This window comes from Micromonospora sp. NPDC048170, from assembly GCF_040652795.1.
Lineage (GTDB): Bacteria > Actinomycetota > Actinomycetes > Mycobacteriales > Micromonosporaceae > Micromonospora.
The window spans coordinates 1-47444 of the sequence record NZ_JBEZMR010000041.1 but is presented as its reverse complement, the minus strand read 5'-3'; the positions used below and the strand labels follow the sequence as shown (position 1 = coordinate 47444).

Annotated in this window: 36 protein-coding genes; 19 read left to right on the top strand and 17 right to left on the bottom strand. The window is 73.5% G+C overall.

Annotated features, from left to right (window positions below; genetic code table 11):
• The coding region (locus AB0D32_RS30280) for a 6-phosphofructokinase (RefSeq protein WP_357097524.1) at positions 1-1082 on the bottom strand (1082 nt) is incomplete at its 3' end.
• Positions 1083-1314: 232 nt separating this feature from the next.
• Positions 1315-1812: a polyadenylate-specific 3'-exoribonuclease AS gene (locus AB0D32_RS30275; protein WP_357097532.1), complete on the bottom strand. Its 498-nt coding sequence runs from the start codon at positions 1810-1812 to the stop codon at positions 1315-1317.
• Between the two features lie 373 nt (positions 1813-2185).
• Between AB0D32_RS30275 and AB0D32_RS30270 the strand changes: the two genes are divergently transcribed.
• Positions 2186-2878 carry a Crp/Fnr family transcriptional regulator gene (locus AB0D32_RS30270; RefSeq protein ID WP_357097522.1) on the top strand — a complete coding sequence of 231 codons (693 nt, stop codon included), beginning with the start codon at positions 2186-2188 and terminating at the stop codon, positions 2876-2878.
• A gap of 54 nt (positions 2879-2932) precedes the next feature.
• Here AB0D32_RS30270 and AB0D32_RS30265 read toward each other — a convergent pair whose 3' ends face one another.
• Positions 2933-3145, bottom strand: coding sequence for a hypothetical protein (locus AB0D32_RS30265; RefSeq protein WP_357097520.1), 213 nt, complete (start codon positions 3143-3145; stop codon positions 2933-2935).
• 164 nt (positions 3146-3309) lie between these two features.
• On the opposite strand from AB0D32_RS30265, the gene AB0D32_RS30260 reads away from it, so the two are divergent.
• Positions 3310-6873: an adenylate/guanylate cyclase domain-containing protein gene (locus AB0D32_RS30260; RefSeq protein ID WP_357097518.1), complete on the top strand. Its 3564-nt coding sequence runs from the start codon at positions 3310-3312 to the stop codon at positions 6871-6873.
• Between the two features lie 202 nt (positions 6874-7075).
• On the opposite strand, the gene AB0D32_RS30255 is transcribed toward AB0D32_RS30260, so the two are convergent.
• The 3 genes from AB0D32_RS30255 to AB0D32_RS30245 form a co-directional block, all read right to left on the bottom strand.
• Positions 7076-7777 carry a lysophospholipid acyltransferase family protein gene (locus AB0D32_RS30255; RefSeq protein WP_357097516.1) on the bottom strand — a complete coding sequence of 234 codons (702 nt, stop codon included), beginning with the start codon at positions 7775-7777 and terminating at the stop codon, positions 7076-7078.
• Between the two features lie 229 nt (positions 7778-8006).
• Positions 8007-8189 carry a hypothetical protein gene (locus AB0D32_RS30250; protein WP_357097512.1) on the bottom strand — a complete coding sequence of 61 codons (183 nt, stop codon included), beginning with the start codon at positions 8187-8189 and terminating at the stop codon, positions 8007-8009.
• A 32-nt stretch (positions 8190-8221) separates the two neighbouring features.
• Positions 8222-15730 carry a LamG-like jellyroll fold domain-containing protein gene (locus AB0D32_RS30245; protein WP_357097510.1) on the bottom strand — a complete coding sequence of 2503 codons (7509 nt, stop codon included), beginning with the start codon at positions 15728-15730 and terminating at the stop codon, positions 8222-8224.
• Between the two features lie 425 nt (positions 15731-16155).
• On the opposite strand from AB0D32_RS30245, the gene AB0D32_RS30240 reads away from it, so the two are divergent.
• From AB0D32_RS30240 to AB0D32_RS30230, 3 genes are all read left to right on the top strand, one after another.
• Positions 16156-17532, top strand: a complete 1377-nt coding sequence (locus AB0D32_RS30240) for a serine hydrolase domain-containing protein (protein WP_357097508.1) — start codon at positions 16156-16158, stop codon at positions 17530-17532.
• Between the two features lie 260 nt (positions 17533-17792).
• Positions 17793-18641, top strand: coding sequence for a DUF308 domain-containing protein (locus AB0D32_RS30235; protein ID WP_357097506.1), 849 nt, complete (start codon positions 17793-17795; stop codon positions 18639-18641).
• Between the two features lie 184 nt (positions 18642-18825).
• A complete protein-coding gene (locus AB0D32_RS30230; protein ID WP_357097504.1) occupies positions 18826-20244 on the top strand; it encodes a trehalose-6-phosphate synthase in 1419 nt (472 codons plus the stop codon).
• A gap of 12 nt (positions 20245-20256) precedes the next feature.
• Here the strand turns inward: AB0D32_RS30230 and AB0D32_RS30225 are convergent, their stop codons facing one another.
• The 6 genes from AB0D32_RS30225 to AB0D32_RS30200 all read right to left on the bottom strand — a co-directional run bounded on the left by AB0D32_RS30225 (position 20257) and on the right by AB0D32_RS30200 (position 25624).
• Positions 20257-21060 carry an alpha/beta fold hydrolase gene (locus AB0D32_RS30225; RefSeq protein ID WP_357097502.1) on the bottom strand — a complete coding sequence of 268 codons (804 nt, stop codon included), beginning with the start codon at positions 21058-21060 and terminating at the stop codon, positions 20257-20259.
• 191 nt (positions 21061-21251) lie between these two features.
• Entirely contained in the window at positions 21252-22661 is a 1410-nt protein-coding gene (locus AB0D32_RS30220; RefSeq protein ID WP_357097500.1) for an NAD(P)-binding domain-containing protein, read from the bottom strand.
• Positions 22662-22751: 90 nt separating this feature from the next.
• Positions 22752-23459: an endonuclease/exonuclease/phosphatase family protein gene (locus AB0D32_RS30215; RefSeq protein WP_357097498.1), complete on the bottom strand. Its 708-nt coding sequence runs from the start codon at positions 23457-23459 to the stop codon at positions 22752-22754.
• A gap of 10 nt (positions 23460-23469) precedes the next feature.
• Entirely contained in the window at positions 23470-24417 is a 948-nt protein-coding gene (locus tag AB0D32_RS30210) for an ROK family glucokinase (protein WP_357097496.1), read from the bottom strand.
• Between the two features lie 77 nt (positions 24418-24494).
• Positions 24495-25139 (bottom strand): hypothetical protein, encoded by a 645-nt coding sequence (locus AB0D32_RS30205; protein ID WP_357097493.1) that lies wholly within the window; start codon positions 25137-25139, stop codon positions 24495-24497.
• 11 nt (positions 25140-25150) lie between these two features.
• On the bottom strand, positions 25151-25624 hold the full coding sequence (locus tag AB0D32_RS30200; RefSeq protein ID WP_357097491.1) for an SRPBCC family protein: 474 nt from the start codon (positions 25622-25624) through the stop codon (positions 25151-25153).
• A gap of 193 nt (positions 25625-25817) precedes the next feature.
• Between AB0D32_RS30200 and AB0D32_RS30195 the strand changes: the two genes are divergently transcribed.
• The 5 genes from AB0D32_RS30195 (at position 25818) to AB0D32_RS30175 (ending at position 32780) form a co-directional block, all read left to right on the top strand.
• Positions 25818-27620 carry a long-chain fatty acid--CoA ligase gene (locus AB0D32_RS30195; RefSeq protein ID WP_357097489.1) on the top strand — a complete coding sequence of 601 codons (1803 nt, stop codon included), beginning with the start codon at positions 25818-25820 and terminating at the stop codon, positions 27618-27620.
• Positions 27621-27634: 14 nt separating this feature from the next.
• Positions 27635-29329: a GAF domain-containing sensor histidine kinase gene (locus AB0D32_RS30190; protein ID WP_357097487.1), complete on the top strand. Its 1695-nt coding sequence runs from the start codon at positions 27635-27637 to the stop codon at positions 29327-29329.
• A 7-nt stretch (positions 29330-29336) separates the two neighbouring features.
• Positions 29337-30005 carry a response regulator transcription factor gene (locus AB0D32_RS30185; RefSeq protein WP_007072219.1) on the top strand — a complete coding sequence of 223 codons (669 nt, stop codon included), beginning with the start codon at positions 29337-29339 and terminating at the stop codon, positions 30003-30005.
• A 194-nt stretch (positions 30006-30199) separates the two neighbouring features.
• Positions 30200-31009 carry an SAM-dependent methyltransferase gene (locus AB0D32_RS30180; protein WP_357097485.1) on the top strand — a complete coding sequence of 270 codons (810 nt, stop codon included), beginning with the start codon at positions 30200-30202 and terminating at the stop codon, positions 31007-31009.
• Between the two features lie 115 nt (positions 31010-31124).
• Positions 31125-32780, top strand: coding sequence for a bifunctional diguanylate cyclase/phosphodiesterase (locus tag AB0D32_RS30175; protein ID WP_357097530.1), 1656 nt, complete (start codon positions 31125-31127; stop codon positions 32778-32780).
• A gap of 32 nt (positions 32781-32812) precedes the next feature.
• Here the strand turns inward: AB0D32_RS30175 and AB0D32_RS30170 are convergent, their stop codons facing one another.
• Together AB0D32_RS30170 and AB0D32_RS30165 are read right to left on the bottom strand one after the other, a co-directional pair.
• The gene (locus AB0D32_RS30170) at positions 32813-33937 is read right to left on the bottom strand and encodes a glycosyltransferase family 4 protein (protein WP_357097483.1); all 1125 of its coding nucleotides are present in this window, start codon (positions 33935-33937) and stop codon (positions 32813-32815) included.
• A complete protein-coding gene (locus AB0D32_RS30165; protein ID WP_357097481.1) occupies positions 33934-35193 on the bottom strand; it encodes a M48 family metallopeptidase in 1260 nt (419 codons plus the stop codon). Before AB0D32_RS30165 ends, AB0D32_RS30170 begins: the two co-directional genes overlap by 4 nt.
• A gap of 444 nt (positions 35194-35637) precedes the next feature.
• Here AB0D32_RS30165 and AB0D32_RS30160 point away from each other — a divergent pair, with 444 nt between their 5' ends.
• From AB0D32_RS30160 to AB0D32_RS30145, 4 genes are all read left to right on the top strand, one after another.
• A complete protein-coding gene (locus tag AB0D32_RS30160; protein WP_357097479.1) occupies positions 35638-36147 on the top strand; it encodes a hypothetical protein in 510 nt (169 codons plus the stop codon).
• Positions 36148-36227: 80 nt separating this feature from the next.
• Positions 36228-37073, top strand: a complete 846-nt coding sequence (locus AB0D32_RS30155) for a DUF4097 family beta strand repeat-containing protein (protein WP_357097477.1) — start codon at positions 36228-36230, stop codon at positions 37071-37073.
• Between the two features lie 51 nt (positions 37074-37124).
• The gene (locus AB0D32_RS30150) at positions 37125-38084 is read left to right on the top strand and encodes an ATP-binding cassette domain-containing protein (RefSeq protein ID WP_357097475.1); all 960 of its coding nucleotides are present in this window, start codon (positions 37125-37127) and stop codon (positions 38082-38084) included.
• Positions 38081-38872 (top strand): ABC transporter permease, encoded by a 792-nt coding sequence (locus AB0D32_RS30145; RefSeq protein ID WP_357097473.1) that lies wholly within the window; start codon positions 38081-38083, stop codon positions 38870-38872. The genes AB0D32_RS30150 and AB0D32_RS30145 overlap by 4 nt, the downstream gene beginning before the upstream one ends.
• A gap of 35 nt (positions 38873-38907) precedes the next feature.
• On the opposite strand, the gene AB0D32_RS30140 is transcribed toward AB0D32_RS30145, so the two are convergent.
• Complete coding sequence (locus AB0D32_RS30140) at positions 38908-39120, bottom strand: hypothetical protein (RefSeq protein WP_357097471.1); 213 nt, start codon at positions 39118-39120, stop codon at positions 38908-38910.
• A gap of 143 nt (positions 39121-39263) precedes the next feature.
• Positions 39264-40694 carry an NYN domain-containing protein gene (locus tag AB0D32_RS30135; RefSeq protein ID WP_357097469.1) on the bottom strand — a complete coding sequence of 477 codons (1431 nt, stop codon included), beginning with the start codon at positions 40692-40694 and terminating at the stop codon, positions 39264-39266.
• 127 nt (positions 40695-40821) lie between these two features.
• Between AB0D32_RS30135 and AB0D32_RS30130 the strand changes: the two genes are divergently transcribed.
• The 5 genes from AB0D32_RS30130 to AB0D32_RS30110 all read left to right on the top strand — a co-directional run bounded on the left by AB0D32_RS30130 (position 40822) and on the right by AB0D32_RS30110 (position 46437).
• Complete coding sequence (locus tag AB0D32_RS30130) at positions 40822-42576, top strand: DEDD exonuclease domain-containing protein (RefSeq protein ID WP_357097467.1); 1755 nt, start codon at positions 40822-40824, stop codon at positions 42574-42576.
• 129 nt (positions 42577-42705) lie between these two features.
• On the top strand, positions 42706-44520 hold the full coding sequence (locus tag AB0D32_RS30125; RefSeq protein ID WP_357097528.1) for an HD domain-containing protein: 1815 nt from the start codon (positions 42706-42708) through the stop codon (positions 44518-44520).
• A 52-nt stretch (positions 44521-44572) separates the two neighbouring features.
• Positions 44573-45115: an NUDIX domain-containing protein gene (locus AB0D32_RS30120; protein WP_357097465.1), complete on the top strand. Its 543-nt coding sequence runs from the start codon at positions 44573-44575 to the stop codon at positions 45113-45115.
• 47 nt (positions 45116-45162) lie between these two features.
• Complete coding sequence (locus AB0D32_RS30115) at positions 45163-46041, top strand: NTP transferase domain-containing protein (protein ID WP_357097526.1); 879 nt, start codon at positions 45163-45165, stop codon at positions 46039-46041.
• A 108-nt stretch (positions 46042-46149) separates the two neighbouring features.
• Positions 46150-46437, top strand: coding sequence for an Lrp/AsnC ligand binding domain-containing protein (locus AB0D32_RS30110; RefSeq protein WP_088999172.1), 288 nt, complete (start codon positions 46150-46152; stop codon positions 46435-46437).
• 97 nt (positions 46438-46534) lie between these two features.
• Here AB0D32_RS30110 and AB0D32_RS30105 read toward each other — a convergent pair whose 3' ends face one another.
• Positions 46535-47212, bottom strand: coding sequence for a DUF4142 domain-containing protein (locus AB0D32_RS30105; RefSeq protein ID WP_357097463.1), 678 nt, complete (start codon positions 47210-47212; stop codon positions 46535-46537).
• Positions 47213-47444: the final 232 nt, after the last annotated feature.

Genomic DNA, 47444 nt, shown 5'->3' with positions numbered 1-47444 from the left:
CGGCCTGCGCCTTCGCCCGCGACGGCAACCGGCCGTACGACTGCGCGACCGCGACAGCTGCCGAAGAAGACCTCGGCCTCGGCGTACCGCTCCAGCGGCACGGTCTTCAGCTCACGGGTGGCTTCCTCCAGCGGAACGCGGACGATGTCCGTGCTCTGCATGGCGACCATCTTGCCCCAGTCGCCCTCGTGGACCGCGTCGATCGCGTGGAGGCCGAGCCGGGTGGCGAGCACCCGGTCGAAGGCGCTCGGGGTGCCGCCGCGCTGGATGTGCCCGAGCACGACCGTGCGGGCCTCCTTGCCGGTCTTGGCCTCCAGTTGCTCGGCGAGCCACTGGCCGATGCCGCCGAGGCGGACGTGGCCGAACGCGTCGAGCTCCTGGTTGTGCAGGACCATCTGGCCGTCCATCGGCTGGGCGCCCTCGGCGACGACCACTATGGGGGCGTACTGGTGCTGGAAGCGCTTCTCGACGTAGCCGGCGACCTGCTCGACGTCGAACTTCCGCTCGGGGAGCAGGATCACGTTGGCGCCGCCGGCCAGGCCGGCGTGCAGGGCGATCCAGCCGGCGTGCCGGCCCATCACCTCGACCACCAGGGTGCGGTGGTGGCTCTCGGCGGTGGTGTGCAGCCGGTCGATCGCCTCCATCGCGATGTTGACGGCGGTGTCGAAGCCGAACGTGTAGTCGGTGGCGCCGAGGTCGTTGTCGATCGTCTTCGGCACGCCGATCACGTGGACGCCGAGCTCGTGCAGCTTGGTGGCCACGCCGAGGGTGTCCTCGCCGCCGATCGCGATGAGCGCGTCCACGCCCTGCGCGGCGAGGTTCTCCTTGATCCGCTCGACGCCGTTCTCGATCTTGAAGGGGTTGGTCCGGGACGAGCCGAGGATGGTGCCGCCGCGCGGCAGGATGCCGCGGACCTCAGCGATGCCGAGCGGGCGGGACAGGCCCTCCAGCGGGCCCTTCCAGCCGTCCCGGAAACCCACGAACTCGTGGCCGTAGCTGGCGACGCCCTTGCGGACCACCGCCCGGATGACCGCGTTGAGACCTGGGCAGTCGCCGCCGCCGGTGAGCACGCCGATACGCATGATCTGCTCATCCTCCTGGGAGCATCAGGTGAAGCCCGATTTGCCCCAGGATATGTGTCGAATCAAGACCATCGGCGCCGTTGCCGGCCCGGGGCGGGCCGTCAGTGCGACTGTAGCCGCCGCGGGAGTACGCCAACACCGCGCCCCGGGCCGGTCCCACCGCACCGGCGACCTACCGGCCAGTAGCTGACCTCGGCGTTCGTGCCGGTGCCCGGAGCAGACGCGGCCAGGCCTACGAACCGGTCATCGCCCGCCACCGGGCCAGGTTGTGTCGGGCGTCGACCAGCGCGTCATGGCGCGCCGCGTCGGCGTCCGGCAGCGACGGCCGGCCCCGGTCGTCCCAGAGCTGGCGCAGGTCCTTGGTGAACCGGGGGATCTCCCGGGGCAGCGCCGGCATCGCGCCCCACAACTGCGCCAGGGCGACATGGTCGTACGCGGCGTACCAGGCCCAGAGCTCCAACTGCTCGCCCGGACGGTCGCGGACCGGCTCGACGAGGAAGTCGTACAGCTCGTCGCGGATGCGCTCCCGGGAACGCCAGGCGCGGTTCGCCGGGGAGGGCAACTTGTCGAGCACGTTGCGGCGCACCCAGGGCACGGCCCGCGAGTCGTCGAACTCGGTCGAGACGGCGTAGAACTCGCGGCCGTACTCGTCGACGACGCCGATCGACACCAGGTCGACGAGCCGGCCGTCCTCGATGAACTCGCAGTCGTAGAAGTAGCGGTAGACCATCACCCGCCATCCTCGCCCACGACCGTCGCGCCCCGGCGACCGGGGCGGACGTGACGCGACGACGCGCCCGAGGCGGACGCGAGGGTGGTCCCGCCCCCCGCGCCCGCCGACCACGCGCAGCGGCGCGACCGGACCCGTCCCGACCCCCCGGGGCACCCCCCGCCGCGGGACGGATCCGTCTCCCACCATGCCGGTCGCCGCAGCTCGGGAGTGTCACGGAAGTGATTTGAGGGGTGTACAGCAAGCGACTGGAGCGTCATGATCTGATGTGTACCGCTACCGGACGCCGAACCGGTGTCAGTTCACCTCGTCGAGGGCCTTCAGGTTCACCCGGTGAGCGAGTTGTGGTCCTTGACCGGGGAGGGGTTGGGCCGTGGAGATGCGCCTACCGGAGCCGGGTGACGCGCTGACGGGTGTGGAGATGTTCGCCGGACTGGAGCCGGAGGTCCGGCAGCGGGTGATCGCCGCGGCGGTCCCCCGGACGTACCGCAAGGGTCAGCTGCTCTTCGTCGAGAACGACCCCGGCGAGTCACTCATCGTGCTGCGCCGGGGTGCGGTCGCGGTCTTCCGCACCGCGCCGACCGGCGAGCGAGCGGTGCTGTCGGTCATCCGTCCGCCCGACGTGCTGGGCGAGGTCTCCCTGCTCGACGCCTCCACCCGGTCCGCCTCGGCGGAGGCGATCGAGGACTGCGCGGCGCTCGCGCTGTCCCGGGGCGCGTTCATGGAGCTGGTGCACTCCAACCCGCGCATCCTCGACGCGGTGATGCGCTCGCTCGGCGGGCTGATCCGCAGGCTGACCGAGCAGAACGCCGACCACGTCTTCCTGGACCTGCCCGGCCGGGTGGCCAAGACCCTGGTGCGGCTCGCCGGCGAGAGCCAGGCCCCGATGATCACCATCGAGCTCAACCAGAGCCAGCTCGCGGAGATGGCCGGCGGCTCGCGGCAGAGCGTCAACCAGGCGATCGGGTCGTTCGCCAACCGCGGCTGGCTGCGCACCGAGGGCCGGCGGATCGTGGTCACCGACGTGGCGGCGCTGCGCCGCCGCGCCGGCATGAACGAACGCTGAGGCGTACGCGAGAAAGGGCCGGAGCTGCTGCTCCGGCCCTTCGTGCGTGGGGTGTCAGGGAGTGTTGCTGCCCGGCCCGACCCAGTTGGTGCTGCCCGGCCCGACCCACTCCGTGCCGTCCTTGCCGCCGCCGCCCGACTGCTCGCTGACGATCCCCTGCGCCTGCAACGCGGCCAGCGTGGCGGCGTCCACGTCGACGGAGTCGCCCGCGAGGTGGCTCACCCCGCTACCGTCGGTCCAGTCGCTCTGCAACATCACGTACACCATCGGGAAATCCCCCTGTGGTCAATGGTCGACAATCAGCCGCCTGACTGTAACCGCCGGACCGGCCGGTGGACTGTCCACAAGCCAACAGCCCGGTACCCGACAGCTGGACATACGGCGATACTGGCACCTGAACGGTGCCGATCCCGGCGCCGGCGGGACCACCAGTGGAGGGTGTCATCGCCACGCAGTGTGACCGCTGTGGACGCACGGCTGCCGCGGGCGACCGATTCTGCGGCGGCTGCGGCAACGAGCTGGGCGCCGTCTGTCCGCACTGCCTCCGGCCGCTCGCCCGGGATGTGGCGTTCTGCACCTCCTGCGGCGCGGCCAGGCCGGGCACCGAGCGGCAGCCGGCCTCGCAGGAGGACCGCCGCCGGGTCAGTGTGCTCTTCGTCGACCTGATCGACTTCACCCCGTACGTCGAGCGGGCCGACCCGGAGCTGGTCCGCGGCATGCAGACCGGGTTCTTCTCGGCCGCCCGCCGCGTCGTCGGCCAGTACGGCGGGGTGGTGGAGAAGTACATCGGCGACGCGGTGATGGCCCTGTTCGGGGCGCCCGTGGCGACCGAGACCGACGCGCTGCGCTGCGTCCGGGCCGGCCTGGAGCTGCAACGGGTGCTGACCCGCTTCACCCCCACCGGCGCGGACGCGCTGCGCTTCCGGGTCGGGGTGGCCACCGGCGAGGCGCTGGTCGACGTGGCCGCCGCCCGCGACGGCGGCCAGGCGATCGTGGCCGGCGACGTGGTCAACACCGCCTCCCGGATGCAGTCCGTCGCGCCGCCGGGCGGGGTGCTGGTCTGCGGCGTGACGCATGCCCTCACCCGCGACGCCATCCGCTACGAGGAACAGCCGCCGGTCACCCTGCGCGGGCGGTCGACGACGACCGAGGTGTGGCTGGCCCTGTCCCCCGTCCGTCGACAACCGACCGACCGGCAGCCGGACACCACGCCGCTGATCGACCGGGAACACGAGCTGGGGATGCTGGTCAACGCCCTGCACCGGTCGCTGCGCGACCGGCGCCCCCAGGTGGTGACCGTGTTCGGCCGGGCCGGGCTGGGCAAGAGCCGGCTGGTACGGGAGCTGTACCGGCACGTGGACCGGCTGGTCGAGGAGCCGCTGACCTGGCGGATCGGGCGGTGCCCGCCGTTCGGCGAGAACGTGACGTTCGCGGCGCTGGCCGACATCGTCAAGTCCGAGGCCGGCATCCTGGACACCGACCCCGCCTCCAGCGCCGCCCAGCGGCTCGCGTCGGCCGTCGGCGAGCTGGTCGGTCCGGGCGAGCGGCAACGCCTCGTCGACGCCCTGCGGCCGCTCGTGGGCCTGCCGGGGACCCCGCTGCCGGCCGAGGAAACCGAGTCGGCGTGGCGGCGCTTCCTGCTGGCTCTGGCCGCGCGCCGGCCGACCGTGCTGGTCTTCGAGGACCTGCACTGGGCCGACGACGCGATGCTGCGCTTCGTGGAGCTGCTCGGCACCGCCGCCCGGGACGTGCCGCTGCTGCTGCTCTGCACCGCCCGCCCGGAACTGGTCGACCGCGACCCGAGCTGGGCGGGGACGATCACCGGCTCGGTGACCATAACCCTGCCCCCGCTGCGTGACACGGGCATCGCCGCGCTCTACGCCCACATGTTCGGCCGGGCGGCCTTCTCCGCCGACATGCTCACCCCGCTGATCGAGGTGGCCGGCGGCAACCCGCTCTACGCCCACGAGTACGTCCGGATGCTGATCGAGCAGGGCGCGCTGCGCCAGTCCGGGCGGGGCTGGTCGCTGGAGAAGCACCTCGACCTGCCGATGCCGGAGAGCGTGCACGCCGTCATCGCCAACCGCATCGACCTGCTCGACGCCAAGGAACGCACGGTGCTGCTGGCCGCCGCCGTGGTCGGCGTGCAGTTCTGGCCGGGGGCCGTGGCCGCCGCGCTCGGGCAGCCCGTCGAGTCGGTGGAACGCGCGCTGCGCCGGCTGGAACAGCGCGACTTCGTGCACGAGCAGGCCGCCTCGACGATGGCCGGGCAGCCGGAGTACCGGTTCCGGCACGTGCTGGTGCGCGACGTCTGCTACCAGCGGCTGCCCCGTACCGAGCGGGTGGCGCGGCACGAGCGGACGGCACAGTGGCTGGACATGCTCTCCCAGAGCCGGGACACCGACCTGGCGGAAGTGCTGGCCCACCACCGGTGGGCGGCCCACGAGATCGCCCGGACGCTGGGCATGGAGATCGGTCGGTTCGCCGGAGCCGCCCGCGCCGCACTGCACCGGGCGGCCCGTCGGGCGTACGCGCTGCACAGCCTCGACGTGGCGGCGAGCCACGCCGGCCGCGCACTCGGGCTGGCCGACGACTCCGACCCGCTCGACCGGCTCCAACTGGAGCTGCTCAGCACGGAGATATCGTTCTACCGGGACGGCAACGCCTTCCTCTCCGGCGGCGGCCCCGAGCAGGTGCAGGCGCTCGCCGACCGGCTGCTGGCGCACGACGACGACGCCTGCGCGGCGCGCGCCTGGACGCTGCTCGGTCAGACCGCGTGGCTGCGCGCCGACCGGGCCGCCGCGCTGGCCTGCCTGGACCGGGCCGTCCAGCTCTTCGCCCCGCTGCCGGACAGCCCCCAGAAGGCGGACGCCTACGCCGAAATGGGCCGGCTGCACATGCTGAACTACGAGCGCGACCCGGCGGTCGCCGCGGCCGAACGGGCGGCGGAGATCGGCGAGCGGCTCGGGCTGACCGAGACCCGCACCAACGCCCGGATCACCTCGGCCATCGCCCGCTACCAGGCGGGCGACCGGTCCGGCCTGGACGATCTGCACAACATCGTCGAGCTCAGCCGCGCCGGCCAGCTGATCGCCCTGCCCCGGGCCATGCAGAACCTCGCCTACGCCGTCTGCGAGGAGGGCGACTGGCTGCGTTCGGACGCCCTGCTCACGTCGTCGCCGACCCGCAAGGCCAGCGGGCAGACGCTGACCACGAGCTACTCGGCGGAGGCGATGCGCGCCTGGTTCGAGGGCGACTTCGACCGGCTGCTGGCCGCCGCCGAGGCGTTCGTGGACACCCCGACCGGCAGCTGGGACATGCAGGTCCGCGGCCTGCGCTCCTGCCTGCTGGTGCTACGGGGCGAGCGGGTACCACCGGCCCGCTCCCACTCCGACGCCGACGCCGCCGCCACGTTCAGCGACGACGTGGCGGCGGCGCTCGACGCCGCCCGACGCAGCGGCTTCCACCGACCGCACTGGACGATGCTGGGAATGGGCGCGCTCTGCCGGGCCCTGCAGGGGCGGCGGGAAGAGGCGACGGCGCTGATCGACGAGCTGGCCGAGTCCTGGTCGGCGGTGCCCGCCATAGCCAGCGGCGAGTGGATCGCCGCGGCCGGGTACGCGGCCAGCCTCGCCGGACGGGAGGCGGCGGCACAGGTACGCGCGATGCTGGACCGGGTGGGTCACCGCACGCCCTGGTCGGAGGCGGCGCGGCGGACGGTGACCGGCGCGCTGGCCTCCGCCGACGGCGACCACCGACGGGCCGCCGAGCTGCACCTGGCGGGCGCCGAGATCTACGCCGGCATCCCGGACGTGACCGACCGCATGCTGGCGCTCACCTTCGCGGCGGTCGAGCTGGAGCACGCCGGCGAGCCGACGGCAGGCCGCCCGGAACTGGCCGAACTCCGCACCTTCGCCCTACGCAACAACGCCCCCGCCCTACTCGACCTGGCCCGCCCCCCAAAAACCCCCACCAACCCGGCCCTAGCCTGCTAACCCCACTCCCCGCCCTCCCCACCCCCTCCCCCGCACCCCGCCCCTCCCTCGTCCCCTCCCCCTCCCCCTTCGCGCGTCGATCTTGCACTTTCTGCCCCGACGAATGCGACGAATGCCGCAAAGCCAGGGCCACAGGTGCAAGATCGACGCGCAGGGGGTGGGGCGGGGCGAGGGGGCGGGGGGGGTGGGGTGGGGAGGGGGGTTAGGCCGGGAGGGGTTCGCGGGGGGTGGGGGGTGGGGCCTTGGCTTTTTGGGCGTAGGTGTCGACGTATTCGCGGCCGGAGAGTTCCATCAGCTCGTACATGATCTCGTCGGTCACCGCGCGCTCGACGAACCGGTCACCAGCCAACCCCGCGTAGCGCGAGAAGTCGAGTGGCGGGCCGAACCGGATCCGCACCCGGGCGATCTTGGGGATCAGCTTGCCGGGCGGCTGGATCTCGTCGGCGTTGAGCATCGCCGTCGGGACCACCAGGGCGCCGCTCTCCAGGGCCAGCCGGGCCACGCCGGTCTTGCCCCGGTAGAGCCGCCCGTCCGGCGACCGGGTGCCCTCGGGATAGATGCCGGCGATGCCGCCACCGCGCAGCACCCGCAGTTGGGTGTCCAGGGCAGCCCTGGCCGCCTGGCCGCCCGAACGGTCGACCGGGATGGTGCCGGAGCCGACGAAGAACATCTTCGTCAGCCAACCCTTGACGCCCTTGCCGGTGAAGTACTCGGCCTTGGCGATGAACGTCACCCGCCGCTTCACGACCAGCGGCGTGAAGATCGAGTCGGAGAAGGAAAGGTGGTTGCTGGCGAGGATCACCGGGCCGGTCGCCGGTACGTGGTGCAGGCCCTCCACCTGCGGGCGGAAGATCAGCCTCAGCAGCGGCCCGAGGATGACGTACTTCAGCAGCCAGTACAGCACCGGCGTCCTTTCCCGTGGTGTGCCCCGCGACGGCGCCCGCGCCCGGGAGCGCTGCCGTCGCCGACGAGCCTACGGAGCACGGACCTTCCGCCACAACGGACGATCGATCATCTTAGGCACGCGCACGGTCCCGCGTGCTGTCCGTTGTCCGCGCACGGAACTGGTCGTGCGGCCGGGCAGGTGCCCGGCCGCACGACCAGTTTCCAGATCCGCTCGGCGTGGCCCGCTGTCAGGCGTCCGGCCCCTGCTCCGGTCTCGGCGAATGCCGCCGCCGCTGGATCAACGCGGCGAGGTCCCGCAGGAAGACGACGAGCAGCCCGACACTGACGGGCACCGCGACCCAGGCACGCCAACCTCCCTCACTCACGATGTCAGGCAGCAGGATCACGGTGAAGAGGAGCATGAGCCCCAACACCGACAGCCTTCGCCCCGAGTCACCCAACTTCACCACTTCCAACTCCGCCTGTAGGACTTCTGCCTGCACGACGTTCGTGACAAGCCTCTGGTCCACTTGCCCAGCACCCCGCAGAACGTGTTCCAGGGCTTCACCGCCCAGTCACGCGTACGGTCCCGCCAGAAGCGTCCTGCGGTCTTCAGATTGTCCCAGTCGCCACCGATGCTCGACTGCCAGAGTGCCCCACCCACCCTGGGCACCGCGCGCTTACCGCAGTTCTTCCAGTTCGACCGGCAGTTGTTCCAGCTGCGCTTGGTGAACCGCTTCTTTGCCTTCCAGGCGGCCTTGCCGAACCGGTAGGTGAACCGGCCCGCCTTATACGCCGGGCCGCCGGGGATCACCCAGGCCGCCAGGGCGATGTGCGAGTGGAGCGACTCCCGGTAGCTACCGGACGGACGGCACGAGGAACTTATGAGCCACTTCCAGGTCCGGCAACTGCGCCCGTCCAGGTCCTGGGAGTTGATCGGGTCGCCGCAGACGTACTCGTACGCGTTGCAGCTGCCTCCGGTCACCGGGTCGGTCGTCGTGAACCGCCCGAGGTCAGGGAGGTACAGCCGGACACCCATGAGAACGGCGTCACCGAGGGCGTCACCCGACCTCTGCTTGCCGCCCAGCCAGCCGTACCGCAGGTCCGCCTGCCCGATGGAGGGGTTACCGAACTCGTCGTAGTCGAACAACTCCGGTTCGGTCAGGGCGGGATCGATGACGGCGGCGATGTCCCCGTGCAGGTTGGTCAACTGGAGGAAGACGCCGCCGCTCGCCGCGGTGGTCGCCACCAGATCGCCGTCCGGGCCGGACACGTTGCGGGTCAGTTCGCCGGAGACCGTGTCCTCGACGATCCACCGGGGCTCGTCGGAGTCGTCGTCGTAGTGGTTGACCGTCGACTTCGGGCTCGTCCAGGTGCCCCCGACGAGAACCTCGCTGAGGTGGCCGCGGAAGCGGTGCGCCGGGTCCAGTGTCCACGTGCGCCTGGTGTCCCCGACCTGCTGGGCTCGCATCAGGTTGTTGGTGTGGTAGGTCGTGGTGAGGTCGCCCGCCATGGCGGTCGTACGCCCGAACTCGTCGTAGACGTAGCCGGAGTCGGTCAGCCGGTCCGCGCTGTCGTAGGAGTGCGTCACGTGCTCGGTGGTCGCGGTCTCCTGACAGTCACCGGCTGAGTCCGGGCCGTGAGTCCAGCGGTCGGTCCGGTTGGCCCGGCCGTCGTAGGCGTACCGGCGGGTGACGCAGCCGTCGGTCATCGCGCTGTCGTGCTGCGTACGCACCAGGCGCCCGAGCCGGTCGTACCGGTGGACCTTGCTTCCTCCGGTGTAGGTGTGGTTCACCCACTGGCTGGCGCTGTTCTCGACCACGGACTCCGAGAAGACCACCACCGCGTCGGAGTCCCGCGTGTAGGTCCGCTCGACCGGTTGCAGATTGGCGTCCAGCCGGTCCCTCCGCGTCAGTCCGCCCGGATAGCCGAGTTCGGTAAGCTGCCCGTCAGCCGAGTACTTCGCGGAGAACGTGCCGGCGATGCTGTCCGTGACGCTCGTGAGCAGACCTCTCGGCTCCGCCGCACGGTCGTAGACGTAGGTCGAGTGACCGGTCGGGTCCGACGTCTTCACCGTCTTGCCGAAGCGGTCGTACTCGGTGGCCGTCGTGGCGCCGTCCGCGTCGGTGTAGGCCACGACCCGCCCCAGGCTGTCGTGCTCCCGAACGATCTCCGCGCCGCCCATGCTGGTTCGCGTGACGACCCCGGAAACCGGATCGTAGGTGGTCGTGGTCGCCTCGATCGCGACACCAGAATCGGAGTCGATCTCGGCACGGGTGACCCGGTCGGCGGCGTCGTACCGGGTGGTGAGGGTACGCGTCTTCCCGCCTGCCGTCTCGGTGACCACCGCCTCCTTGCCGGCCCGGCTGTAGGACACGACATGCCGGACCGGCAGCGCGTCCGCCATCCGCAACGGGTCGTGTCCGGTGACGGGGCCGGCGGCCCGCGTGACGCAGATCAGGCCCGCCCACTCGGGACGGTTGCCGCACAGCGTGCTCTCCGGGTTCACGCCCGCGGTGTAGTAGAGGGTCTCGGTGGCCCGCGCGTCGGAGCCCGACGAACCGATCCCCACCGACTTGACGGCCCGACCCGCCGCGTCGTAGACGGTGCCCGAGCTGAGGTTCTCGCCGCCCGGTCCGGCGTCCGTCGTCTCCATGGTCGGCTTCTTCAGCGTCCAGCCGGAGACGCCGCCGTGCTCGGCGCCGTAGCCCCTGCGGGTGGTCCGGGTGTCGGCGTCGGGATAGCCGACGACCTGCACACCCTTGGTCTCGCTGGTCAACAGGTGGTATTTGGCGCCGTCCGGCTTGTTCTCGTCGTACTTGTTGACGGTGTGGGCCCGGCCGATGACGGTGGCGCCGGCCGGGAGGGCCTCCAGGGAGCCACTCCCGTCGGGGTCGGCCACCGGGTTCTCCAGCACCGTCGTCGAGGTCGGACCGAGCGTTTCCAGCAGGTCGACCCCGTCCGAGCTGTAGGTGCTGACGGTGGACAGGGCGAGCGCCCGGGTCGCTGTGTCCGAGCCGGCCAGGCCCAGCTCGGCGAGAGAGGCGTCAGCACCCGGCAGGGTGCCCAGGGCCAACGCTCGATCGGTGGCCTCCAGCGTCCGGATGACGTTGCCGAACCGGTCGTACTCCTGGGTGTCGATGTGGCCGCCGGGAGCAGCGGTGTTGACCTCCTTGCCCCCGGCGGAGAGGTAGTGGACGGTCGCGTACTGGTAGCCGCTGGTGCCCGGCGCCGCCGGAGTGGCGCTGCTGCGGCCCGGGTCGTCCTCCGGACCGAACACGGCGGTCGCGTCCGTGGGCAGGTCGACCTGGCCCCAGGTGGTGATGGCCGCGCTGTCGAGGTTGTACGGGCCGCCGGCGCCCTGGGTGAGCGGCACGTTGTAGACGACGGTGGTGGCGATCTCCCCGTCGGTGGCCGTCTTCGAGCCCTGCTGGAGGGCGGCCCGGCGTACCTTCAGCAGCTTGCCGGCGTTCTCGTCGCCGGCCAGGTCGGCGACCTGGGCGTCGGTGAGCGCCTTGCCGTAGATGCGGACGTCGTCGATGCCGCCGTGCCAGATGTTCGAGGCGGCGCCGGCCCACCTGGCCCGGCCGACGACGTATCCGCCGGTGGCGTTCCAGCCGCCCACCGCGGCGGTGGTGGTCTGGAGGACGCCGTCGATGTAGAGCTTCATGCGGCCACTGGCGGTGTCGTAGACGCCGGTCAGGTGCGTCCACTTGCCGAGCACGGGGGCGGTGTTCGAGGTGGCCCGGATCGGGGTCGCGGTGTCGCTGTCGGCGCTGACGCGGGAGAACGCCCAGCGGTCGTCGGCGGCTACGTAGTTGAGGAAGAACCCGCTGGTCCGCGACCCTTCCTTGGAGACGGCGGTCCGGTTCACCGACTTGTCGGTCAACCGCACCCAGGCGGAGACGGTGTAGGAGGACGTGTTGGACAGTGCCGTGCCGGCCACGCTGACCTGTTGGCCGGTGCCGCCGGTCAGCGCCGCGGCCCGGTCGGCCGGGTTGTCCGGGTCGTTGCCCTGCGCCCAGTACACGCCGGAGGCCATGGTGCCGTTACGACCGCCACCCGAGGAGTCGGCGACGCTCGTGCCGGAGCCGGCGTCGAGGTCCCAGCGCAGGGCGGCGGAGTCGACGTCGGGATTGCCGTGGTCGAAGTGCCAGGGCAGTTCCCCGGCCGGCGTGATCTTGGTGATCCGTCCACCGGCGTACTCGTAGGTCGTCTTCAGTGCCGGGCTGATCCGCGGGTCCCACACCTCGCGGAGCTGGCCCAGGTTGTCGTACGTGTACCGGGCGATGTGGGTGGCGGTCACCGTGGAGGTGTCCGGGTCCCACGCCCACAGCTTCACGCCGGAGACCCGGTCGGTGTGGTCACCGAAGACGCTCTGGCTCAGCCCCGGGGCGGTCGACGTGGCGTACTCGTACTCCAGCACCTCGCAGCCGCGTGCCGGGGTCGCCGTGGTGCAGTCGCCCACGCCCGGCTCGACCGGGTTGATGACCTTCTTGAGCAGCAGACGGCTGCCGGTGGTGTCGTACACGTACCGGGAGGTGGTGTCCGACTCGGCCGTCCACGACGAGGTGGCCGCCCACACGCCGCCCTGCTGGGTGAACTCGGTGACCGTACCGTCCACCTCGGTGAGCCGGTACGCGGTGCTGCCCACCTTGCTCAGCACCGTCCCCTCGGCGCCCGGCTCCGGGGCGAAGGTCGTGCCGTCGGGGTTCTTGGCGAAGGTGATCCAACCGCCGTCGATGGTGTCGACCTGCGCCAACGACGGCTCGGGGAACGTGACCGTGGTGTAGTCGACGTCCGCCGCGCCGCCGGTGGCGCCACCGGTCCAGGACGGGCCGAACGGGGCGACGATCTCGGTGACGGAGAGATTGTCCCAGTAGACCTTGCGGCCGGAGCCGCCCTGCATGCCGTTGTAGAGCCGGAAGAACGCCTCGGTGGCTCCGGCCGGGACAGCCATGTCGACCGAGAGTTCCTGCCAGCCGTCGGTGTAGCCGGCCATCTGGGAGACGACCTCGGTGTACGCGGTGCCCACCTTGTGGAAGCCGACGATCCGCAGCCCCCGCTCGGTGTACGCGGGCACCAGGCCGGTGGCGGCCGGCACGTAGATCCAGCCGGTCATCCGGTACGTCTTGCCGGGGGTCATACCCAGCCGCAGCGCGCCGCCGTCGCCGCCGACCGCGACGTAGGTGTCGTTGCTGGTCGTGGTCACCGGGGTGATCTCCAGCGAGTCCGCCGGCGCGGTCTCGCCCTGCCCCCGGGCGGTGGAGCGTACCGCCGAGGAGGTGCTCGGCACGGTGAAGCCGGTCAGGTCGGTCGACACCTGCTGCTGGTTGGCCGTGAGGCGCTGCGCCATCGGCTGGTAGCCGTCGGCGGGGTCACGCGACGAGGCCGAGCGGGAGACCGACAGGCCCAGCTCGTCGGCGTCGCTGGCGGAGAGGGCGTAGTCGCCGGTGAGCAGATTGACCGAGCCGGGGCCGGCCTCGTCCGCGGCGGCGCCGTCGCCGCTGGAGTCGACGCTCACCCGCACCCAGGGGATCGTGTAGGCGGGCGTGGTGCCGGTCGCCGTGTAGAGGTGCGCCCGCACCTCGACGACGCCGCCGATCAGGCCGAGCGTGTCGGTGGCGTTCCAGATCGCGTACCCGCCCAGCGACGACAGCGCGACCGGGCTGGCCGCCGTGGCGGTGATCGGTGCGCCGGTGCCCGAGGTGAGGTTCGCCGACGGCACCGGCAGGGTCGCCCCGCCGGGGCCCCGCCGGTACTCGAAGTAGGCCCGGGTGTAGCCGGTGACCGGGGTGGTGATCCGCAGCTTGGTGCGCTTGACGATGGTCGCGCCGGGCAGCGGCTCGGCGAGGGCGGCGTCCCCGGCGTCGAAGACGTACTGGTTGGGGTTGGACAGGTTGCCGGCGGAGTCCTTGGCCTGGACGGTCAGGGTGCGGTGGCCGTCGCGCGGCGCGAGGGTCACCGACTTCGCGCCGGTCGCGGCGACGGTGGTCGCCGTCGTGTCGTAGTCGAACTTGTAGACGAACGCGGCGAGGTCGGCCGTGCCGCTCGCCGGGGTGAAGGTGAACGTGTCGGGCTGGCTGGCGCCGCCGTGCGGCTGCCCGTCGTCGAGGTAGATCGTCGCCGAGACGAACGGCACGCCGGGCTTCTCGGTGTCGACGGTCAGCGGAGTCCACGCCGTCCAGGCGCCGTGGTTCCAGGGGTCCTTGGCCCGGACCTGCCACTCGTACTGGGTGCCGTCGACCAGGTCCACCGGCACCTGCCAGGAGGCTGTCGAGCCGTTGGTCCAGGCAGGGCTGCCGGAACGCAGGCCGGATGAGCTGACCACCGCCTGGGTGACCTTGTCGCGTACCACGAACTCGGCCTGCAGCGTCTGCCCGGCGTTCGCGTCGGCGAGCTTCGCCGACAGCGCCGGGCGCAGCGAGGAGGTCCGCGCCCCGGAGCCGCACGAGGTGTAGCAGGGGGCGACGGCGAGCGCGGTCGGCGCCGACGGCGCGCTGTTGTAGGTGATGGTCACCAGCGGCGGGCGGCTGCCCTCCGCCGAGTCGAACCGCTTCCAGCCGGACGTCGAGGTCTCCGAGGTGGCCCGCAGCATCACGCTGGCGCTGGTCGCGTTGGTGTCCGCGCTGTGCTGGAGCGCGCCGCCGACCTCCACGTAGACGTATCCGTCGCCGCAGGACGAGCTGTAGCCGCGGGTCTCGGTCGAGGTGCCCACCTTCGCCCGCGCGGTGGGCTGGTTGGTCCACCGCACCGACGAGTCGACGTGGTCGGTGCGCCACGCCTCCCAGGAGGCCGCGGTGCACGACCACGAGTGGTCGTTCCACAGCCGCAGCTTCGCGGTGATGATCCGGCTACCACCGAAGCCGGTGGTGTTGAACCGCAGGTACGACCGGGCGGTGAACGATCCGCCGTCGTTGGAGTAGCCCAGCTTGAGGTCGCCGGACCCGGACTGGTCGCTGGAGTAGGTGTTCTGCACGAAGGCGTCGAACGACGGCGACAGCGACGTCGGCGGGTCGATGGTCACCGGGAAGGTGAGATCCGGCCGGGCGAGGAAGCCCGCGTCGGGGGTCAACTCCATGAGCGTCCGGCCCTTGCCGGCGGGACGCGTCCGCAGCGCGACCGGGGCGTGGTTGACGTGCTCGCCGGAGAGCGGGGCGATCTTCGCGTCCCACATCAGCGGCGTCTGCGCCCGCCCCACCTGCCGGCCGCGGGCGTTCTTGAGCACCAGCCCGCCCATGCCGTCGCGGGCAGCCGTCAGCTCTCCGGTGCGCAGCGGCAGCTTCAGCGTGCGGACGTGCGCCAGGCCCGCCCGGTCCTTGACCACCACGTGCTGCTCGTAACCGGTGGCGTGTGCGTGGAAGACCAGGTCGACGCCGGGCCGCACGTCCGGGTAGGTGACCGTCCGCCCGGACAGCACCGGCTCGGGCAGCGGGCCGGGCCAGGCGACAACGGCACGCTCGGCGCCGGTCCCGAGGGAGGCGACCTCGTGTTCGCCGGCGCCGGGCGCGGCACCGGCGAAGGTGAGGCCGCGAGGGTGCGCCTTCGGTGCGACGACGCCGTCGGCCCGCCGCTGGAGGGTGAGGTCGACGGGCACCCAGGTGTTGCCCTGGCGTACCCGGACCGGCGCGAGCGCCTGCTCCTCGGTGAGCGTGCCGTCCGGGTTCGCGAACACCTGCGTCGTCTCGGAGCGCCGGTTCGCCACCTCCACGCGCGCGCCGCAGAGCCGGGCCGCCACCGCCGCGGAGGCCTCGTCCGCGCGGTCGGCCGGGCAGGCGGTCTTCGGCTGCGCCGCCGGCTCCGGCTGCACCGCCGAGGCGGGCCGTTCCATCCGCATCGGCACGTCGGACATGGTCGCCGCCAGGACGACCGTCAACAGCAGGGCGATCCGCCCTGCCCAGCGCGCGACCACCCCGCTCGCCAGGGCGACGAACACCCCGGTCCCCTCGTGTTCCTCCACCGCAGCCCCCATTCTCACGACGAAAGTCGGCGCAGCATAGGAACGTCCGGTGTGGATGATCAATGTCTTGACAGTCGGTCACGCGAGCATTACAACCAGCGAGCCATTGCGGACACGTGCCGCCGAAGGGAACAGCTGCGCGAGCCGGGCAACTCCGGACCATTCCGACCAGCCGCCGCTACCGAGCGCCACCATCTGGTCGACGACGACCAACGCCGCATCGAGCCATGGGGTCGCCCACCTGCGCCGCGCGACGCCCACCGACAGGACGGACGAGCCGCTCCGGTGACGGCGCGTGACGCAGCGCCGGCCCGGGCGTGGGCACCGACCGGAACCGGATCGAGGCTTACCTATGAAATGAATCACATGTCGACCAACTCCCGGGCCGACCGGGGGGCGGCTGGATTCGGCGGGACGCACCTGCCATGATGCGCCGCATGTCACTGGAGCGTCGCACCGTGCTCGGTGCCGGCCTCGCGGCCGTCGCCGCGACCCTCACCGGCTGCCGCGAGGTGGGCCGGTCTGTCACCGCCGGGGCGACCGCCAGGCCCGTCGCGAGCGCCAGCCCGAGTGCGAGCGCCTCGGCCGCACCCAGCCGGTCCGCGGCAGCGCGGGTCGCCGTGGTCCCGGAGGCCACCGACCCCACCGGCGCGACGGTACGCGGCGGGGCGCAGGTGGCGGGCCGGCTGCCGCTGACCCTGAACCGCCACCTCGCGCCGACCAGCGCCAACCCGAAGCACCCGGCGTACGGGGGCGCGGTCGCCCTCTGCCAGGTGGGCGGCGTGACCGTGGCGAAGGCCGTCGTGGGCAAGGCGGTGCGCTACGACGCCGGCCCGGTGCTGCTGCCCGAGTCCAAGCAGGTCGGCATGCGGTACGACTCGATCTTCGATCTCGCTTCGATCACCAAGGTCTACACCGCGATCCTGGTGTTGCAGCAGGTCGACAAGGGGCGGATCGACCTGTCGACGCGGGTGGTCGACCACCTGCCCGGGTTCACCGGCGCCGGCAAGGACAAGGTCACCGTCGCCATGCTGCTGGCGCACACGAGCGGCCTGCCGGTCGGGGCCAAGGTCGCCGGCCTGCCCGACGACCCGGCCCGCCGCAAGGCGGTGCTGGCCACGCCACTGGTGAGCGGCGCGGTGCCGGGCACCGTGTACCGCTACTCCAGCGTCGGGCTGATGGTGCTCGCGTTCCTGGTCGAGAAGGTCACCGGCCAGCGCTTCGATCAGGCGCTCAGGACCGGGCTGACCGAGCCGCTCGGCCTCAGGGACACCGGCTTCAACCCGAAGACCTGGCTCAGCGCCGCCGACCAGGCCGCCCGGCTGGTCGCGACTGACGCACGGTCGTCGCGCGGACTGCTGCGTGGCGTCGTGCACGACGACGTCGCCAACCACATGGGGGGAATCGCCGGGCACGCCGGCATCTTCAGCACCGCCGCGGAGGTCGCGGTCGTCGGGCAACTGCTGCTCGGTGGCGGCGTTCACAACGGCACCCGGATCCTCTCGGAAGAGATCACCCGGCAGATGCTCACCAACGTGAACGCCGGCCTGCCCGCCGTCGACCCGGAGCGGCCCCACCGCACGTCCGCGCACGGCCTCGGCGTCGTGCTCGACCAGCCCTGGTTCATGGGCAAGCTCAGCAGCCCCCGCACCTTCGGGCACACCGGCTTCACCGGCACCTCCCTGGTGGTCGCCCCGGACCGCCGGATGGTCCTGGTCCTGTTGACCAACCGCGCCCACCCGAACTGGAGCTGGGCCAACCCGGACCCCGTCCGGGTCGACGTCGCCGACGTGGTCGCGAGGGTCCCGCGCTAGGAGGCGGCCGACCCTCACCCCGGCCCGGTAAGCCGGCGGCGCCTACGCCGGGGCTACGGGCTCTGTTGAAAAGGATTCAGCAAGAACGGACATAAATCCCCTGTCGCGACCTGCGGCAGGGGCTCTGACTTCGTACGCCGCGCCACAAGGCACTCCCGGAACCGGGTCCGGACGTGTCACGATTCAAGGCACGGCGCGTGGGTCGGCGCCGAGGGGGCTCAGGCGACCGCGCCGCGGGCGCGTGATGAGGAGGATGTCCGGTGTCAGCGGGTGGGGCCCGCCGGGGACGGCGGGACAACGGGCTCGACGCGAGCGAGTACGCCGTCGCCGGCGACGTGGATCCGCGCGTCGGCGAGCACCTGCTCGACGTCCTGGCCGCCGGCGGTATCGCCGCCTACCTCCAGCCCTCGGCCGACCTGAACCCGGTCACCCGCACCACCACCGTCCCGTCCCGCCCCGTCGACCGGCTCTACGTCGACCGGTCACACCTGCGGACCGCGCGGGACTACCTGACCCAGCTCGCCGACGAGACGGCCACCGAGCGCCCCCGCGACGACGAGCCGGACATCGAGGCCGAGTGGGCCCGCATCGTCGCCGGTTTCCACACCACCACCCCGCGGGGGGCGGACAACCCGTGGCCCGCCGCCGAGGACGTGGACGACACGCCCGGGCCGGCCGGCGGCCAGGTGACCCTCGGCACGCCCGACGAGCCCGCCGGGCCGACCGCCACCGACGTGCGCCGGCTGCCGTACGCGGCGGACGTCTCGGGCGTCTCCCTCTCCCGGGGGCGGGAGGACGAGCCGTCGCTGCTCGACGGGTTGGACACCTTCGGCGCGGACCTGCCCGACGACGAGGCGGAGGACGAGCGCTACACCCCGCCGCCGCCCCCGCCCCTGCCGCGTTTCTCGAAGTACACGGTGGTCGGCGTACTGGCCATGGTGGCCGGCTTCGTGCTCTTCCTGTTCCCCTCGATCTTCCCCGTGGCCGACCCCTCGGTGGTCAACCTGTTCGGCTTCACCGGCATCCTGGCCGGCTTCGTCGCGCTGATCTGGCGGCTGCGGCCCGGCGACGACGACGAGCGCGACCCGGACGACGGCGCGGTCGTCTGACCCGACGACCCGTCCGCCGGCTTTCGCCCGCCCGCATCCCGGGACGACGGGCGCCCCATGCCCGGGGCGCGACACTGGTGTAACTTACTGTCAGTAGGAATACCGCTCTCCGTCACATCCCTCACTGGCTGCCCGGTTGTTCCTCCGCTGCGGCGGTCACTCCCTGCTGATCGGAATGCCCGAGATGCGACAGAGTTCCCTCGTGGTGGTGGCCAACCGCCTGCCCATCGACGACAGCGTGGCCCCCGATGGCGCCTGCGAATGGCGCCGCAGTCCCGGCGGCCTGGTCAGCGCCCTGCACGCCCTGCTACGACACACCCCCGCGACGTGGGTCGGGTGGGCCGGCGGCACCGGTCCGGCGCCCGCGCTGCCCGACATCGACGGCGTCCGGATGCACACCATCGCGCTGACCGCCGACGACCTGCGCGACCACTACGAGGGCTTCGCCAACGCCACCCTCTGGCCGCTCTACCACGACTCCGTGGAGCAACCGGAATACCACCGGCGCTGGTGGGAGGCGTACCAGCGGGTCAACCAGCGGTTCGCCGAGTCCACGGCCGACGTGGCCGAGCCCGGCGCGGTGGTCTGGGTGCAGGACTACCACCTCCAACTGGTGCCCGGCCTGCTCCGGGCGCTGCGGCCGGACCTGCGGATCGGCTTCTTCCTGCACGTGCCGTTCCCGCCGCCCGAGCTGTTCATGCAGCTTCCCCGCCGGGCCGAACTGCTGCGCGGGATGCTCGGCGCCGACCTGATCGGCTTCCAGCGTTCCCAGGCCGCGCACAACTTCGCCCAGCTGGCGGCGAAGGTGCTGGACGTTCCCGCCACCGACCGGCGGATCGCCGTCGACGACCGGGTGGTGCGGATCGGCGCCTTCCCCGTCTCCATCGACACCGCGGAGATGGCCGCGCTCGCCACCCGGCCCGACGTGGCGCACCGGGCCGGCCGGCTGCGCCGCGACCTCGGCAGTCCCGATCAGGTGATCCTCAGCGTCGACCGGATGGACTACACCAAGGGCATCGAGCAGCGGCTCAAGGCGTACAGCGAACTGATCGCCGACGGGCACGTCAAGGTGCGCGACACCGTGCTCGTACAGGTGGCGGTGCCCAGCCGGGAACGGGTCGGGCAGTACCAGATCCTCCGCGAGCGGGTGGAACGCGAGGTCGGGCGGATCAACGGCGAGTTCGGCCGGGTCGGTGAGCCGGCGATCCACTACCTGACCCAGCCGTTCGACCGCGCCGAGCTGGCCGCGCTCTACCGGGTCGCCGACGTGATGGCGGTGACCCCGCTGCGCGACGGGATGAACCTCGTCGCGAAGGAGTACGTCGCCGCCCGGGTCGACGACACGGGCGCGCTGCTGCTCAGCGAGTTCGCCGGCGCCGCCGCCGAGCTGCCGCAGGCGTACCTGGTGAACCCGCACGACCTGGAGGGCCTCAAGCAGGGGCTCCTCTCGGCGCTGCGGGCGGGCCCCGACGACCTCGGCGGGCGGATGCGGGCCATGCGGGCGCACCTGCACCGGCACGACATCCGGGCGTGGGCCCGCTCCTACCTCTCCGCCCTCGACGAGAGCGGCTCGCTGCTGACCCGGATGAGTGCCGCCGGCTGACGCCGGCAGCGGTCAGGGGCGGCCGGTCGGCGCCGGGTGCTTCTCCAGCCAGTCCAGGATCGCGTCGACCGGCTCCTGCCACCGGGCGTCGAGCATCATGTCGTGCCCCATGCCGGGAAAGAGCAGCGGGGCCGAGCCGTACCGCCGGGCCGCCCGGGTCAGCGTCGTCGCCGGGACGACCCGGTCGTCGGGGCTGCCCAGCACCAGCACCGGAGGGTCGCCCACCGTCGGCTCCGCGGCCCGCCCGGTCAGCAGCTGCCACTGCGCCCGCCGGCCGGCCCGGCCCAGCCGGGCCACGTACCGCCTGGCCTCGGCCTCGGGCAGGTCCCGGCTGAACAGTTGCCGGCGGTGCAGCCGCAGCGGCCCACCGAACACCGCCGGCAGGGTGCCGACCGGGTTGCGGCGCAACGCCGCCCCGAACGTCGCCCAGCCGCCGAGCACCGGCGCGACGAGCACCGCGGCCCGGGCCGGGTAGCGGGCCAGCGCGTGGGCGACCACGAGGGCCCCGGCGCCGTGCCCCACCAGCACCGCCTGGCGCGGCAGGCCCGCCGCCACCTGGGTCACGTCGTGGGCGTACGCCCGTAGTGTCGCCTCCGGCGCCGGGCCGCTGCCGCCGTGCCCGCGCAGGCTCAACGCGTACGCCGGGAAGCCCCGGGACGCGGCGTGGCCGAGCCAGTGCTCGGCGAACGCCCAGGCGCCGTGGCCGAAGCCCGGTACGAAGAGCAGCGGCGGGCGTCCCTGCTCCACCTCGGGGGCCGCGCTGAGCACCTCACGCCGGACCGGGCGGACCGGGCGGGCCCACTCCCGTCCCCGCATGATCCGCACCTGACTCACTGTTCCGGCCTTTCGTTCGCGACTGCGGGGCTCCGCTGCGCTGCACTCCTCGCGCTCACCGGGCTGGCCTTTCGTTCGCGACTGCGGGGCTCCGCTGCGCTGCACTCCTCGCGTTCACCGGGCTGACCTTTCGTTCGCGACTGCGGGGCTCCGCTGCGCTGCACTCCTCGCGTTCACCGGGAGCCCTCCAGGTCGTGCAGCGCGCGCTGGACGGCGCGCAGGTAGTCGGCGTGGCCCACCTCGAACCAGTGCCGGCTGCTGTCCTTGACGGGCCCGGCGTACCGCTCCCCCGCCTTCGCCGACACCCGCGCGGCGAAGGCCGCCGCCCGGTCGGGACGGGTCACGCGCAGCCGCAGCAGCCGGGCGAAGAGCACCGTCTGCCAGTGCGACAGGGGGAAGACTCCCGAGTCCGGCTGCACCAGCCCGGCCACGGCCAGCGTGGGACGGCCGGGGACGAAGGCGTTCAGCCAGAGCTTCGGGCGGCCCTCCCCCGCGTCGTCGCCGAGCAGGCCGGCGTCGAGGAACTCGAAGCGCGGCAGGTAGCCGGTCGCGAAGACGACCACCTCCGGGTCGATCTCCCGGCCGTCGGAGAGCTCGACGGCGTACGGGTGGAAGCGCGCGACGTCCGGCGCCGGCGCGATCTGGCCGTGGCCCACGTAGTAGACGAGCTGGCTGTTGGCGATCGGGTGTGTCTCGTAGACGCGGTGGTCGGGCCGGGGCAGGCCGAACCGGGTCAGGTCGCCGACGGTCAGCCGCATCGTCCAGTGGTAGAGCCACTGCCGCACCCGCCGCGGCACGCGCAGCGCCAGCAGGGCGTCGTTGACCTGGTCGGCGGGACGGCCGAGGACGTACTTCGGGGCGTACCAGTAGCCCCGGCGGGTGGAGTGCCAGCAGCGCGACGCCTGCTGGGCGGCCTCGACGGCGATGTCGCAGCCGGTGTTGCCGGCGCCCACCACCAGCACCCGCTTGCCGCGCAGCTGCGCCGGGTCCTTGTAGGACGAGGCGTGCATGACCTCGCCCCGGAACTCCTCCAGCCCTTCGTAGCGGGGCAGCTTCGGCGACCAGTTGTGGCCGTTGGCGACCACCACGGCCGCGTAGCGGGAGGTGCGTTCCGGGCCGTAGCCGCCGGTGCTGCGGGTGGTGACGTCCCACCGGTCGTCCGCCACGGGCTCCACCCGGACGACCTCCGTGCCGAACCAGATGTGCCCGCGCAGGTCGAAGTGGTCGGCGTACCGCTCGAAGTACGACAGCAGCTGGCTGTGGTGCGGGTAGTCCGGCCAGTCGTCCGGCATCGGGAAGTCGGGGAACTGGGTGAACGGCCGCGACGAGATCAGGTGCGTGCTCGCGTACACCGGGCTGCGGTCGTGCCGCCAGTTCCAGGCGCCGCCGACGCCGGTCTCCCGCTCGTAGCAGTCGACGCCGAAGCCGTGCTCCCGGAGGTTCTTGATGGCCGTGAGACCACTGGCCCCGGCGCCGATGACGCAGACGGTGTCGCCCCGGTCGGAGACCGGCCGGCCATCGCGGGTCAGGGCGAGAGTGCTCGCCTCCGGGTCGGGCCGGCCGTGGTCGGTGGAGGTGGACACCGGAATCTCCTTTTGTGCGGCACGAGTGCCGGTCGCGCAGCATCCTCTCCACAATGGGGCGGGTTGTCCAGCCCCGGACGCGACGGGCGGTCAGTCGGCGGCGGGCAGCAGCAGGTCGACCAGGACCGGGAAATGGTCGCTGGCCCGGCGGGTCTGCGGGGTGTCCACCACGTCGTAGTCGACCACCGTGATCCGCGGGTCGACGAAGAGCGCGTCGATCCGCCGCCGGGGGTCCGCGCAGGAGTAGGTGAGCCGGTCGGCCCGGTCCATCGCCACGGCGGCGTCGGTCAGCCCGCGCGCCACGGTGGCCCAGGCCGCCCCGTCCGGCCCCTCGTTCAGGTCGGCGGCGGCGATCACCGGCGGGCCGGCCGCGTCCAGCTCGCGCTTGAACAGCGTGGCCTGGGCGGGCCGCTCGGCCGGGTCGGTGGAGAGGTGCGACCCGGCCAGGGTGAACCGCGCCGCGCCGGCGACCACGCACTCGGCGTACGCGGCGCCGCGCAGGTGCCGGCCGGGGGTGAGCGGGAAGCGCTGGCACCTCTCGGCCACCACCCGCACCCGCAGGCTGGTCAGCAGCAGGTTGCCCAGCGCGGGCAGCCCGCCGGCGGCCACCACCAGGCCGAACGACTCGGCCAGCGCAGCGGACTTCGGCCGCCACCGGAACCGGCGCGGCCCCTCCTGCACGACCACCACGTCCGGCCTGGCCTCGCGGACCACCGCCGCCAGCGCGGCCGTGTCGTCCCGCTGGCTGTGGATGTTGTACGACACGACGCGCAGGGGCACGCCAGGGCTCTGCGTCACTGCCGCCGCCTCAGATCCGGCGGGCCAGGTCGGCGGCGCCGATCACACCGGCGGTGTTGCCCAGTTCGGCCGGGCGGATCTCGGCGACCGGGAGGCGGCTGCGCTGGGCGAGGGCGTCGGCGAACGACCGGCGGGTCGGGCCGAGCAGCAGGTCACCGGCGTCGATCACCCCGCCGCCGACGACGAGCACCTGCGGGTCGAGGATCTGCGCCATGTCGGCGAGGCTGGTGCCGAGCCAGCGCCCGACCTGCGCGAACGCCTCGGTGGAGACCGGGTCGCCGGCCTGCGCGGCGGCCGTCACCATGGGACCGGTGACCGCCTCGGCCTCACCGCCGGCCAACTCGAGCAGGGCGACGGCGCGGTGCGGCTCCTGCCGGGCCGCGGCGCGGGCGAACCGCACCAGGGCGCTGCCGCTGGCGTACTGCTCGATGCAGCCGAGCCGGCCGCAGCCGCACTGGTGGCCGTCCGGCACGGTCAGCATGTGGCCCAGCTCGGCGGCGATGCCGTTGGCGCCACGCAGCAGCTCCCCGCCGAGGACGATGCCGCCGCCGACGCCGGTGCCGATGGTGAACATGACCATCGAGTCGTCGGCGTCGCGGGCCGCACCGTGGCGGAACTCCGCCCAGGCGGCCACGTTGCCGTCGTTCTCCACGATCACCGGCAGGTTGGTCGCGGCGCTCACGTAGTCGCGCAGCGGCTCGTCGCGCCAGGCGAGGTTCGGGGCGAACAGCACGGTCGAGCGGCCGGCGTCGATCCAGCCGGCCGCGCCGATGCCGACCGCCTCGACCGGGTGTGCGGCGGCCAGGTCGCTGACCAGTTCGATGATGACGTCCCGGGTCTTGGCGACGTCGTCGGCGGGGGTGTCCCGTCGGGCCTGCACGAGGACCGTGCCGGCGGCGTCCACGACACCACCGGCCACCTTCGTGCCACCGACGTCGACTCCGATGGTCAGCGTCACCGCTGCCACTCCCCTCTGCTGTGCTGCCCGCACCGGCGTCGGGCGGACGACCTGCGCGTGGTCGGGATGTGCGTTGGTCAGGCCCCGTCGCCTGGAGGTTGCTCGCCCGCGTCGGCGGGCACCCGGGATGCGGGGACCACGGGCCCGTCGGTCGACGTCCGGACGGTCACCGCGTCGGCCGGCCCGGCGACGTCGACGGGTGGCGCGGCTGCGGGGACGGCCTCGTCCTCCGCCCGCGTCGCCGCGGACCAGACGTCCCGCTCCGGTGCCGGCTGAGAATCATGCCCGCTACGGGTGGCCTCGCGCCACACGTGGTCGTCCTCGCCACCGGGGCTCGGCGTCGTCGCCGGTCCGTCGGGGGTGTCGGTGGCGGGCTCGGGCGGGGTGAAGGCGCGCAGCAGGCTGGCCACGCCGGCGGCCAGGTCGCCCGCGCCGGTGGCGAGGCGCTCGGCGAATTCGGGGCTCGGATCGCGCAGGGCCGCGATGCCCCGACAGAGCGGGCATACGCAGCATTCGGCCGTACCCGTGGCGAAACCGTGCGTCGACGGTCCGGTCGTTCCAGCCGGGCCGTCACTGTGACCGAGGACACTCGACACGATCCCACCGAGCGGACCCCACTGGCCGCTCTTCGCGCCGGCCGCGGCCAGCCGGGCGGCGGCCAGCGCCGTGGCGACCAGACGCTCCGCCTCTTCCCGGGCGGAACCCGGATCCGCTGCACCCATGGTCGGCTCCCCTAGCCTTCCGCCGGACGCGTCTGCGCCGCACCGGGTGCTTCTACCCGGAGCTTGAGCTGCTTCAACGCCGTATCCATGATCATTTTTTCGGCCTTGCGACGGAACATGCCGAGCATCCCGACGGAGAGCTCGACCTCCAGGGTGTAGGTCACCGTCGTACTGCCGTCCGGGTTGCCGACCAGGTCGTAGGAGCCACGCTGGAACTTCTGCATCTTCGAGGGCGCCACCAGGTGCCACTCGATCCGGGACAGGTCCTCGGCGTACTCGTAGGCCAGCACGTACTCGTCGGCCAGCACGGCGGCGTCGATGGTGAACCGGACCTGACTGGCGTAGCCGTCCTCGTACTCCTCGATCACCTCCACCCGCCGCATCGCCTCGGTCCACTCCGGGTAGCTCGGGAAGTCGCAGATGACCGCCGCCACCCGTTCCGGTGACGCGCCGATGATGATCGACTGGGTGGAGGTGTCCGCCATGCTGGGAGGCTACCCGGCAGCGGCGGCGCCCACGCCGCGCCGTCCCCGGCACGCCGGAGCGCGGCTCCCGACAGTGACCGGCGGACAGCCGGGCGACCTGCCTTTTCGCCCGGGGCACCGGGACGGGTAGGTTTCGACAGAGCCGACCCGTGATGGCGGCCCGCCCGGCCAGTGCGAGCACGAGGGAGTGCAGGTGCGCGAGTTCTCCGTCCCGCCGATCGTCACCATCGGCGACGCCGCCAACCTCACCGACCCGGTCTGGGACAACGCCGAGGTCGCGCCGGACGAGGTCCAGTTCGTCCGCCCCAGCGGCGCGGACGGCACGTGGGCCGACGTCACCTGCCGGCAGTTCCGTGACGAGGTCGTCGCGGCGGCCAGGGGCCTGGTCGCCGCCGGCGTCCAGCCCGGCGACCGGGTGGGCCTGATGAGCCGCACCCGCTACGAGTGGACCCTGCTGGACTACGCCATCTGGACGGCCGGCGCGGTCACCGTGCCGATCTACGAGACCTCCAGCGCCGAGCAGGCCGCCTGGATCCTGTCCGACTCCGGCGCGGTGGGCTGCGTGGTGGAGAGCACCGCGCACGCCACCCTGATCGCCGGTGTCCGGGACCGGCTGCCCGACCTGCGCCACGTCTGGCAGATCGACCTCGACGCCGTGTCCGAGCTGGTCCGCTCCGGCGCGTCGGTCGATTCGGCGGAGATCGACCGGCGGCGGGCCGCGATCCGCGCCGACGACCTCGCCACCATCATCTACACCAGCGGCACCACCGGCCGTCCCAAGGGCTGCATGCTGACCCACCGCAACATGTACGCCGACATCGCCAACGCGGTGCCGGTGCTGCCGAACCTGTTCGGGCCGGGCGCCTCGACCCTGCTCTTCCTCCCGCTCGCGCACGCCTTCGCGCGGCTGATCCAGATCGGCGTCGTGCAGGCGCGGGCCACCATGCGGCACTGCGCGGACACCAAGAACCTGGTCGGCGAGCTCCAGGACTTCCGGCCCACCTTCGTGCTCTCGGTCCCCCGGGTGTTCGAGAAGGTCTACAACGGCGCCAAGCAGAAGGCCGAGGCCGACGGCAAGGGCAGGATCTTCGCCCGGGCGGAGCAGGTCGCCATCGCGTACAGCGAGGCGCTGGAGACCTCCGGCGGCCCCGGCCTGGCACTGCGCGCCCAGCACGCGCTCTTCGACAAGCTGGTCTACCGCAAGCTGCGGGCGGCGCTCGGCGGCCGGTGCCGCGACGCCATCTCCGGCGGCGCCCCGCTCGGCGCCCGGCTGGGCCACTTCTTCCGCGGCATCGGCGTGACGGTCTGCGAGGGCTACGGCCTGACCGAGACCGCCCCCGCCGCCGCCGCGAACCTGCCCGACGCCACCCGGATCGGCTCGGTCGGCCGGCCGCTGCCGGGCGTCACCATCCGCATCGACGACGACGGCGAGATCCTGATCGCCGGCGATCTGGTCTTCCAGGGCTACTGGCGCAACGAGGCGGCGACCGCCGAGGCGCTCAGCGCCGACGGTTGGTTCCGCACCGGCGACCTGGGCCAGCTCGACAACGACGGCTTCCTGAGCATCACCGGCCGGAAGAAGGAAATCATCGTGACGGCCGCCGGCAAGAACGTCGCCCCGGCCGTGCTGGAGGACCAGGTCCGGGCCCACCCGCTGGTCAGCCAGTGCGTGGTGGTCGGCGACCGGGCGCCGTTCGTCGCCGCGCTGGTCACCGTCGACGAGGAGGCGCTGCCGCGCTGGCTCGCCTCGGCCGGCCTGCCGGAGGACACCCCCGTCGAGACGCTGCGCGACCACGACGGGCTGCGGGCCGAGATCCAGGGCGCCGTCGACGTCGCGAACCAGTCGGTCTCCAAGGCCGAGGCGATCAAGGTGTTCCGGATCCTGCCCCACGACTTCACCGAGGCGACCGGCGAGTTGACCCCGTCGCTGAAGGTCAAGCGGCAGGTGGTGCACAAGTCCTACGCGGCGGAAATCGCCGACATCTATCGGGGCTGACTACCATCCGTCACGTGCCCGCCTCGACGCCCTCCCGGCCCCAGCCGCATCCACTCGCCGCCATCGCGCGCGTGGTCATGCTGGCGCTCGTCGCCACCCTGACCCTGTTCGCCACGCGCGACCCCGGCCAGCTCTGGTGGATCGCGCTGCTGGCGGTCGCCGGGATGCCCGCCCTGCTGGCGCCCGAACACCGGCCGGTCGGCCCGCTCAGCCGGGTCGCCGAGGTGCTGGTGCTGGGGCTGGCCGCGAGCCAGGTGGCCGCCGTGGCCACCCTCGGCGGGGACGTCGGCGGGCTGGGCGCCTCGGCGGTGCTGCCCTACCTGGCGGTCCCGGTGACCGTCACCGCGTTGCGCCGCCGGTTCCGCGAGGGCGTCGCCCTGCTGGCGGTCGCCGCGGCCACCCTGCTGGTGGCCGGTGCGCTCACCGAGGTCGACGGCGGCCGGCAGCTCGCCGAGCCCGGCTACCTCGCGGTCTGCGCCCAGTGGCTGATCCTGGCCGGGCTCGGCCTCGCCGCCGCCAGCGGCCTGCACCGGGTGATGCAGGTCCGCAACGAGGGCAAGCCCCAGCCGTACGCCGAGGCGACCCGGCTGCTCACCCAGCTGCGCACGGTGGCCCGGCAGCTGCCCGGGGCCACCCTGGACCCGGGCGGCATCTCCGAGCACCTGTTGGAGGAGCTGCGCACGGTGGCCCGGGCGGACCGGGCGGCCGTGCTGTCGGCCAGCGGCGGCGGCCGGCTGGTGGTGCTCGCCCAGGTGGGCGTGGACCGGGTCGACTGGGAGACGACGCTGGACGCTGACTCGGCCATCGCCGACGCGTGGGCCAGCCAGCAGCCGCACACCGCAGCCCGGTCGCAGGCCCGCTCGCACCGCGGCGGCGACGTCTCCGCCCTGATCGTGCCGTTGGTGGCCGGGGTGCGTACGGTCGGCCTGGTGGTGCTGGAGGCGGACGCGACGCAGGCGTACCCGCCGCCGGTGGTGTCGCGGGTGACCGGGCTGACCCGGCCGGCCGCGCTGCGGCTGGAGGCGGCGCTCCTCTTCGACGAGGTCCGCTCGCTGGCCACCAACGAGGAACGGCAGCGGCTGGCCCGGGAGATCCACGACGGGGTCGCGCAGGAACTGGTGATGGTCGGCTACGGCATCGACAACGCCCTGGCGTACGTCGACGAGGACCCGCAGGAGACCGCCGAGGCGCTGCGCACGCTGCGCGGCGAGGTGACCCGGGTGATCACGGAGCTGCGGCTGAGCCTGTTCGAGCTGCGCAGCGAGGTGGACCGGCACGGCGGGCTGGCCGCCGCGATCGCCGAGTACGCCCGCACGGTCGGCGCCTCCGGCGGGCTACGGGTGCACCTGTCCCTGGACGAGTCCACCGCCCGGCTGCCCGCCGCCACCGAAGCCGAGTTGCTGCGCATCGCCCAGGAGGCGGTCACCAACGCGCGCAAGCACGCCGGTGCGGCCAATCTCTGGGTAACCTGCGAGGTCGATCCGCCGTACGCGCAGATCGAAGTGTCGGATGACGGTCAGGGCATCGCTGACCAGCGCTCCGACGGGCACTACGGCCTTGCGATCATGGCCGAGAGAGCGGAACGTATCCGGGGCCGGTTGGAGATCAGGCCGCGGCAACCGAGCGGCACGACCGTTGCGGTGGTGCTCGGTTCCTCGCCCCGGCGCGATAACGTGCGCAGTAGCGCAACGGCAGCAGAAGGGGAGTAACCCGAGGATGACCACAAGTCCGACACCGGCCACCCGTACCAAGGTCCTCCTTGTCGACGATCACGACCTGATCCGCAAGGGCTTGCGGCACGCGTTCGAGCGTGACCGGCAGTTCGAGGTCGTCGGGGAGGCCGCCACGGCGGCGGAGGGGGTACGCCAGGCCGGTGCGTTGCAGCCGGATGTGGTGATCATGGACCTGCGGCTGCCCGACGGCAGCGGTCTGGAGGCCACCCGGGCGTTGCGTAAGTCGAGCGCCTCGATGGGCATCGTCGTGCTCACCATGTACGCCGGCGACGACCAGCTCTTCGGTGCCCTGGAGGCCGGGGCCAGCGCCTTCGTGCCCAAGACCGCGCCGGCCGACGAGGTGGTCGCCGCCGCCCGGCACGCCGCCTCCTCCCCCAGTGCCTTCACGGCCGCCGACCTGGCCGAGGCGATGAAGCGCCGGCTGGCCCCGTCCGGGCCGCAGCTCTCCCCCCGCGAGGGTCAGGTGCTGCGGCTGCTCGCCGACGGGATGAGCGTGGCGGGCATCGCGAAGCAGCTCTTCGTCAGCGAGTCCACCGCCAAGACCCACATCTCGAAGCTCTACGAGAAGCTGGGCGCGGCCAACCGGGCCCAGGCGCTGATGACCGCGCTGCGGCTCGGCCTGCTCGAGGCTCCGGACGCTCCGAAGTTCTGACCCGCTCCCGGCCGAAAGCACGACGAGTACCACCGACGGGTCCGCGTCCGCCCACGGGCGGCGCGGGCCTGTCGTCGTCGCATCGAGCGGCGTCGTCAGCGGGTGGCACAGCGCGCTATGGTCTCCCCGACGGCCAGCCGGCAGAATACCGGCGCGGGCAACGTTGCCCGCACGTCGACAAGAGGGGCGGGCACATGCAGCGGCCGGACTGGGCACCCGACGAGATCGACATCGAGCGTCCCAGCGTGGCCCGCATGTACGACTACTACCTCGGCGGCTCGCACAACTTCGCGGTCGACCGGGCGGCGGCCCAGGCGATGGTGGCGGCGGTGCCGGAGGCCCCGCTGATGGCGCAGGCCAACCGGGCGTTCCTCCGCCGCGCGGTGCAGTTCCTCCTCGACGCCGGCATCCGGCAGTTCCTGGACGTCGGCTCGGGCATCCCCACCGTCGGCAACGTGCACGAGATCGCCCAGCGCGAGGCGCCCGACGCCCGCGTGGTCTACGTCGACGTCGACCCGGTGGCGGTGGCCCACAGCCGGGAGATCCTCGACGGCAACGACCGCGCCGCCGTGGTGCAGGAGGACCTGCGCAACCCCGAACGCATCATCGCCCACCCCGACGTCCGCCGGCTGCTGGACTTCGACCAGCCGATGGCCGTGATGATCGTGGCGGTGCTGCACTTCGTGCCGGACGACGACCGGCCGGCCGAGCTGCTGCGGACGCTGCGCGAGGCGCTGGCGCCGGGCAGCTACCTGGTGCTCTCGCAGACCAGCGGCGACGGCCGTGGCGACGACGAGCGAGCCGACGCCGAGCGGGTGTACCGGCGGACCGACAATCCGCTGTGGATCCGCAGCCACGGCGAGCTGACCGCCCTCTTCGACGGCTTCGAGCTGGTCGACCCCGGCGTGGTCTGGGTGCCGCAGTGGCGCCCGGAGTCCCCCGACAGCGCCGAGGACGCCGAGCGGTCGGCCTTCATCGGCGGCGTCGGGCGCCTCGGTGGGTAGGGCGCCCGGAGTGGCCACCGTCGCCCCGACCGGCACCACCGTGCGGCACCCGTCCCGCCCGGGGACCTTCGCCCGGGCGTGGGCCAAGGCCGTCTCCGGCACGAGCTACCTGCCGATGACCCAGGCCCAGCTCGAGGCGCTGCTGCAACGCCTCACCGAGCAGCTCGCGGCGGCTCTGCTGGCCGAGCCGATCGACCTGCGGGTCGGGCACCGCGTGGGCACGGAACTGGTGGCCGCGCACATCGCCTCGGCCGAGGCGCTGGGGCGTACGGTCGAGGTCGTCCAGCTCCGGCTGGCCCGCGACCTCGGGCTGGTCGAGGAGGAGGTCGAGGATCGGCTGGCCCGGCTGCTGGCCGCCGTGACCACCGGGTACGCCCGCGCGCTGCGGGACCGGACGCTGGACGAGCAGGAGTCGATCCGCCGGGCCGCGATGACCGCCCGGGCGGACGCGGAGCGGGCGCTGCGCGCCAGCGAGACGCGCTTCCGCCACCAGGCCACCCACGACCCGCTGACCGACCTGCCCAACCGCACCCTGTTGACGGAACGCCTCAGCGCGGCCATCGAGTCGACCGCCGGGGACGCGGCGCGCCTCTGCGTCTGCTTCCTGGACCTCGACCGGTTCAAGGTGGTCAACGACTCGCACGGGCACCAGGTCGGCGACGGGCTGCTGGTGGCCGTGGCGGACCGGCTGCGCCGGGCCCTCGACGGGCACCTGGTCGCCCGGCTCGGCGGGGACGAGTTCGTCGTCCTCGTCGAGGGCACCGCCGGCACCGACGACGCCGTCGCCGTGGCCGAGGCCGCGCTCGCGGCCGTACGCGAGCCGGTGCTGGTGGACGGGCACGAGCTGAGCGTCTCGGCGAGCATCGGCATCGTCGAGCGGGAGGTCGCCGGCACCTCCCCCGGTGACCTGATGCGGGCGGCCGACAGCACGCTGCACTGGGCCAAGGCCGCCGGTGGTGCCCGCTGGGCGCTCTACGACGCCGACCGGGACCGCCGGGACCTGGCCCGGTACGCGCTCTCCGCGGCCATCCCCGCCGCGCTGGAACGGGGCGAGTTCTACCTCGACTTCCAGCCGCTGACCTCGCTGCGCGACGGCCGGGTGCTCGGCATGGAGGCCCTGGTGCGCTGGCGGCACCCGGAGCTGGGCGTCCTGCGGCCCGACAGCTTCATCGGGCTCGCCGAGGAGACCGGGCTGATCGTGCCGCTGGGCGGGTGGGTGCTGGCCGAGGCGTGCCGGCAGGCCGAGAGCTGGGCCGCCGGCGACGGGTCGGCCCCGTTCGTCAGCGTCAACCTGGCCGTGCGGCAGGTACGCCGCGCCGGGCTCGTCCAGGAGGTGCGCGCGTTGCTGCGGCACACCGGGCTGTCGCCGGAGCGGCTCCAGTTGGAGATCACCGAGAGCACCATGATGAGCACGGCGGAGGAGCCGGTCCGGGCGCTGCAGGTCCTCGCCGACCTCGGCGTCCGGATCGCCATCGACGACTTCGGCACCGGCTACTCCAACCTGGCGTACCTGCGGGACCTTCCGGTGACCGAGCTGAAGGTGGCCGGGCAGTTCGTGGCCGGGCTGCGGGCACCGGAGGCCCGGGCCGACGAACGGATCCTCGCCTCGCTCGTCTCGCTGGCGCACGCCCTGGACCTCACCGTCACCGCCGAGGGCGTGGAGACCGCCGGGCAGGCGGAGCGGCTGCGGGCGATCGGCTGCGACGCCGGCCAGGGCTGGCACTTCGGCCGCCCGGATTCCGCCGAGCGCGTCCTGGCCCGCCTGCGCTGACCGCCGCCCGCGCCGACCGCGGCGGGACGCCGTCAGCCGGCGAGCAGGGCGGCCATCCGCTGAGCCTGCGCCTCCCAGCGCCACTCCCGTTCCACCCAGGCGCGACCGGCCGCGCCGAACTGGCGGGCCAGGTCCCGGTCGGCGAGCAGCGTGGCCACCCGGTCGGCGAGCTGGGCGACGTCCCGGCCACGGACCACGAACCCCGTCTCGCCCTCCCGGACGGCGTCCGGCGCGCCACCGGAGTCGCCGGCCACCACCGGCAGACCGGTCGCGGAGGCCTCCAGGTAGACGATCCCGAGCCCCTCGACGTCCAGGCCGCGGTTGCGGGTGCGGCAGGGCATGGCGTAGACGTCACCGGCGGCGTAGTGGGCCGGCAGGTCGGCCGACGGCACCGAGCCGGTGAAGACCACGTCCCGCTCGACACCCGCCTGGCGGGCCAGCTTCTCCAACGTGTCCCGGTAGGGCCCGCCCCCGACCACCAGGAGCGCGGCGTCGGGCACCCGGCGACGGATCTCGGGCATCGCCCGGATCAGCATGTCCTGCCCCTTGCGCGGCACCAGCCGGGACACGCAGACCACCACCGGCCGGTCGGCCAGCCCGAGCCGGAGCCGCACCGGTTCGCCGTCGACCGACGGGTGGTAGGCGTCCACGTCCACCCCGGGGGCCAGCCGGTGCAGCTCGGTCACCCCGTGCAGCGCCCGCTCCAGCCGCACCCGGGTGTACTCGCCCAGGTAGGTCGTCACGTCGACGCCCCGCCCGATCCGGCGCAACGCGGCCCGGGCGGCCGGTAGCGCGGCCCAGCCGACCTCGTGCCCGTGGGTCTGCGCCACCGCCCGGCGGATGCCCGTGCGGCGGCGCAGGCCCGCGGCGAGCAGCCCGAGGGGGGCCGCCGCGCCGAACCACACCGTGTCGCAGTCGTACGCCCGCGCCAGCCGCGCGGCCCGTCGGGCGACCCGCGGGGTGGGCAGCAGTACCCGGGTGCGGTCCCGGATGACCTCGAACGGCTGGTCGGCGTCGAACTTCTCCGCGCCCCGCCACGTCGAGGCGTAGACGACGACCGACCCGGCGGGCTGGCGCACCGCGAGGTTGTGCACGAAGGACTGGATCCCGCCGGGGCGGGGCGGGAAGTCGTTGGTGATCAGCAGCGTACGGCTCATCGGCCGGCCTCCCTGGCGTGGGCGCGGGCGGCGGCCATCCGCTCGACCGTGGACGGATGTGTGGCGGAGTAGAGGTACTCCCAGCGTGGTGGATCGGGGTCCGCGAGGTTGATGCCGGCGAGCCGCCGCTGCATCGCCTCGAACGCGGCCGGGTCGCCGGTCAGCGCGAGGGCGTGCGCGTCGGCGCGTGCCTCCACCCGCCGCGACATCAGCGCCTGCGCCGGCGCGGAGACCAGCCCGGCCACCGTCACCAGGGCGACCAGCAGGGGAAACGCGCGCGGCTGGGCGACCGACTCGACGCCGGCCAGCCGCAGCAGCGGGCCGGCGGAGCCGAGCAGGTAGAGCGCCACCACCGCGGCGGCGGCGCCCAGCGCCCCGGTCAGCGTGCCGACCGCCACGTCCCGGTCCTTGGCGTGCCCCAGCTCGTGCGCCACCACGGCGGTCACCTCGGCCGGCGTCGCCTCGCGCAGCAGGGTGTCGTAGACCACCACCCGCCGGGTCGGCCCGAGCCCCGAGACGTACGCGTTGACCGCCCGGGTGCGCCGCGACGCGTCGGCGACCAGCACGTCGCGCACCGGGACGCCGTCGCGGGCCGCCATCTCCGTCAGCTGGGTCCGCAGCGGGCCCTGCTCCATCGGGGTGAACCTGTTGAAGACCGGCTCCACGAGCACCGGCAGCACGAAGGAGAGCAGCACGACGAGGGTCGCCGCACCGGCCGCGCCGAACGCCCACCACCAGCGCGGCGACAGCCGGATGACGGTGTAGAAGCCGAGCAGCGCCACCGCGCCGATGACCGCGCTGACCGCGTACGACTTGAGCAGGTCGACGGCCCAGCCGCTCCAGCCGTTGGTGCTCAGCCCGTAGCGGGTGAGGACGGACTGTCGCCAGGCGGACAACGGGAGGGTCACCAGGTCGGCGACGAGCACCACGGCGAGCCCGCCGAGCACGGCCTGCGCGGCCCAGTGGCCGCCGAACGGGCGGCCGGCCAGCTCGACGAGCCGGCTGCCCAGCGGGGTCAGGCCGAGCAGCAGGGCCACCAGCAGGCCGATGGCGATCGCGGCCCAGCCGGCGGGGCGCAGCGCGGAACGGAACTCCCGGCTGTGGGCCACCTGGTCGGCGGGGAGGTCGCCCAGCGCGGCGAGCTGGTCGGCCCGGGGAGCCGGCGGCCGGTGCCACGGGATCAGCAGCGCCGCGGCGACGAGGAGGGCGAGGGTCAGCCCGGCGAGGGTGAGCAGCGCCCAGCCGCGCGGGGTCACCGCGGCCCTCCCGACGCCCCGCCGCCACGGGCTCGGTGCACCGCTCGGGGGCCGATGACGTCGCTGACGCTCCCCGCCGCGCGGGCTCGCCGGGGCTCCACGTCGCCGCCGATCGCGGCGGGACAGCCGCTGTCGCGCCGTACCCGCGTCATGCCGCCGCTCCCTCCGCCGTGGACCGCCCATCCTATTGCCCGCCCCGACGCCCGGCCGCGCCGCGCCGCCTCGCTGTCCGGCGCCTGGCCGCCTGGCCGCCTGGCTGTGCGGCCGTCTCGCTGCCAGTTGCCTGGCGGCCTCGTTGCGCAGGCCCGGCCCTGTGCGGCCGAGCGCAACCCCCTGGCCGGCCACGGCCTGAGCAGCCGGGGCGGCACCAGCCGACGCCATGATTGCGCCATGATGACGCCGATATGACTTGCCATGACGCCTTCATGGTGCCATATTGGCGTCATGGACCTGACGTCGTATGTCGACAACATCCGGCAGGAGCTGGCCGGCGTCGCCGAACTCGGCGGCGACGAGTCCCGCGCACTGGCCGAACGGCTGGCCGGGCCGCTCGAATCCGCGCTCCGACTGGCGCTGCTGGACGCACTGGGCGCGGCGGCGGCCGAGATCACCCGCGACCTGGCACCCGGGTCGGTCGAGCTGCGCCTGCGCGGGCGCGAGCCGAGCTTCGTCGTGACGCCGCCCCCGGGCCCGGAGCTCCCGGGCGAGCCGGAGGTCACCCCACCGGCCGTCGGGCCCCCGGCGGACGTCGAGGAGGGCGCCACCTCGCGAATCAGCTTCCGCCTCCCCGAGCACCTCAAGAGCCGCGTCGAGGAGGCCGCCGCCCGCGACGGCCTCTCGGTCAACGCCTGGCTGGTCCGGGCCGCCACTGCCGCCGCGAACACCGGGGCGGCCCGGCAACCGCAGCGGCGCGCCACCTGGGGCGGGGATCGCTACACCGGCTGGGCCCGCTGAGCAGCCCTCCGCCGACCCGCTCCGCCACCCACACCTCCCGTCCCGGTCCGGGACATTCATCCGTCAGAAGGGACTGCGTCGTGCCCACTTTCGACACCCCTGCTCCGATCTCGGCGACCGTCGACCTGGTCGTCGGTGACGTCCAGGTCACGGCGACCGACCGCACCGACACCGTCGTCGAGGTCCGCCCGAGCAACGCCGCCGCCGACGCCGACGTACGGGCCGCAGAACAGACCCGGGTGGAGTACGCCGACGGCCGACTCCTGGTCAAGACACCCCGGCAGCGCGGCCTCGGCCTGTTCGGCAAGCCCGGTTCGGTCGACGTGACAATCGGGTTGCCCACCGGCTCGCAGTTGCACGGCGACGCCTCCGCGGCGGCGTTCCACGGCACCGGCCGGCTCGGCAGTTGCCGGGTCCGCACCGCGGCCGGCGAGATCCGACTGGACCGCACCGCCGACGTCGACCTCAGCACCTCCGCAGGCGGCGTCCACGTGGAACACGTCGCCGGCCCTGCCCGGGTCAGCACCGCGTCCGGCCGGATCCGCGTACAGCAGGTCGACGGCGACGCGGTGGTCAGGAACTCCAACGGCGACAGCTGGTTGGGCACGGTCACCGGCGAGGTCCGGGCGAAGGCGGCCAACGGCGAGATCGTCGTCGACCGGGCGCACGGGCCGGTCACCGCCACCACCGCCAACGGCGACATCCGGATCGGCGAGGCCTCGGCGGGCGAGGTCTCCGTCCGCACCGCCAAGGGCGGGCTCGACATCGGCATCCGCTCCGGCACCGCCGCCCTGCTCGACCTGCACACCCAGTTCGGCCGCGTGGAGAACCACCTCGAGGCGTACGAACCGACCGGGGAACCCGAGGGCGCCGTGCGGGTGAGCGCCCGGACCTCCTTCGGCGACATCGTGATCCGCCGCCGCTGACCCCTGGACACCCCCGCGTCCCGGCCCGGTGCCGGCGCAGAAGGAGAAGACATGCCATCCACCGCAGCCCCACCGGCGATCACGACCACCGCCCTGCGCAAGTCCTTCGGCGACCACGTCGTACTCGACGGGATCGACCTGACCGTGGCCGAGGGCACCGTCTTCGCGCTGCTCGGCCCGAACGGCGCCGGCAAGACCACCACGGTGCAGATCCTGTCCACCCTGATCAGCGCCGACTCCGGCGAGGTGCGGGTCGCCGGCCACGATCCCGCCCGCGAGCCCGACGCGGTACGCGCCGCGATCGGCGTGACCGGCCAGTTCTCCGCCGTCGACGGCCTGCTCACCGGCGAGGAGAACATGCTCCTGATGGCCGACCTGCACCACCTGCCCCGGCGGGAGCGACGCCGTCGCGCGCGGCAACTGCTCGGCACGTTCGACCTGCTGGACGCCGCCGACAAGCCGGCCGCCAGCTACTCCGGCGGCATGCGCCGGCGGCTGGACCTGGCGATGGGCCTCGTCGGGCAGCCCCGGGTGGTGTTCCTCGACGAGCCCACCACCGGGCTGGACCCGCGCAGCCGGCACGCCATGTGGCAGATCGTGCGTGACCTGGTCGCCGACGGCGTGACCATCTTCCTGACCACCCAGTACCTCGAGGAGGCGGACCAGCTCGCCGACCGGATCGCCGTCCTCGACCACGGCCGGCTGGTGGCCGAGGGCACCGCCGGCGAACTCAAGCGGCTCGTCCCGGGCGGGCACATCAGCCTGCGCTTCGCCGATGCCGCCGGCTACGACCTGGCCCTGCGCGCCCTGAGCGAGTCGGCCCGCGAACCCGACGACCTCACCCTGCACGTGCCCAGCGACGGCAGCGTCGCGTCGCTGCGCGCCCTGCTCGACCAACTCGACCAGCAGTCGATCGCCGTCGAGTCGCTGTCGGTGCACTCCCCCGATCTCGACGACGTCTTTCTGGCCCTCACCGGCCGCCCCGAGGAAGCGAGGACCCTCCCGCGATGAGCACCCTCTCCTACGCCGTACGCGACTCGAACACGATGCTGCGGCGCAACCTGCGGCGGGCGGTGCGCTACCCGTCCATGACGGTGCTGCTCGCCGGCATGCCCGTGCTGCTCCTGCTGCTGTTCGTCTACGTCTTCGGCGGCACGCTCGGCGCCGGCCTCAGCGGCGGTGCCGGAGGTCGCGGCGAGTACGTCGACTACGTCACCCCCGGGATCCTGCTGATGACCACCGGCCTGGCCGCGACCGGCACTGCGGTGTCGGTGGCCATGGACATGACCGAGGGCGTGATCGCCCGGTTCCGCACCATGGCGATCGCCCGGGTGTCGGTGCTCACCGGCCACGTGCTCGGCAGCATGATCCAGACCATGCTCAGCCTCGCGGTGGTCACGGGGGTCGCGCTGCTCATCGGGTTCCGCCCCACGGCGGACCTGACGGGCTGGATCGGCGCGGTCGGCGTGCTGGCGATGGTCACCTTCGCGCTCACCTGGCTCTCCGTCGCGCTCGGGCTGGTCACCCGGAGCGTGGAGACGGCGAGCAACCTGCCCATGCCGCTGACCTACCTGCCCTTCATCGGCAGTGGTTTCGTGCCGACCGACTCGATGCCGGCCGGGTTGCGGCAGTTCGCCGAGCACCAGCCCTTCACGCCGATCATCGAGACCCTGCGCGCGCTGCTCACCGGTGACCCGGTCGGCAGCAACGCGGCGGTGGCGGTGGCCTGGTGCGCGGGCATCGCACTGGTCGGCTACCTCTGGGCGAAGAAGCTCTACAACGGCGACCGTTCCCGCTGACCCGGGGACCCCGCGCCGACCCGCCCCGGCCAGGGCTAGGCGGCGCGGTGGCGCCTCGCGGGACGCCGCGCCGGCCGGGGCGCGGGCAACACCTCCACCTCGAAGCCCGCCCGGGCGAACACCTCGATCGCCCGGGCCTCGGAGCCACCCAGCCCGGCGGCCGGGGACGAATCGTCGAACAGCGCGGTCACCAGGCAGCCGGCGCAGCCGTCGCCCCGGACGCCACACCCGTCGCAGTCGATGAGCATCTCGCCTCCTGATGTGCTGCGGCGACGGGCGGGACACCTGCGTCGCCACCCGACCACCATCGGTCACCACGACGCTAGGCGCGGGGTACGACAGAAAAGGGACAACGGGTCGCGGACGGCTCGAAAGCGATCAAGCGCCCCGATCAGGACCGGGACAGCCGACGCAGCAGCGAGTCGGCGCCCAGCGGGTACGCGCCGTGCCGGCGTACGCCGTCGGCGACCTCGCGGTCCGAGGAGACCACCACCACCGGGCGGCCCGACGGCTCGGCGCGGACCAGCCGCCGGATCAGCTCGTCGGCGGTCTCCCCCTTGCGGGAGAAGAGCACCCGCACGCCCCGCGGCGAGGGCGGCAGCCCGTGCATCCGTTCGGCGCCGTCGAAGACCACCGTGACCTCGTCGCCGGTCTGCGCGGCGATCCCGCCCAGGCCCGTGATCAGCCGCTTGCGCTGCTGTTCCAGGGACATCTCGCCGAAGCCGCGCTTGGTCACGTTGTAGCCGTCGACGACGAGGTGCGCCCGGGGCAGGGCGAGCAACTGGTCGAGGCGGGCCGGATCGTCGGTGTCCCGGGCACGGGCCGCGGTGCCGGCCGGCGTGGTGCCGGACTGGTCGGCGAAGGCGTCGGCGACGAAATCCGCGGGCAGCTTGTCGACCGGGTCGAGCGCCAACTCGCGGCGCAGCCCGACGGCGGCCTGCCCGATGGTCTCCAGCAGCAGCCAGAGCCGGGCGTCGTCGACCGAGCGGGCCTCCTTGGCGCTCGTCCGGGCGACCCCCGCCGCCGCCTCGGCCTCGGCCAACCGGGCCCGGACCCGGCGCAGCTCGGCGTCGGCGTCCGCCGCCGCCCGGGTGGCCCGGCCCCGCTCGGTGGCGAGCAGCTCGGTGGCCTTGCGCTCGCGGGCCTGCGTCTCGCGCAGCGACCGGGTCAGCTGCCGGCTCTCCTCGCGCACCTGGCCGAGCTCCTCGCGGACCCGGGCCAGCTCGTCGCGGAGCTTCTCCGCCTCGACCCGGGCCACCGCCCGGTCGTGCTCGGCCCGGGTGGCCCGCTGCTCGGCCTCGCGGACCAGTTCGGCGACGACCGCGCTGTCGGCCTCGGCGCGGACCGCCGCGCCGCTGGCCTCGATCAGCTCCCGCCAGCCCCGGGGCCGGGCCAGGTAGGCCAGCGCGGCCACCTCGACCGGGTCGGCGGCGGCCGGCGCGGTGCCCTCCAGCACCGCGGCGCCCAGGTCGCCGGTGTCGGCGAGGACCCGGGCGGTGATCCGCTGCCGGAACAGCGGGTCTGCGGTGAGCTGGGCGGCGATCGCCGGGGCGCCGAGCCGCGCCCGGCGGTTGGGGGCGAACTTGGCGACCCGGCGCAGCGGCACCGGCACCTCGTCGGCGGGCAGCCCGGGCAGCACCGTCGCGGTGAGCGCCACGATGCGCTGCCGGACCGGCTCGGGCAGGACGGGCTCCGGTTCGGGCGCCGACGTCTCAGGCTCGGGCAGGGCGGCCTCGTCGGGAGCGCCCTCGCCGGTGTCGCGCACGGCGTCGACCGGATCCTCCTGCCGGAGGCGGTCGTCGTGCGGCTCGGTGAGGGGCATGTGGCAAGTCTCCCACCGCGACCGGGCCCACCGCCCGGTGAGTGAGCCGATCTCTCATCCTAGACCGGTGGTGACGGCTGGTGCCGATGGGACGGGAGTGTCGGACCTGAACGCTAGCGTGCCGCCGATGGCAGAGACGGAGTACGTCCAGGAGCCGCTGGCCGGTTTCGACCCGGGCCCGGGCGGGAACGACCCGGCGCTGCCCCTGTACGCGACGACGTTCGTGGTGGTCGACCTGGAGACCACCGGCGGCGCGCCGGACGGGGGCGGGATCACCGAGATCGGCGCGGTCAAGGTGCGCGGCGGCGAGGAGCTGGGCGTGCTGGCGACCCTGGTCAACCCCGGCGTGCCCATCCCGCCGTTCATCACCGTGCTCACCGGCATCACCCAGGCCATGCTCGTGCCGGCCCCGCCGATCGAGCAGGTGCTGCCGAGCTTCCTGGAGTTCGTCGCCGACGCCGTGCTGGTCGCCCACAACGCCCCCTACGACGTGGGCTTCCTCAAGGCCGCGTGCGCGAAGCACGGCTACCGCTGGCCCAACCCGCGGGTGCTCGACACCGCCGCGCTGGCCCGCCGGGTGCTGACCCGCGACGAGGTGCCCAACCGCAAGCTGGGCACCCTCGCGGCCTACTTCCGCACGGCCACCCAGCCGACCCACCGGGCGCTCGACGACGCCAGGGCCACCGTCGACGTGCTGCACGGGCTGATCGCCCGCCTGGGTGGGCACCGGGTCGACACCGTCGGCGACGCCATCGAGTTCGCCCGGGCGGTCACCCCCACCCAGCGGCGCAAGCGGCACCTGGCCGAGGGGCTGCCCAAGGCGCCGGGGGTCTACATCTTCCGGGCCGCCGACGACCGGCCGCTCTACGTCGGCACCTCCGGCGACATCGCCACCCGGGTGCGCAGCTACTTCACGGCCGCGGAGAAGCGGGCCCGGATCTCCGAGATGCTCGCCGCGGCGGAGCGGGTGGAGGCGGTGGAGTGCGCCCACTCGCTGGAGGCGGAGGTCCGCGAGCTGCGGCTGATCGGGGCACACGCCCCGCCGTACAACCGGCGGTCGAAGTTCCCGGAGCGGGTGCTCTGGCTGAAGCTGACCGACGGGCCGTACCCCCGGCTGTCGGTGGTCCGGGCCGTCTCCCCCGGCGACGCCGCCTACCTCGGCCCGTTCAGCTCCCGCCGGGCGGCGGAGCTGGCCGCCGCCGGCTTTTACGACGCCGTGCCGCTGCGCCAGTGCACCCACCGGCTCTCGCTGCGCACGGTCACGCCGGCCTGCGCGCTGGCCGAGCTGGGTCGCTGCCCGGCGCCCTGCGAGCACCGGATCTCCCCCGAGGAGTACGACGCCCGCGCGGTGGCGCCGTTCCGCACCGCCACCGCCAGCGATCCCCAGCCGGTGGTCGACGCCCTGCTCGCCCGGATCGACGCGCTCTCCCAGGCCCGGCGCTACGAGGAGGCGGCGGTGGCCCGGTCCCGGCTGGCGGCGGTGCTGCGGGCGACCGTGCGGATGCAGCGGCTGACCGCGCTGACCGGGATCGCCGAGCTGGCCGCGGCACGGCCGGCGGCCCGCGGTGGCTGGGAGCTGGCGCTGGTGCGGCACGGCCGGCTGGCCGGGGCGGGCGTCTCGCCGGCCGGTGTCCATCCACGACCGACGATCGCCGCGATCCGGGCGACCGCCGAGACCGTCCTGCCCGGCCACGGCCCGGTCCCGTGCGCCTCGGCCGAGGAGACCGAGCGCATCCTGTCCTGGTTGGAGCGACCGGAGACCCGGCTGGTGGAGATGACCTCCGGTTGGGCGTCCCCGGTGGCCGGCGCGGCCCGCTTCCGCGACCTGCTGAGCAAGGCCGAGAAAGCCGCTTCCCACCAAAGCTCGACCGAACGCCCATGACCAAGTGACCGATCGGACTACCTCGACTCCCTTAGGCTGTTGGAGAAGTGCAGTCCTGCCCGTTTCGTGGGCCTGCTCCCGGTTGCCGGGTGTCGGCGGCCGTGGGGCCGGGGTGAGGAGGTGTCCCACGTGGACGTCGACGCCGGACGCGGCGCCGCCCTGGGGGGCGCCCTTCCGACCCAACCTGGCGAGCTGCCGCTGGCCCGCCGGCTGCGCTCGCTGCTGAGCTGGCCCACCGCCGACACCGATCCGGTAAGCCAACTCGTCCGGACCCACCGGACGATCCATCCCGGCACCGAGCCCTCCGTGCTGCGCCGGGCCTACACCATCGCGGAGAACATGCACCGCGGGCAGTTCCGCAAGAGCGGTGAGCCGTACATCACCCACCCGCTGGCGGTGGCCCAGATCTGCGCCGAGATCGGCATGGACGCCATCACCCTCGTCGCCGCGCTGCTGCACGACACCGTGGAGGACACCCGCTACACCCTCCAGGCGCTCGCCGAGGACTTCGGGCCGGAGGTGGCGCACCTGGTCGACGGGGTGACCAAGTTCGACAAGGCGTTCTACGGCAAGGCCGCCGAGGCCGAGACGATCCGCAAAATGATCATCGCGGCCGGCAAGGACGTCCGGGTCCTGATCATCAAGCTGGCCGACCGGCTGCACAACATGCGCACGCTGGGCGTCCGGTCCGCCGCGTCCCGGGAACGCATCGCCCGCAAGACGCAGGAGGTCCTGGTCCCGCTCTGCGACCGGCTGGGCATCCAGACGCTCAAACGCGAGCTCGACGACGTGGTGCTGCTGCACCTGGAGCCCGACGAGCACGCCCGGATCGCCCGGCACGTGCACGACCGGCCGGGCTGGAACGCGTACCTCGACGAGGTCGTGGCCCGGGCGAAGTCGGCCCTGCGCCGCAGCCGGGTGGACGCGGCGGTGACCCCCCGCCCACGACACCTCTACTCGATCTGGAAGGACACCGTGGCCGGTGGCCACGCCTCCCCGTTCGACCTGCCCCGCATCGCGATCGTGGTGGACGGCCCGGCAACCGACTGTTACGCGGCGCTCGGCGCGGTCCACGGCGTGTGGCGGCCGGTCCCCGGCCGGTTCAAGGACTTCATCGCCTCCCCCAAGAACAACCTCTACCGCTCCCTGCACACCAGCGTCTGCGGGCCGAAGAACCGCACGGTGGAGGTGCTGATCCGCACCGAGGAGATGCACCGCTCGGCGGAGTACGGCGTGGCCGCCGACTTCCGTTTCCCCCGCTCCGGCGGCGGCACGGCCACTGCCCGTGGCGGTGGGTCCGCCGCCCGCGCGGAGCAGCTCGACTGGCTACGCCGGGTGCTCGACTGGGAGCAGGGCGCGGCAGACCCGGCGCAGTTCCTCGAATCGCTGCGCTGCGACCTCGCCGAGGCACAGATCCAGGTCTTCGCCGACGGACGACAGGTCGTTCTGCCCGCCGGGGCGACCCCCGTCGACCTCGCGTACGAGCTGGGCACCGAGCGGGGCGACCGCTGTCTCGCGGCACGCATCAACGGCCGGCTGGCACCGCTCTCCTCCGAACTGGACGAGGGCGACGTGGTGGAGATCTTCACCGAGACCGACGCGGCGAACGGCTTCGACGCCGACGTCGCCCCACGCGGGCCTCGCCGGGAGTGGCTCGGCTTCGTCAAGTCGCCGCACGCGCAGATGCAGATCAGCCGGTGGTTCGCCGAGCACACCGAGCCGGGCATCTCCATCACCGACAAGGTCCGCCTCGGCAGGGCCACCATCGGGCTGGCCCTGCGCAAGCACGACCGGGGCCTGGCCAGCGACCTGCCGCTGCTGCGGCTGTCGGAGGAGCTCGGCTACCCCGACCTGGAGACGCTGCTGGTCGCGGTGTTCGACCGGGTGATCGAGCCGGACACGGTCGTATGCCAGCTCATCGACCTGGTGGACCATCGGCAGTGACCGCTGTGGCCCGGGTGGTCCGCCCGCTCCTCGCGGCCACTAGCCTGGACGCATGATCCCCCGCTCGCGCGCCACCGGTCGGGCCGTCGCCTACCAGGTCTTCTACCGGCTGCCGTTGCCGGTACGCCGCCGCCTGGTCCGGCTGGCCGTGCCGAAGTACATCGTCGGCGCGGTCACCCTGGTCCGGGACAGCGAGGCCGAGGGGGCGGGCCGGCTGCTGCTGCTGCGCCAGCCACCCGGCCGGGGCTGGGGGCTGCCCGCCGGCCTGTTGCAGAAGGGTGAGGCTCCGGTGGTGGGCGCCGCCCGGGAACTGCACGAGGAGTCCGGCATCCGGCTCTCGCCCCGGCAGCTGCACCCCGCCGTCCCGAACGCCGTGGTGCACGCCAAGGGCTGGGTGGACGTCGTGTTCACCGCCGAGGTGCCGGCGTCCACGACCGAACTGAAGGTCGACGGCGCGGAGGTCTTCGAGGCCGCCTGGCACCCGCTGGACGATCTGCCGAAGCTGACCTGGCCGACGGCCCGGCTGCTCGCGTACTACGACATCGGGCCGCTGGCCGGGCAGTTCCCGCCGCCGGTGCCCGACGCGATGCCGTGACCGCCGACGGCGGGGCCACCGCCGCCCCGGGAGGCCACGGCGCGACCGTGACCGCCGGCCGGGCCGAGGTCTGCGCGGTGGTGCTCGCCGCCGGCGAGGGCACCCGGCTGCGGCCGCTGACCGAGCGGCTACCCAAGGCGCTCTGCCCGGTGGGCAACGTGCCGCTGCTCGACCGGGCGCTGGACCGGCTGGCCGGGCTCGGCCTGGTCGGGCCCGGTCGGGTCGCCGTCAACGCCTGCTACCTCGGCGACCAGGTCGTCGACCACGTCGGGGGCCGCGCCCACCTCTCGGTGGAGCCGGGCGACCCGCTCGGCACCGCCGGCGGGGTGGCGCACCTGCGGGAGTGGATCGCCGGGCGGGGTGTCCTGGTCGGCAACGCCGACGCCTACCTCGCCGACCCGGCCCGGCCCCCGGGTCCCGACATCGCCGCGCTGCTGCACGACTGGGACGGCGACTCCGTACGCCTGCTCGGGCAGCCCGCCGCCGACCCGACGGCACCGGGCACCTTCGACGGCCACGTGTTCACCGGTTTCTCGCTGCTGCCGTGGCGACTGGTGCGGGAGCTGCCGGTCGGGTTCGGCGACCTCGTACGGGCCGTCTGGCGCCCGGCGGAGGCGGCCGGCGCGCTGACCGTCGTGGCGTATCCCGGCACGTTCTACGACACCGGCACCCCGGCCGACTACCTGGCCGCCAACCTGCACTCCGCCGGCGGCGACAACCTGGTGGACCCGACGGCCACGGTGACCGGCCGTTGCCGGGCGGCGGTGATCGGCGCGGGCGCGGTCGTCCACGGCGACGTGGAGCGTGCGGTCGTCTGGCCCGGCGCCACCGTCGGCCCCGGCGAGCGCCTCCGCGACGCGGTCCGCGCCGGCAGCGCCCTCACCGTCCACGGCACACCGCCGACCCCGGGCCGGGAAGACATCTAGTGCGGTGTCCAGGAACGTCGGCGGTGTCGCGGCGCGGCGCGGCCCGGTGAACGTTTCTGGACACCGCACTAACATGGGCGACGACGCCGACGAACGGAGAAGTGCCCCGTGATCACCGCGATCGTGCTGATCGACTGCGCCACCGACTCGATTCCCGAGGTGGCCGAGAACCTGGCCAACCTGCCCGGCGTCAGCGAGGTCTACTCGGTGGCCGGCCACGTCGACCTGATCGCGATGGTCCGGGTCCGGGAGTTCGAGCAGATCGCCCAGGTGATCGCCGGCAGCATCTCCAAGGTGCCGGGGGTGCTGAACACCGAGTCGCACATCGCCTTCCGGGCGTACTCCCAGCACGACCTGGAGGAGGCGTTCGCGATCGGCCTCGCGAACGCCGACTGACGCGGACGCCGGGGCCGCACGCCGCGGCCCGGCACGGACCGACGACGGCCGGCCCACCCCTCGGGGATGGACCGGCCGTCGTCGTGGTGCGGTGACGTCAGCTCTGCGTGGGAGCCGGCGTCTCGAAGGTGCCGCCCGGAGCCGGCGACTCGGTGGTGCCGCCCGGAGCCGGGGTCTCGGTGCTGGTGCCACCCGGGGCCGGCGTCGTGCCGCCCGGGCTCGGGGTGCCGCTGGCGCTGGTCTGCGGCACCGGGATGCCCAACTGCTCCGCCAGCTGCACCAGCGCGTCGTAGTGCGCCTGCAGGGTCGGCAGGGCGGTCTGGGCCAGCTGGACCACCGACTGCTCGGAGCCCTGCGAAATCTCCGTCTGGGTGGCCTGGATGGCCTGGACGTGGCCCGCCAGTTCGCTGGTCACCCAGAGCCGGTCGAACTCCTCGCCGCTGGCGTTGTTCAGCTGGTCGATGACGGACTGCTGATCCGCGGTGGGCTCGCTCGGCAACTCCACGCCGAGCTGGGACGCGGTCTGCTGCACCGTCTGGTCGAGCTGGGTGTGGTCCGTCTTGAGCCGGTCACCCAGGTCCTTGACCCCCTGGTTCTGGCCCTTCTGCTGGGCCAGGTCACCCGCGGTGATCTCGAACAGGTTGACCTGGTGCAGGGCCTGTAGGTACTGGGTGTCCTGCTGCGACGGCTGCACCGCGGCCTGTGCCGCCGCGGCCGGTGCGACTCCCACCAGCACCAGCGCGGCCAGCAGGCCGAGGCGTTTGATTCCCAACATGCTTCCCCCCCTTGAGACGTTGGACCGCACGGATACCCGGCTGACCGGGGTTATTCCTGCGATCCCCCGACAGGGGAGGCGACCGACCGACACGCCCGAGTCGACGCGTCGGAGGGTGGAAACGGGCGTGGGGGGGGGGGGGGGGGGGGGGGCGGGGGGTTCCGCGGAGCGGGGGGGGTGTGGCGGGGGGGCGGGGCCCGCGGCGGGGGCGGCGCGGCACCCCGGGCCGGGG

Bases quoted from the DNA above. Each gene is read 5' to 3' on its own strand.
- AB0D32_RS30105 (WP_357097463.1), bottom strand. From the start codon at position 47,212: ATGTTGGGAATCAAACGCCTCGGCCTGCTGGCCGCGCTGGTGCTGGTG.
- AB0D32_RS30170 (WP_357097483.1), bottom strand. From the start codon at position 33,937: ATGAGCCGTACGCTGCTGATCACCAACGACTTCCCGCCCCGCCCCGGC.
- AB0D32_RS30275 (WP_357097532.1), bottom strand. From the start codon at position 1,812: ATGGTCTACCGCTACTTCTACGACTGCGAGTTCATCGAGGACGGCCGG.
- AB0D32_RS30205 (WP_357097493.1), bottom strand. From the start codon at position 25,139: ATGGGTGCAGCGGATCCGGGTTCCGCCCGGGAAGAGGCGGAGCGTCTG.
- AB0D32_RS30200 (WP_357097491.1), bottom strand. From the start codon at position 25,624: ATGGCGGACACCTCCACCCAGTCGATCATCATCGGCGCGTCACCGGAA.
- AB0D32_RS30140 (WP_357097471.1), bottom strand. From the start codon at position 39,120: ATGCTCATCGACTGCGACGGGTGTGGCGTCCGGGGCGACGGCTGCGCC.
- AB0D32_RS30245 (WP_357097510.1), bottom strand. From the start codon at position 15,730: ATGGGGGCTGCGGTGGAGGAACACGAGGGGACCGGGGTGTTCGTCGCC.
- AB0D32_RS30240 (WP_357097508.1), top strand. From the start codon at position 16,156: ATGTCACTGGAGCGTCGCACCGTGCTCGGTGCCGGCCTCGCGGCCGTC.
- AB0D32_RS30185 (WP_007072219.1), top strand. From the start codon at position 29,337: ATGACCACAAGTCCGACACCGGCCACCCGTACCAAGGTCCTCCTTGTC.
- AB0D32_RS30230 (WP_357097504.1), top strand. From the start codon at position 18,826: ATGCGACAGAGTTCCCTCGTGGTGGTGGCCAACCGCCTGCCCATCGAC.
- AB0D32_RS30150 (WP_357097475.1), top strand. From the start codon at position 37,125: ATGCCATCCACCGCAGCCCCACCGGCGATCACGACCACCGCCCTGCGC.
- AB0D32_RS30160 (WP_357097479.1), top strand. From the start codon at position 35,638: ATGGACCTGACGTCGTATGTCGACAACATCCGGCAGGAGCTGGCCGGC.
- AB0D32_RS30145 (WP_357097473.1), top strand. From the start codon at position 38,081: ATGAGCACCCTCTCCTACGCCGTACGCGACTCGAACACGATGCTGCGG.
- AB0D32_RS30225 (WP_357097502.1), bottom strand. From the start codon at position 21,060: ATGCGGGGACGGGAGTGGGCCCGCCCGGTCCGCCCGGTCCGGCGTGAG.
- AB0D32_RS30265 (WP_357097520.1), bottom strand. From the start codon at position 3,145: ATGGTGTACGTGATGTTGCAGAGCGACTGGACCGACGGTAGCGGGGTG.
- AB0D32_RS30130 (WP_357097467.1), top strand. From the start codon at position 40,822: ATGGCAGAGACGGAGTACGTCCAGGAGCCGCTGGCCGGTTTCGACCCG.
- AB0D32_RS30180 (WP_357097485.1), top strand. From the start codon at position 30,200: ATGCAGCGGCCGGACTGGGCACCCGACGAGATCGACATCGAGCGTCCC.
- AB0D32_RS30120 (WP_357097465.1), top strand. From the start codon at position 44,573: ATGATCCCCCGCTCGCGCGCCACCGGTCGGGCCGTCGCCTACCAGGTC.
- AB0D32_RS30175 (WP_357097530.1), top strand. From the start codon at position 31,125: ATGACCCAGGCCCAGCTCGAGGCGCTGCTGCAACGCCTCACCGAGCAG.
- AB0D32_RS30135 (WP_357097469.1), bottom strand. From the start codon at position 40,694: ATGCCCCTCACCGAGCCGCACGACGACCGCCTCCGGCAGGAGGATCCG.